The organism is Williamsia sp. SKLECPSW1 (assembly GCF_054332755.1).
The window spans coordinates 1,264,758-1,321,536 of the sequence record NZ_JBTGLI010000001.1 but is presented as its reverse complement, the minus strand read 5'-3'; the positions used below and the strand labels follow the sequence as shown (position 1 = coordinate 1,321,536).

Below are 56,779 nucleotides of genomic sequence, written 5' to 3'. Positions count from 1 at the left end.
GCGCTCGTCGCGCACGGTGCTCGACCCGACCGAGGATCTCCCCGTCTTCGCGGTGTCCGCCGTGGCCGCCCTCGCCGGCGCCGTCGACGAGTCCGGGGTCGACGGCCTCGCCGGGTGGATCGCCGAGTGCGCGGCGGCGGGGCCCGTGATGCCGCGACCGACGTCACCGCGACCGATCCGGTCCCGGGCGCAGGAACTGGCCGAGCTGCGGTCCCGACGGGCGCGGGTCGTCCGTGGGCGGGACCGCGGACGCACCGACCGCCTCGCCGCCGTGCGCAGCGGGCTCGGCCGGGTACGCACCGCGGCGTCGACGGAGACGGCGGCGGGGTTGCGGGACATCACGGTCGAATCCGACCGCGCCGTCGCCCACCTGCGCGCCCGCGACATCCCCGAGCACCGTCGGTGGCTCGCCGAGCGGGTCGCCCACCTGCAGGCGGCGGTGATGACCTCCGTCGACGACGATCTGGAGCGGCTGCGAGCCGCCGTCCTGCTCGGGGTGGAACCGTTCCGCCCGGAGCCGGGTGCGGCCGCGTCGCCGGTGGTGCTGCGCGACGCCCCACCCCCCGGTGCGCCGACCGAGGAGGTCGTGGGCGCACTGCTCGGTGCCGCCTCGGGGTTCGCGGTCGCCCGGTTCCTCGTCGAGCCGTTCGTGGAGGTGGAGGTCGTGCGGCAGATCAGCACACCACTGGCACTCGTCGTCGGTCTCGCCATCGGCCTGGTCATCACCTCGGTGCGGCGGCGCGCCGCCCTGCGCGGCCGGGTGCGGTCGGCGACGGCGGCGTCCCTGGCCGAGGCGCGGTCGGTGATCGACCAGGACGTGGCGGTCCGGGTCGCGGACGCGGAGACGGTGATGAGCGGACGCATCCTGCGGCACGCCGAGCGACGGGCGATCGACGCCGCCCGGGAGGTGGCCGGGATCGACGAGCGGATGCGCGATCTCGCCGGCGGTGGAACCGATCGGCGTCGCGGTGCGTCCAACCCAGTGGAGACCCCTGCACCGCGATCGGAGAGGACCTGATGGACGTCCACACACATCTCGACGGTCTCGGACACCCCGACGACCCGTCCGGCGACGGCGACGCGGTGATCGAGCCCGCCGCGCACGTCGCGCCCGCACCCGACCCGCACGACCACCTGTGGATCGCCGACGGCGACCGGATCTGGGACCTCGGGCCGGCCGAGACCGACACCGACGCCGACGGTGTCGCCGACACACTGACGCGGATGGGCCCCGACGGCATGACCGTCTACACCGACACCGATCACGACGGCCAGGTCGACGCGATCACCGAGGTGCACGGCGACGGTGCCGTCGAGACGCATCGCCTCGACGGTCACACCGGCCACTGGGTCCGCACCGACGTCGGACGCCTCGACTGAACGCCCGAGCGTGCGATCGGTCACCCGTGTGGATCGGACCCCCACCCCTCCAGTAACCTCGACAAACAGACACTGCGGCGTGTCGGTGGGCGGGGCCACCCGTCCGTCGGCGCCCTGCTTGCCCGACGGCTACCAGGAGTAGACGAATGACCTCGGCGACCATCCCAGGACTCGATCCCGACAGTGCACCCACGAAGCACGCGGAGCTGTTGCGGTGGGTGGCCGAGGTCGCCGAGCTCACCCAGCCCGATCGCGTCGTCTGGTCCGACGGCGGTGACGAGGAGTGGGATCGCCTCACCGCCGATCTGCAGGCCGCCGGCACCATCACGAAGCTGAACGAGGAGAAGAAGCCCAACTCGTTCCTCGCCCACTCCGATCCCGCCGACGTCGCGCGGGTGGAGTCGCGGACCTTCATCTGTTCCCACCGCGAGGAGGACGCGGGCCCCACGAACAACTGGGTCGATCCCGCCGAGATGCGCGCGACGATGACCGATCTGTACCGCGGGTGCATGCGCGGTCGGACGATGTTCGTCATCCCGTTCTGCATGGGACCTCTCGGCGACGAGGACCCGAAGCTGGGTGTGGAGATCACCGACTCCGAGTACGTCGTGCTGTCGATGCGCGTGATGACGCGGGTCGGCCCGAAGGTGCTCGAGGCCCTCGGCGAGGACCGGTTCTTCGTGAAGGCCCTGCACTCGTTGGGTGCGCCGCTCGCCGACGGCCAGGCCGACGTGCCGTGGCCGTGCAACTCGACGAAGTACATCACCCACTTCCCCGAGGAGCGCGAGATCTGGTCCTTCGGGTCCGGGTACGGCGGCAACGCGCTGCTGGGCAAGAAGTGCTACTCGCTGCGTATCGCGTCGGCCATGGCCCACGACGAGGGCTGGCTCGCCGAGCACATGCTGATCCTCAAGCTGATCAGCCCCGAGGACAAGGCGTACTACATCGCCGCGGCGTTCCCGAGCGCCTGCGGCAAGACGAACCTCGCGATGATCCAGCCGACCGTTCCGGGCTGGCGCGCCGAGACCCTCGGCGACGACATCGCGTGGATGCGCTTCGGCAAGGACGGCCGCCTGTACGCGGTGAACCCGGAGTTCGGGTTCTTCGGCGTGGCGCCGGGGACCAACTGGTCGTCGAACCCGAACGCGATGCGGACCGTCGAGGCGGGCAACACCATCTACACCAACGTCGCGAAGACCGACGACGGCGACGTGTGGTGGGAGGGGCTCGAGGGCGAGCACGACCACCTGATCGACTGGCGTGGCCAGGACTGGACGCCGGACTCCGACGGGCCGGCCGCGCACCCGAACTCGCGGTACTGCACGCCGATGAGCCAGTGCCCGATCATGGCGCCCGAGTGGGATGACCCGCAGGGTGTCCCGATCTCGGCCATCCTGTTCGGCGGTCGTCGGAAGACGACGGTGCCGCTGGTCACCGAGGCGCGCGACTGGCAGCACGGCGTGTTCATGGGCGCCACGGTGGGCTCGGAACAGACCGCCGCCGCGGAGGGCACGGTCGGCACCGTGCGTCGCGACCCGATGGCGATGCTGCCGTTCCTGGGCTACCACGTCGGTGACTACCTGCAGCACTGGATCGACATCGGCAAGAACGCCGACGAGTCGAAGCTGCCGAAGGTGTTCTACGTCAACTGGTTCCGTCGCGGTGACGACAAGCGCTTCCTGTGGCCCGGATTCGGTGAGAACAGCCGCGTGCTCAAGTGGATCGTCGAGCGCATCGAGGGGACCGCGTCGGGCGCGGAGACCCCGATCGGCGTCGTCGCGACACCCGACGCCCTCGACCTCGACGGCCTCGACGTGGATGTCGACGACGTCGCGGAGTCGCTCACGGTGGACGTGGACGAGTGGCGCGAGGAGATCCCGTCGATCGAGGAGTGGTTCTCGTTCGTGGGGGACAAGCTCCCCAGCGGTATCGCCGACGAGTTCGCCGCCCTGAAGCAGCGGCTGGGCTGAGATACCGAGCGGGTGTCGACGACGTCACGTTTGACACCGTTCGCGTCGCCCCGTCGATCCTGCATTCGGTAGCATCAGCCGCCATGGACTTGCGCCGCGTCGGCACACCCCTGCTCCGGGTCGGATCCCTACTCACGGCGGTGACCGCGTCGCTCGCCATCGGCGCCACGGCCGCACAGGCCGCTCCCGCCGCGCCCGCGGGTCCCGCGGCGCGCTACGTCTCGACGATGACCGTGCCCGACGGGTTCATCCCGACGCCGGTGCGCTGGGGTGGCATCTCCGGTCTGGACAACATCGGGGGCGGCAACTACGTCGGCGTCAGCGACGACCCGGGCCGTTTCGGGCCCGCCCGCTACTTCCAGTTCCGCCTGCCGATGGCGGGCAACGGCATGTTCACCTCGCCGACGCCGGTCCTCACCGGTGGCGGCACCGTGCTGGCACCCAACCAGCTGCCCCTGCTCCCGGGTCAGATGGACATGGAGGGCATCCGCAAGCTCGGGGGCGACTACGTCATCAGCAGTGAGGGTGCGCGCCCGTGGATCCGGGTGGTCACCCCGCTCGGGATCTACGTCCGCGACCTCCGCATCCCGTCGGCCTACATGCCGGGCCCGGGTAGGGGCATGGGCACCAACAGCGGTTTCGAGGGACTCGCCGTCACCCCCGGCGGCACCGTCGCCGCGATGACCGAGACCGCACTGCGCCAGGACGGTGGCGCACCGACCACGAAGTCGGGCACGTCGTCGCGCCTCGCGATCTTCGGGCCCCGCGGCACCAGCGAGTACGTCTACCGGACCGATCCGCTCGCCAAGGGCGCCTCCAGCAAGGCCACCAAGGGTGTGTCGGAGATCCTCGCGGTGAACAACACCGACTTCTACGTCCTCGAGCGCGGCTACGACCCGGCCACCAACCGCAACGACGTGAAGGTCTACCTCGCGACCACGCGCGGTGCGACGCAGGTGGGTGGCAAGTACAAGCTCTCCGGCACGGAGACGGTGATGCGCAAGCGGCTCATCTTCGACTTCGCGATGCTGCCGCTGCTGCGGTCGGACAACGTGGAGGGGATGGCGTACGGGCCGCGGCTGGCCGACGGCCGTCGGACCCTGATCCTCGTCAGCGACGACAACTTCGCGACGCCGCGGCAGCACACCAAGTTCCACGTCCTCGCGCTGAGCTGATCCGGGGTCGGTGTCACCGACGCAGGTCAGGGACAATTCTCAGGGTGTGCCCGGATGCCGTGACTACGGTGTCGGGCGACGATGTCCGTCATGCCCTCCAGAGAGCGAGTCCCCATGAGCACCGACGACACCCCACGCCACGCTGCGCCGACAGCGACCGTCGCGGCGCGTGCCGACGACGTACGCAAGGTGTACGGCAGCGGTGACACCACCGTCGAGGCATTGAAAGGCGTCTCGGTGTCGTTCGCGGCCGGGGAGTTCACCGCCATCATGGGGCCGTCCGGGTCCGGCAAGTCGACGCTCATGCACTGCCTCGCCGGCCTCGACTCGGTGTCCGGTGGGTCGGTCACCATCGGTGACACCGATCTCACGACGCTCGACGACAAGGCGATGACGCGCTTGCGGCGCGATCGCATCGGGTTCGTCTTCCAGTCCTACAACCTGGTGCCGACGCTCACGGCGCGGGAGAACATCACCCTCCCGCTCGACATCGCCGGGCGCACACCGGATCAGGAGTGGTTCGACACCGTCACCGAGCGGCTCGGGATCACCGCCCGCCTCGACCACCGGCCCAGCGAGCTCTCGGGTGGTCAGCAGCAGCGTGTGGCGTGCGCCCGGGCGCTCGTGGGCAGGCCGCAGATCATCTTCGGTGACGAGCCGACCGGCAACCTCGACTCGCGCTCGTCGGCAGAGGTCATGGGGATCCTGCGCGCCGCTGTCGACGAGTTCGGGCAGACCGTCGTCATCGTCACCCACGATCCGCGGGCCGCGAGCTGGGCCGATCGCGTCGTGTTCCTCGCCGATGGACGGATCGTGGAGGAGCTGCGGTCGCCGTCGGCCGACGACGTCTACGCGTACCTGCGTGACCTCGACGATCCCGCCCGTCAGGCCAAGCCCTGATGGCCGGTTCGGCGATGCGGCGGGTCTCTCTGCGAAACCTGGCCGCGCACAAGGTCCGTCTCGTCCTCACCGTGCTGTCGGTGGTGTTGGGCACGTCGTTCGTCGCGGGCTCGCTCATCTTCACGGCGACGATCTCGTCCGCGTTCGACAAGATCTTCGACGGTGTCGCCCTCGGCGTCGACACCAGGGTGAGCCCCGAGGAGACCCAGGCCAACGGCATCCCGAACTCCGTGGTCGACACACTCACCGCGGACGAGGGGAAGCTGGGCATCGCGAAGCTGGTGCCGCGGTACTCGGCGCCGGTGACCATCGCGAAGGCCGACGGCACCGCACTGCAGTCCGGCGGGGCACCCAGCGTCGGTACCGCGTTCCTGCCCAGCTCGGAGTCGTTGTCGCCCACCGACAGCAAGCTCGAGCCCGGCGGCCGCGCCCCTGAGGGCACCGGCGAGATCGCTCTGAACGCATCGGCGGCGAAGAAGGCAGGCCTCTCCGTCGGGTCGACGACGAAGCTGGTGGTGAGCCGCGGTTCCGGTGCGCCGCTGACCGTGAAGGTCGTCGGCATCCTCGACCTGCCGCAGGACACCGGCGGCTACGTCAACGTGCAGATGCAGCAGTCGGTGGCGCGGGACCTGTTCTCCGACGGGTCACCCGCCTACGTCGAAGCCTCAGCCGTGCAGGGTGTCTCGGCGACCGAGCTCACGAAGCGGATCTCTTCCGTCGTCGGGTCGGGCTACTCGGTGCAGACCGGTGATCAGGTCCGGCAGCAGGAGAAGGACCGGGTCAACAAGTTCCTCGACGTCTTCAACTACATCCTGCTCGGGTTCGCCGCGATCGGGCTCGTCGTCGGGACGTTCATCATCTACAACACCTTCTCGATGATCATCGCGCAGCGGGTCCGAGAGTTGGCGCTGCTGCGGGCGATCGGTGCGGCCAGGGGACAGATCACACGCTCGGTCCTGTTGGAGGCGTTCGTCGTCGGAGTGTTCGGCGGTGTGGTGGGCCTCGGGATCGGGATCGGTCTCGCGGCGCTGCTGCGCGCGATCACGTCGTCGAACTCGGGTCTGCCGTCGGCGTCGCTGGCGATCACCCCGACGGCCGTGATCGCCTGTATGGCGGTCGGGATCGTCGTCACGATGGTCAGTGCCTACGCCCCGGCGCGCCGTGCCGCGCAGGTGTCGCCGGTGGAGGCGATGCGGGAGAGCCAGACCGACGGGGCGCTGTCGTTGCGGCGGCGCACCCTGACCGGTGCCGTGCTCGCCGTCGTCGGCGTCGTGCTCATCGGGGTCGGCACCTCGGGTCAGGGCGCGAAGTGGGCCGCCACGGTGGGAGTCGGGGCGTTCGTGATGATCCTGGCGGTGGTGTTCGCTGCGCCCGCACTCTCGCGTCCGGCGGTCGGCCTGCTCGGTCGGGTCCTGGGACGGCCGTTCGGGAAGATCGGGGTGTTGGCGCGCACCAACGCCGTTCGCAACCCACGGCGCACGGCGGCCACCGCGTTCGCGCTGACGCTGGGCCTGATCCTCGTCGCGGTCGTCGGGACGTTCGGGTCCAGCCTGAAGGGGTCGATCGACGACACGATCGACAAGAACCTCAGCGCGGACCTGGTTCTGACGACGTCCGATCAGGGGTCGCTGCCGACATCGGTGGTCAGCGCGGCGATCGACTCGCCCGATGTGGCGACGGCGGTCTCGTTCCGGATCGTCGCCGCGAAGGTCGATGGTGATGCCGTGCAGGGGATCTCCCCGGCCGGTGACCTCGCTGCGGTGACGCCGTACCGCATGGTGCAGGGCTCGGCGGGGATCCCCTCGGACGGGATGATCGTGTCGCAGAAGACGAGTGATTCGAAGGGCTGGAAGGTGGGCGACACCGTCACGTTCACCGGGTACGACGGGACCGTCGTGCCGGTGCGGGTGAGTGGTGTGTTCGCCGACAACCAGGTGCTCGACCCGTGGCAGATGGGAACGGGCGCATACGAGAAGCTGGTGCCGGCCTCGTTCCGATCCGACCGGCTGATCCTGGTGACGGCGAAGGACGGCGTCTCGGTGGACAAGTTGCGCGCCGACCTGACCGCTGCCACGAAGGACTTCCTCACCGTCCAGGTGGAGGACCGGACCGAGTTCGCCGGTCAGGCGTCGTCGCAGATCGATCAGATGCTCGCGGTGCTCTACGCGATGCTCGGCCTGGCGTTGGTGATCGCGGTGCTCGGCATCGTCAACACGCTGGCGCTGTCGGTGATCGAGCGCAAACGCGAGATCGGCATGTTGCGGGCGATCGGCATGGCGAGGGCGCAGGTCCGGCGCACGATCTACATCGAGTCCGTGCTCATCGCGATCTTCGGCGCGGTCCTCGGCGTGATCCTGGGCAGTGGGTTCGGCGTGGCGGTGGTCCGGACGTTCAAGGATCTCGGGATCACGCGGCCGGTGCTGCCGTATTCGCTGATCGGGATCACCCTGGTCGGGGCGGCTGTCGTCGGGGTGGTCGCAGCCCTGTGGCCGGCCGTGAGGGCGGCCCGGACCAACCCGCTCGAGGCGATCTCGGAGGTCTGACGCCGTGGTTCCGGCACACTGGGAGGCGCCTTGAGCGTCGAGGCGTTCCACCGCGCAGGAGGCCGGCGATGACCGATCGACCCGACGACGAGGGCCAATGGAGGCCGGTGGATCCCCCGACGGAGGCCGCCGGGCCCTATCAGCCGAACCCGTATCCGCAGGGTGGGCCGTACCCGCAGGGCAACCCGCCCACCCGTGCGTTCGATCCGTACGCACAGCCGGGCCAGGAGTACGGCGGGGAGCAGTACGGGGGCGACCAATACGGGGGCCAGCAGTACGGCGGCCAGCAGTACGGGGGTGAGCAGTACTGGGGTGAGCAGTATGGCGGTGATCCCTACGCAACGCAGGGTCCTGTCTACGGCGGACCCGCGTACGGCACCACGCAGCAGTTCGGCGGTGGGCCGGGGTATCCGCCACCGCCCGGCTACGGGCCGGGGTACGGGCAGCCGGCGCCGGCGGGCGGTCCGCCGCCACCGGACGGTGGGGACAACTCGTCGCGCACCCTGTGGTTGATCGCTGCGGTCGTGGCGTTGGTCCTGGTGGTTGCGTTGGTGGCGGGCTATTTCCTCATCAGTCGCTCCGACAGCGGGGACGACACCGCCGCGGCGGCGTCGTCGAGCACCTCGGCTGTCCCGTCGCCTGACGACCTCTTCCCGACGTTCGACAATCCGGCGCCGCCCGGGGCGGGCGGGTCCGGACCCAGTGCGTCGGCTGCGCCGGGGCAGGTGCTCTACGCGCTCAGCGGCAACGGGCAGGTGTTGGGCGCCACCTATGCCGCCGGTCGGACGCTGAAGGTGTCACCCACCCTCATCACGCCGCCGTGGTCGGTCGCCGTTGACGTCGACTCCACCCCGTCGTTGACCGCGGTGGTGCTCAGCGGATCGGTCACGTGCACCATCTCGCGTGACGGGAAGGTGCTGACCACCTCGACCTCGTCGACGGGCCTGCTCCGCTGCTCCGCTCCCGCGGGCTGAGTCGCAGCCGGCTCAGCGCCTGTTCTGCCGCTGCCAGGCGAGCATGCGGGCCAGGTAGCGCGGCACCGAGCGAAGCCGTGGTGGGCGCGGCCAGTCGCGCGCCCGGAACCAGGCATCGGTGCCGCCGTCGATGACCACCACGCTGCCGATCATCGTGTCCGCCGCCGGCGAGAGCATGAGCAGTACCCACTCCGCGACCTCGGACGGTTTCCCGTAGCGCCGGATCGGGACGGGGAAGCGGCGAACGTGCCCACCGGTGGCGCTGTCGAGTTGGCCCTGCAACAGCGGCGTCTCGACCGCGCCGGGGCAGATGACGTTCAGGCAGACGCCCGTGCCCGCCCAGTCCTGAGTGGTCGCGCGGCCGCGAGCCCAGTGCGTCACCGCCACCTTGGATGCTGCGTAGGTGGTGACCGGGGCGAGCGGTGGGATCCGACGCAGGATGCGCACCGCGCCGGCGATGTCACCTGCCGCGAGTCGTCGGGTGGCGCGCGCAGAGACGAACGGGGTGGTGGTGCTCGAGTTCGATCCGAAGACGACCGCCTTGCCGCGGGTGACCTGCAGGGCGGGGAGCCACGCGGTGAGCAGGTCGGTCACACCGAGGACGTTCACCTGCGCCAGCGTGTCGATCTGGCCGGGCGTCGGGCCCATCCCGGCTGCCATCACCGCGCCGTCGAGTCGGTGGTCGGCGAGCTCGAGCACCTCGCGCGATGCAGCCGCCCGCCCGTTCGGTGTGGACAGGTCCGCGACGACATCGCTGTCCGCTCGGTCGACCCCGACGACCCGATGCCCGTCGGCCCTGAGCCGCTCCGCCACCGCCGCGCCCATTCCCGACGCGCTCCCGGTCACCGCATAGACACCCATGGTCTGGAAACGCTACGCCCGCAGGTGGGCCCGCAGTCCAGTTGTCGCCGCCGCCACGTGGTCGTGCAACACATGGTCCGGTCCGTAGTCGCCGCCGCGAAGACTTCGGAACGGGAGGGGTGTCTCGCGATCTGCGGCAAGAAGGCGGTCTGTCAGCCGTGCGACCTCGTTCTCCATCCGTGAGTCGGTGACGGTGCTCGTGTCGGCGATGAGATGTGTTCGCAACGGGGCCATCCCGGTGTAATGGGCAGTGCCGTGGAGGAGAGGCCAGAGGATGTCATCGATGTCGCCGCTGATCCCTCGGTCGCGCAGCGCCGACTCGCGGTCGCCTGCGGTCACGACGGGGAGGAGGCGACGTCCACTCAGGTTCCCGTCACCGTACTTCCGCACATGGCCGGCGTCGTCGCGGATCCCGAAGGCGAACCCGTTCGTGTAGACGCGGTCGAACCAGCCTTTGAGAATGGCCGGCATCCCGTACCACCAGAGCGGGAACTGCACGATGATCAGGTCAGCTCGGAGTAGACGCGCTTGCTGGTCTGTCACGTCGTCGAGCAGCGAACCATTGATCGTCGCCGCGCGCTGGCGTTCGGACAGCGTGTTTCCGGGTGCATCCGCGATGTCGCGCATGGCGAGCACGGGATCCCACCCGATCGCGTGGAGATCGTCGAGGTCGATGGCCCAGCTGCGGTCGGTCAGTCGATCGATGACCGCGTCGCGCAACGTCGCGTTGAACGAGGGCGTCACCGGATGCGCGTAAAGCCAGAGCACGCGAGGTCTTTCTGTCATGAGACAACAGTGAAGTGCAGTGCTTATGGCGACAAGTACTGACATTCTCGTGACATACAGACAATTTTGTAAGTGACGAGGTGGACGGTGCGTAGAGCAGTCGAATCAGCCATTGAGGTGTGTCCCGTCGAGGTGGCTGTTGCAGTCTTGGGCGGGTCGTGGAAGCTCACGGTGGTCAAGCATCTGCTGGAGGGGGCGGTTCGCTTCGGTGCGCTGGGGCGAGCTGTCGGTCCCGTGAATCCTCGCGTTCTGACCCGGCAACTGCGGGAGCTCGAGTCAGACGGGATCGTCCGACGCGAGGTGTTCGCTGAGGTTCCGCCGCGCGTCGAGTACTCGCTGACCGAGCTCGGTGAAACCCTTCGTCCGGCCGTTGCGTGGCTGGATGAGTGGGGAGCTCGGTACGCGGCGGACGGCGTAGAGCGGTAACCGCTTACACGCCTGTTTGTCGACAGCTGAATCGCTGGCGAGCCCGCAACTCAGAACGGTGGTGGGTTGGCTTCCTCGTCGCGTTCGATGGCGCGGAGGTGTGCGGCTCGGTCGCGGTGGCGTTTGTGGGCGAGTGTGGTTCTGGCGGGGTGGTTCTCGGGTTGGCCGGGTGGTCCGAGGGCGGGGAAGATGTCGAGGGCGGTGTAGGCGTTGCCCAGGAACATGTGTCCGGTGGGGGACTGGAAGAACGCTTCGCCGAGGGGCCCTTGGTAGTCGCGCCACGCGCGGTTGAAGGTTTTTGTGCGGTGGTGGAACCGGCACAGCGGTTTGAGGTTGTCGCGGCTGGTCCGCCCACCTCGTTCGGGATTGGTGTGGTCGAAGGGGGTGGTGTGGTCGAGGTCGATGTTCCAGGCGGGTGCGGAGCATCCGGGGAAGGTGCAGCAGATCTCCGAGGCGCGGATCAGCGCGGCGAGCTTCTTCGACGGCACGTAGGTTGCTGTGGCTGCGGCTGCGGCTGCGGCGGTGCGGGTGGGGTCGTCGCGGTGGAGGAAGTCGCGTTCGGCGTCGGCGAGTAGGGCGCGCATGGTGTCGGCGTCGATGATGCCGCGTCCGTCGAGGTAGCCGGGCTGATCGTCCAATCCGAGCAGGGTCGTCAGGTTCACCACGATGTGGAAATACGGCCGCGCCGCACCCACCGGCGGGGCGATCGGCTGCGCGGCCGCGGGCTCGACGGGTTCGGGCGCGTCGGTCGGGGGCGCGGGATCCACCTCGGCGTCGACATCCAGACCGGTGGTCATGTCCGGATCAGCGGCGGCTTGGTCGGAAACGGTGCAGGTCTCGCACCCGCAGACGAGGTGATCGGCGCCGGCGGCCAGGGCGATGAGTGCGTCGGCGCGGCGTTGGGCTCGGGTGCGGGGATCACCGGAGTGCAGGGCGTCGGCCATGGCAGAGAGGCGGGTGTCGATGGTGGTGGCGTCGATCATCGGTAGCGACGCCGAGACCCGCGAGGCGCCGGGCTGGAACCGGTCGGGCCGGATGGTGACGTCCCGGTCGGCGGCGGCCCGCTCCTTACGACGGATCAGCGCGTCGGGGTCGATGGTGGCGACGAGGTGATCGACCATCGCGACCAGGCGTGCCCGTGACACCGGTGGCCGGTCGAACAGGGCTTGCGCGATGTGGGTGTCGAGGATCTTGATCAGGTCTGGGTCGACCACCAGTTTGGTGCGGGCGCAGATGAGCAGGAACCCGGCGAGATCGATGCGTCCGACGGCGAGGGCGTGGCCGGTGAACACCAGGCGGTAGCGGGCGACGTCCCCGGCGGTGATGACCTCCCGTGCTTTCGATGCCGGGATGTTGAGTACGGCTCCGACCTCGGCGACGGCACGCTCCATGCCGTCGGGCCCGAACTCCGCCCGGGGATCGCGCCCGGCGAGGTGATCCATCCCTGCCGCCAGCAGGTCGTCGACCGACTCGCGCTGCCCGGAGTCGTGGGCGGCGACCTCGACCAGGTAGTCCTCACAGCGGGCGTCGTGGATCAACGACGCCGCAGACAGCAACCGGTAGTCCGCGGAGGCGGTGATCGACCGACAATGCGCCAACACCTCCACCAACTCCTCAGCGGAGAGTCGTTCGTCGGCGGCCAGCGACGCCACGACACCCGAGGTGTCGAAGGTGGTGGCCGTCTCGCTCATGACATCGAACATACATTCGACCACCGACAGAAACGAGGGGTCCCGGCGAGCCTGTGGACAACTCGACGAATCCCGGGTCAGTGTCCCGTCCGGAACACCAGGACAAGGTTGCTGCCCAGCACTTCTCGCAGCACGGGGACGCGCATCACCCACCACAGCCAGGACGGGAGGTAGCGCGGGAAGGCCCCGACGAGAGTCGCCGTCGACGGTGGTACCGACCGGGCCCACCGGAGCCCGTCGGCGGCGGTGACGCGAAACAGGCTGGTGCCGAACAGGTTCTTCGGCGGATGGCCGTGTCGTCTCGTGTACATGCGAGCCGCGCGGTGCCCTCCGAGATAGTGCGTGAGACCCATCTCGTGTCCACCGAACGGTCCGTACCAGAGCGTGTAGCTGACCACCGTCGTGCCACCGGGCCGCGTGACCCGCAGCATCTCGGCGCACATGCGCCACGGGTCGGAGACGTGTTCGACGACGTTCGAGGAGAACACGACGTCGAACGAGCCGTCGGCGAACGGCAGCGCCATCCCCGAGGCGCGCACCGTCGCGCGGTGCTCCAGGCCCGCGGCGTGCAGCTCCGCGGGGTCCGGTTCGGCTGACACGTATCGGGCACCGCGCGCGGCGAACCCGTCGGCGAAGTACCCCGGCCCGCCCCCGACGTCGAGCACACCTGCACCCGCCAACCCGTCGGGGTGGAGGTCATCGATGAGCTCGACAGAGTCTCGGGCGAGCGCCGAGTAGAACCTGTCGGGGTCGGGCTGTTCGTACCGGAAATCGTTCAGCAACCCGGCCGCGCGGCGGAGCGTCGCCCGGCGGGCGAGTCGCTCGAGTCCCGGGGCAACCACACGCCACACCCTAGAGTGGTCGGCGTGCTGCCCGACCCCACCGTCCGCGACGTGCTGCTGCTCTGCTGGCGCGACACCGGACATCCGCAGGGCGGCGGTAGCGAGCGTTACCTCGAACGCGTCGGGACCGAGCTCGCGGAGCGGGGGGTCCGTGTCACCCTCCGCACCGCCGGGTATCCCGGAGCCGCCCGCGACGAGGTGCGCCAGGGCATCCGCATCTCCCGCGGTGGGGGGCGTCTCACGGTGTATCCGCGCGCCCTCGCAGCGATCGCGGCCGGGCGTCTCGGCGTCGGGCCGCTCGCCGGGATCCGACCCGACGTCGTCGTCGACACACAGAACGGCATCCCCTTCTTCGCGAAGGCCGTCAGCCGATCACCTGTCGTCGTGCTCGTCCACCACTGCCACAAGGCGCAGTGGCCTGTCGCCGGTCGTCTGCTCGGGGCGATCGGTTGGTTCGTCGAGTCCTGGCTCTCGCCCCGCGTCCACCGCAGCCATCAGTACCTGACGGTCTCCACCCCGTCCGCCGACGACCTCCTGCTCCTCGGCGTCGATCGCGACCGTGTCGCCGTCGTGCGCGCCGGCGCCGACGATGTCCCCGCCGACACCCGCGCCCACTCCACGTCGTCGGGCAACAGACTGTGCGTGCTGTCGCGTCTCGTCCCGCACAAGCAGATCGAGGACGCCCTGGCCGCGGTCGCCCGCATTCGCCACGACATCCCCGACGTGCACCTCGACATCGTCGGCGACGGCTGGTGGGCGCCTCGGCTGCGCGCGGTGGCCACAGACCTCGGCGTCGGTGACCACGTCACCTTCCACGGCCACGTCGACGAGACCACCAAGCACCGACTGCTCTCGCAGGCACAGGTCCACCTCATGCCGTCGCGCACCGAGGGGTGGGGCCTCGCGGTCATCGAGGCCGCCCAACACGGCGTCCCGACCATCGGATACCGCTCGTCGCGCGGCCTCACCGACTCGATCGTCGACGGCGTCACCGGCCTCCTCGTCGACACCCCCGACGACCTCGCCGACGCCGCCCGCGGCCTCCTCGTCGACCCCGACCGCCGTGTCGCACTCGGCGCGGCCGGTCGCGACCGCGTCGCCGACTACTCCTGGTCCGCGACCGCCGACGCGGTGCTGTCGGTGCTCGACGCCGCCGCGTCCGGTAGGAGGATTGCCGGACCGGTCGAGAGGGAGAAGCTGGGCACGTCGGCCAGCGACAGCGTCGCCTCGTAGGTGCGCTGGTAGCCGGTCCGACAGATCCGCCACCCGTCGGACGTGCGGCGATAGGTGTCGTCGTAGAACGCCGCGCCGAACAGCATGAAGTTCATGCTCGCCGCGATCACCCGATCCTGCAGGTACCACCGACCGGTCGCGGTGTCGCCGTCGACGTCGATCTCGGGGTGCCCGGCGTGGTGTTCGGTGACGATCGCGTCCGTCCCCAGCGACGACCGCATGAAGTCGACGAGGGTGTCCCGGTCGGCGAACTCGAGCGACGCCCCGTAGGTCCCGGTGACGTCCGGGGTGAGGGTGTCGGCGAACTCGTCCCACCGTTTGGTGTCCAGGGTCCGCAGGTATCGGTACTTCAGCCGCGTGATGGCGGCGACATCGTCTGCAGGGGTGGGGGCGTCAGCGTCGGGCACCCCGCCATTGGATCAGTCGACGCCCCGTGGCCGCGGCGATTCCGGCGACGATCGTCGCCGCCCACAGCAGGTGAGCCGTCCACATCACCCCGCGCTGCACGCCGCTCGCACGGACCACCGCGGGCTCGGGGACGCGCAGGAGCGTCAGGTCGCGACCGTCGTGGACGCACTCCAAGCCGCGCACCGGAGGTCTGTTCGCGCAGGTACCCACCGGGTCCTGCTCGATCTGCGCGCCCGCCACCGCAGGTTCGTACTGGCGCTCGACGAGGACCCACCCGACGCCGAGTCGGGACAGTTCTGTCGCCATCCCGCCGTCGACGAGGATGCGATCGGCACGTGCGGCCCGTGACCGTGGATCCGGCGCGTCGACCGTGCGGCCGTCGACGATCAGCGACCCACCCGCGAGCACCGGTACCCGCAGGATGCGGGACGCAGGGTCGAGGGACACCTGCGATCCGGTGAACGCGAACCGGCGGTTGGAACCGGTCGGGACGGTCACGACGTCGCCGGAACCGGCGGGGATCTCGTCGGCGACGGCACGCCACTCGGCCGGGTAGTCGACGGTGCGCACCGACCCGCCGACACCCCAGGCGAGATCGGGGAGGGGTGCCACGACGAGCACGACCGCGAACGTGGTCGCCGCCCCCCGCGGAACCCACCGGCCGATGAACTGCACGGCCGCGGCCGCGGCGACCGCGTACAGCGGGATCGCCAGCGCGACGAACTTCGACGTGTCCCGCAGCAACCCGGCGCCGGGGACGGTGTCGACGATCCCGCTCAGCACCGATCGCCCCGGGCCCGTCGCGGCGGCGGCACACAGGATCAGCGCGGCGACCGCGGTCACCGACAGCTCGGTCAGCAGGGGGATCCGGCGTCGACGACGCAAGAGAACCGGTGTCCCGACCGCGACCACCGCGAGCAGGCATGCGGTCGCGATGCCCGCCCAGCCGATCTGCCGGCTGTCCGGGACCGCGTCGGCGTTCCAGATCCCGCCCAGCCCGGCGAGCGACAGCAGCGTCCCGAGACCCGGTTCGGCCCGGGACGCGAACACGTCGACAGCGGCGCCGTCGGAGGTGGCGGGTGCCGACGTGAGCAGCGACGCGGCCAGCCACGGGAGGTTCGCGAGCACCAGGATCGGCACCGTCGCCACCGCCGGCCGTGGATGCCGATGCAGCACCGACGGCACGACGATCACCGCCACCGCGACGATCGCAGCCAGCAGTCCGCCCGTCGGGGTGATCGCAGCGAGTGCGCACCACGCGGCCAGTCGCACCCACGACGACGCACCACCGATCGTGCGGCAGTCGAGGCCGGCGAGCGCGACCCAGCACAGCGCACCGAGACCCAGCAGAAGACTCCACTGACCCTGCAGCAGCCGTTCGGCGACGAACGGGTTCCAGACCGCGACGGCGACCGCGGCCACCGCGCCGGGGGTCCCGGCAGCGGGCAGGAGGCGCTGTGCGAGCCGCCCGGCGCCGGCTCCGGCCAGGACGAGCGCGAGCGTCGTCAGCGCGACCACGACGAGCCCGCCGTCGACGACGTGGGAGAGCACCGCAATCGCCCAGTCCTGCGGGACCGCCCGGGCGGGCAGGTCGCCGAGCCCGAGCGCGCTGTCGGTGACGTGGCTGCGTGGGGTCGACACCGCATCGCGGTAGAGCAGGTACCCGCCCGACCACAACGGCGCGACGATCAGCGCGGACAGGACCCCGGACGCCGCCCATATCGCCACGCCGGCGCCCCTGCGGCCCATGGTCGCGAAGCGTAACGGTCGCCACCGGCCCCGATCGCGAGTCATCATCTCCGTGTGTTCCGGGGACTCCATCACGCTCAATTGGCCATGCCTCGGGGGCGTGAGGCCGAGGCACGGGCCTTCTACGCCGACGTCCTCGGGATGACGGAGGTGCAGAAGCCGCCCGCACTCGCGGCGCGCGGCGGAGCGTGGTTCCGTTCCGACGGGCTGGAGTTGCACCTCGGGGTCGAGGACGACTTCCGCCCTGCGCGCAAGGCGCACCCAGGAATCCTTGCGGACGACCTGGGACGACTCGCCGACGCGATCGCGTCACGAGGTGGCCGGGTCGACTGGGACGACGCTTTCCCGGGGTATCGCCGTTTCTACTCCGAGGACCCGTTCGGGAATCGCGTGGAGTTCCTCGAGCCGGCTCCGCCGGAACCACGGGGCGGTGCGGACCTCTGACACACTCGCTCGCGTGACCACCTGGCTGCGACGACGCCCCCGGACGGGGTCGTCGTCGGGGTCGTCCGGCTCGATCGTCTCGTCGGTGGGGCAGGTCGCCGTCGGGTCGATGGTCGCCAACGTCTGCGCCTACTTCGTCCACCTGCCTGCGTCCCGATGGCTCTCCCCGGATCAGTACGGCGAGTTCGCGGTCCTGCTGCAGGCGACGCTCGTGCTCGGCGTCCCCGCCCTCGCGGTCCAGGCGGTCACTGCGCGCGAGGTGGTCGCCGGCCGTTCCACGCGGTCCCTGGTCCGGCTCGGCGCGATCACCGCCGTGGCGGTCGCGGTGATCTCCGCGCTCGCGGTCACCCCGTTCATGGCGATCGCACACACGGGTCTGGTCTCGACGTCGGCGGCGTTCACCGTCGCGCCGTTGCTGGTGATCATCTCGGTGGGTCAGGGGATCCTGCAGGGCCACCAACACTTCCGGGCACTGGCATGGGTCATCGGACTGGTCGGAGTCGCGCGCACCATGCCGCCGCTCGTCGCGCTCGCACTCGGGGGGCAGGCCGCATCGGCGTTGGTGGCGACCATGATCGGTGCGATCGCCGCCGTCGGCCTGGTGGTCACCCAGGTGCGGTCGCTGGTCACCCACTCCGACGACGCGCTGCTGCCGCGACTGTCCGCGCGGTCGGTGATGCACGCCTCGCAGGTGCAACTCGTCCTCGTCAGCGCGACGTCGGTGGACCTGCTGCTGAGCCGGGTGGTGCTGAGCGAGAACGACTCCGGTGTGTACGCCCTCGGCACGGTCGCGGCGAAGGTGGCGTACTGGCTCCCGCAGGCGGTGGGTCTCGTCGTGTTCCCTCGCCTCGCCGACGCGCAGCGCTCCGGGGCCGCGCTCCGCGGCGCGGTGGTCGTGCTGCTGGGACTGTCCGCACTCACATCGATCGGCGCGGCCGTCGGTGGGCCGCTGGTCCCGATCGTCATCGGTGAGGACTACCGACCGGTCGCGGGACTCCTCTGGCTCTTCGCGATCGGGGGCGGCGCGATGGCCGTTCTGCAGGTCGCCCTGCTCGCCGCGATCGCACGGAATCGCACGCGGGTCGCGGCGATCCCGTGGGCGGTGCTGGTCGTCGAGGTCGTCGTGATCCTCCTCGTCGCGCACTCCGTGGTGGGACTCGCGACGATCGCCGCGGTCTGCGCGGTGGTCTCGGCGGCGGCGACCGTCGTCGTGACGATGCGGTTGACCCCGCAGCCCGTCAGACCGGGCTGACCGGGCTGACCGGGCTGACCGCCGACAGCATCGCGAGCTTCTCGTGGCTCTCGCTGCCCGGCGTCGCGGTGTACACCAGCAACGACAGGCCCTGATCGGGGTCGGTGAGCGTCTGGCAGTGCACCTCGATGACCCCCAGCTCGGGGTGTGCGATCCGCTTCGACGACGTGTCCAGTGCAACGTCGACGTCATGCCGCCCCCACACCTCGCGGAACTCCGCCGACTCCGCCAGCAGGGCGCGACTGATCTCCGCGGCGCGGGACCTGTCCCCCTCGACGGCGACGGCCCGACGCAGTCGCGCGGTGTGGGCGCGGGTGTGGTGATCGTGGTCGGCTGCGGGAACCCGCTCGCGATGGGCGGGATCGCTGAACCACCGGTAGACGACGCTGCGGGCAAGGCCGGAATGTCGTGTCTCGTCGCCGAGGAGGGCTGTCGCGGGGCGCGTCTGGACCAGCGTCTCGCCGGCGCTGGTCACCACCATCGCCGGGGTGTCGTCGAGGCGATCGAGGATGCGGAGCAGGCCGGGCGGTACATGGTCGCCGCGCGACAGTCGCTGCGGCGCGGTGTGTCCGGCGAGCGCGAACAGGTGATCGCGCTCGGCCAGCGACAGGTGCAGGGCGCGGGTGAGCGCCGTGAGCATCTGGTCCGACGGCTGCGGGCCGCGCTGCTGCTCCATCCGGGAGAGGTAGTCCGTCGACATGCCGGCCAGCATGGCGACCTCCTCGCGTCGCAGCCCGGGCGTCCGTCGCCGCTCGCCCCGTGGCAGCCCGACGTCCTCGGGCTGCAGGGCCTCTCGTCTGCGGGTCAGGAACTCGGCCAGTCCTGCGCGGTCCACCGCCACCTCCGGGTCGTCACGTGCTCCTCACCAGCATCGCGCAGAGCGCAGCGTCCAGCCAGGGACCGGCGGTCCCCCGATCGACCGTGCCTTCCTCGGCGACGCCGACGACGGTCGACTGGTGTCACCGCCGGGACGTCGGAGCCCGGCCCCACCAGTGGAGGACACCATGAGCATGACCGGACGCACCATCGTCATCCCCGGCGCCACATCGGGAATCGGACGCGCACTGGCCGTGGCCCTGCACGACGCCGGCAACACCGTCATCGCCGGTGGTCGGCGCCGTGCGCTGCTCGACGACCTCGCCGCCGAGCACCCCGGCATCGAGACCGTCGTCGTCGACGTCGCCGACCCCGCGTCGATCGCGGCCGCCACCGCCGACGTCCTCGACCGCTTCCCGCAGACCGACACCCTCGTCACCATGGCCGGGTTCGCCGAGCCCGAGGACCTCACCACCGGCGACTTCGTCGACGCGAGCGCGCGGATGGTGACCACGAACATCCTCGGCACGGTGCGCCTGGTCGGCGCGTTCACCGAGCACCTCACACAGCTCGGGTCGGGGACCATCGTGACGGTGTCCTCGGGCCTCGCCTTCACGCCGCTCGCCCCGATGGCGACCTACTCGGCGACCAAGGCGTTCGTGCATGCCTTCACCGATGCACTGCGGATCCAGCTGCGCGACAGCGGCGTCCGGGTGCGCGAGCTGGTCCCTCCGGCGGTGCAGACCGAGATCTTCGCGGGCCAGTCGGAGGCGGAGTGGGCGATGCCGCTCGACGCCTTCGTCACCGAGGTGATGGCGCTGCTCGACAAGGACGACGATGAGATCGTCGTCGAGGCGGCGCGTCCGCTGCGCGACTCCGAGGTCGCCGGTACCCGTTCCGCGATGATGGACGAACTGGCCCACCTCATCTGAGATCCGACCCGGCCCAGTGCGCGAACTGGACAAATGCCCCCCGACGTGTACCGGTTCCGGTCGTCGTGCGTCGGCGAGACGTGCACCGCCACCGTCGTCTCCGGCCCGGCGCCGGCGACCACGACCCTCCCGCAGCCGGCCCGCTACACCTTCGGGCCCGTTCGGGAGCTGATCCGACAGCCGGTCAGGTCGGCCCCGACGGGCCTACTGTGGATCGGGTGAGCATCCGTCTCGGTTACCAGATCCCCAACTTCACCTACCCCGGCACCGCGGCCGACATCGGCCCGACCGTCATCGCGCAGGCCCGTGAGGCCGAGGCCAGCGGCTTCGACACCGTGCTCGTGATGGACCACTTCTATCAACTCCCCGGCATCGGGGCTCCCGAGGAGCCGATGCTCGAGGCCTACACGTTGCTCGGCGCGCTGGCGACGGCCACGCAGGACATCCAGCTGTCGACGCTCGTCACCGGCAACACGTATCGGAACCCGGCGATGCTCGCGAAGACGGTCACCACCCTCGACGTGATGAGCGGTGGCCGCGCGGTGCTGGCGATCGGCGCCGGCTGGTACGAACTCGAGCATCAGCAGATGGGCTACGAGTTCGGCACCTTCTCCGACCGGTTCCAGCGTCTCGAGGAGTCGCTGAGCATCATCGAGCCGATGCTGCGCGGACGGCACCCCGAGGTCGACGGCAAGTGGTATCAGGCGCACGGCACCCTCAACGAGCCACGCGTCCGTGACGACCTGCCGATCATGCTCGGCGGTGGCGGCGAGAAGAAGACGTTCGGACTCGCGGCGAAGTACGCCGACCACCTCAACGTCATCTGCGGTGACGACGAGATCCCCCGCAAGCTCGAGGCCCTGGCCGCGCGGTGCGAGGAGGCCGGCCGCGACCGCGACAGCCTCGAGACCAGCTACCTCGCGTTCGTGATCATCGACGAGAACGGTGACACGGCACGGGATCTGCAGAAGCAGTTCCTCCGCAAGACGGGCGTCGACCTCGACAATCTCGACGAGGAGGGCCGTGCCGCGGCCACCGCGCGCCACTTCGTCGGCACCCCCGACGACGTCGCCGAGCAGGTGCAGCGTCGCATCCTCGACCCGAAGGTCGACGGCACGGGCATCGACGGCGTGACCGTCAACCTCGTCGCCAACGGCCACATCCCGGGAGTCGTGGAACTGACCGGGAAGACGCTCGCCCCGCTGGTGCGGTGACGGGTCGACCTCAGGCCAGTCCACGGAGGATGAGTCGCCAGTAGATCTGGGGCAGGGCGTACCGATCGAACGCCCAGGTGAGCAGCCGCGGCTTGAGCGGGTCGAGGAACGACGGCAGCGACGGCGTCATCGCGCGTGTGCGATCGAACTCGCCGACGATGGCCCGGTGTCGCCCCAGCGTCACCGGCGCCACCGTGTAGCCGTCGTAGCGTCGGAGCCGTGTGCCTCGGCGCGCGGCGACGATGTTGTGTGCGCACACCGGTGCCTGCTTGCGCAGGGCTCCGCCCGACGGGTCGGTGCCGAGGTCCGCGCAGTCGCCGAGCGACCAGATCCGTGGGAAGCTCCTGTGCGCGAACGTCTCCGGATCGACGTCGACCAGACCGGCGTGCGCTCCCGCCAGCCCCGCGGCCGCGACGAACTCACCCGCCCGGTACGGCGGCACCAGATGCAGGAGGTCGTAGTCGAGGGCGTCGACCGAGCCGTCCGTGCCGCGCACCCGCACCCGCTGTGCCTCGTGGTCGATCCCGACGACGGTCGTGTCGAACCGCACGCGGACCCCGCGATCGTGCAGGGCCGCGAGCGCCGCACGGTCCAGCGCGTCGACCCCGACCACCGCCGGCCGGTCCACGAGAACAGTCGCCCACACCCCGGATCCGGCCGCGTCCCACAGGTCGAGCGCGAGGAACAGCGGCTTGAGCGTCGTCGCCGAGCAGCTGACCGGTGGACGCGGCAGCGTGAAGACCGCATGGCCGCCGCGCCGTGCGAGATCTGCGATGCCGGAACACGTCCGGGTCGCCGCGTCGAGGTAGTTGCTCACCACACCCGGGGTGGTGAGCGCTGCGTCGACACCGGGCAACGCGTCGGTGTCCGGGACCAGGCCGGTCGCCACGACCAGGTCCCGACAGGCCAGACGACGGCCGTCGGTGCACGTGACGACGTGGTCGTCATCCGAGGTCTCCGCCGCAGCGATTGATTCGACCGCTGCCCGCACCCACCGACATCCCGGCGGGATGACAGAGGACTGTGCGCGGTGCGCCGACGGCAGCGACGCCTCCCCGCCGCCGACGTACGACAGCAGCGGCCGATAGGTGTGCGTCGTCGACGGCTCGACGATCGCGATGTGGCCGACCCCGCGGCGCCGCAGGTGCGCGGCGACCGCGATGCCCGCGTTGCCACCGCCGAGGACGACGACGTCGACGTGTTCGGTCGGAACCCTCCCGCGGTCAGGCACCGCGGGACGCGGGCAACGCGTCCAGCACCTCGACCAGTTTGTTCTCGGTGTCGTTGCCGAGCTTCTCGAAGAGGACCTTGACGACCGGTGAGGCGAGCTTGGCGGCCCCGCTCAGCTCGACGTCGTTGTGATAGGTGATGGTGCTGCCCCGGGCACCGTCCTCGGTGGCGTCGGCGACGGTGATCGTCTCCGTCGAGGTGGCGGTCTCGTTCCGGCCGACGAGGACGATCTTGCTGTCGGTCAGCTCGGTGAGCGTGTAGGTGAGTTCGGTGCTGACACCGGCGATCTTCGACTCGTTGTGCCAGGACGACCCGACCCGGACGGGACCGTCGTCCTCACGGGTGCATCGTTCGGTGCCCGGATCCCACTCCTCGGCGTGCGAGAAGTCGGCGAGGTACTCGACGACGGCGGGACGGGGGGCGGTGGTGGAGAAGGTGCGTTCGACTGCAGGCATGAATTGCTCCGGCTCAGATCGACGGGACTGCGGGCGTCGGGAGACGAGGCCGGGGGCTGTGGCACCGTCCCCTCCACGTCTACCACCGCTCGCGCGATCGCCGCGTGAGCGGTGGTCAGAGCGGGATGCCGCGCTCCAACAGGTCGAGGACGTCCATGACGGCTGTCAGGGCGTCGTCGGGGTCGGGGTCGTCCTCGGGGTCGACGACCTGGTTGATCGCACCGGTGACGGCGCCGAGGAAGACGCGGACGGCGAAGTCGTCCGGCGCGCGGCCGAAGTACTCGGCCAACACGACCGTCCCCGCGCTCATCCGCCGTTCGAAGAGGTCCTGTTGTGCGGCCATCAGCAACGGTTCGGTGCGGATCAGCCGCATCCGGTCGCGGTTGCCGGCCCACTCGTCGGTCGACGACCACTCGAACAGGCTCCGGACCTCCGACCGCACGAGGTCGAATGCGCTGAGGCCGGGGGGCGCCCCGACGAACAGCGGAGGCCGTTCCTCGAGGAGGTCGTCACCGATGATGACGTCCTCTTTCGACGGGAAGTACCGGAAGAACGTGGTCGGCGAGACCTCGGCGGCCGCGGCGATCTGCTCGACGGTCGTCGCGGCGAATCCCTGCTCCTGACAGAGACGCAGGGCCTCGGTGCGGATGGCCGCGCGCGTCCGCCGCTTGTGTCGCTCCCGCAGACCGACGGGACGGTCACCGGCGGTGGAGCCGGTGCCGTCCGCGTCGGCGGCCTGCGTGAGGGACGCGATCCTGTCGGACAACTACGACCCCTGGCCGACCGGTTCAGCCGTGCGGGTCTCGGACCCGGCGGGGACGCCGCGGTCGACGACCTTCGTGCCCTCGATGTCGAAGTCGATGACGAAGCGGTCCAACCACTTCGGCAGCGACCACACCCGGTCACCCAGGAGTGCGATGCACGCCGGCACCACCATCATGCGGATGATGAAGGCGTCGAACAGGACCGCCGCGGCGAGGGTGAACCCGATCATCTTCGACGTCGTGTCCGGCGCCAACATGAAGGCTGCGAACACGCTGATCATGATGATCGCGGCGGAGGTGACCACGCGCGCGCCGTGTCGATAGCCGGCGATGATCGCCTCCTTCGTCGAGAGTCCGTGGACGAACTCCTCGCGCATACGTGTCACGAGGAACACTTGGTAGTCCATCGCGAGGCCGAACACCACGCCGATCCCGAAGATCGGGAGGAACGAGAGGATCTCGCGGGGATGGGAGACCAGGCCCAGTGCCCCTTCCTGGAAGATCTCGACGGTGAGACCGAAGGTCGCCGCGACCGAGAACAGGAAGCCGACGGTGGCGATCAGCGGCACCCAGAGCGATCGGAACACCCCGATCATCACCAGGAACGCCAGGCCCACCACGACGAGCAGATAGGGGATCAGCGCCGAGTTCAGCTTCGCCGACAGATCGGACGTGACCGCCGTCTGTCCGCCGACGTGCAGCTCGGCACCGGACTGCTCCACGGTCGGTGTGAAGTCGCGGATCTGCTCGATGAGACGGTGCGTCGCAGGGGCCGCCGGCGCGCTGTTCGGCGTGACGGTGATCAGCGCCGTGTCACCGGCCTCGTTCGGCATGGCGCGCAGCGTCGCCGGGTTCGCGACGTCCTGGAGCCCCTTGATGTGCTCGACGGTCCGTTCGGCGACCGTGGCGATGGGCTGGCCGTCGGTGGAGTGCAGCACCGCGAGCACCGGCCCGTTGATGCCCTCGCCGAAGCCCTTCTGCAGCAACGACTGTGCCGCGGCCTCGTCGTCGTTGCTGAGCGACAGGCCGAGTTCCATCTTGGTGGCCGGGATGGCCGCGATGGCCAGGACGGCGAGACCGACGATGACGAACGGCAACGGTCGCTTGACGACCATGCGACCGAAACGCACGCCCATCGGGTTCGAATCCGGTGTGGGCACGGCGTTCTTGATCCACGGGATGCGTGGGGTGAAGGCGAACCGGCGGACCGCACCCAGCAGCGCGGGGATGAGGGTGAGTGCGCCGAGGACGGCGACACCGACCGCGATGGCCGCACCCGAACCCATCTGGGTGATCAGCGGGATGCCGATCACCGTCAGCGCGACGACGGCGATGGCCACGGTCAGGCCGGCGAACACCACGGCCGATCCCGCGGTGCCGACGGCGCGACCCGCCGCGTCGGCCGGCTCACCGCCCTTGCGCAACTCGGTTCGGTAGCGCGACACGATGAACAGCGCGTAGTCGATCGACACCGCGATGCCGAGCATCGTGACGATGGCCGTGGCGGTCTGGTTGATGGAGAGGAACTCGGCGCCGAGCGTCACCAGCATGATGGTCAGACCGACACCGACGAGGCCGGTGATCAGCGGGATGAACGACGCGACGAGCGCGCCGAACGCCACGATCATGACCACGAACGCGACGGCGAAACCGATCGCCTCCGCCTTGCCCGGCGGTTGGGTGGCCTGCATGAGCGAGCCGGTCGCCTGGACGTCGAGGCCACCACCGCGGTTCGCCGAGAGGATGGAGGTCAGCTTGTCCTTGTCGGCGACCTTCAGGTCGGTGACCTCGATGTTCTGACGCACCTGGATCAGGCCGACACGCCCGTTGTCGCCGAGGAGCTGCGACGCCAGCTGCGGCCGGGCCTGCGATGCGGTGACCGGGTTGACGATGGCCGCCGGGTCGGTGAGCTTCGGCAGCCCCTTGAGGTCGGCGACCAGCTTGTCGATCTGCGCGGTGTGGTTCGCGAGGCCGTCCGGGGCGGCGACGAGGACGCTCGTCGAGGCCTGCATCTGCTGCTTCTGGACCGCGGGGAAGTACTTCTCGATCTGCGAGGTCGCGGTACCCGAGTCGGTCCCGGGCAGGCTGAAGTCCTTGGCGAACGTGGGCTTCAGCACGCCCACGAGGCTTGCGACGACGACGAGGGCCAGGACCCACGCCGCGATGACCGGCCACCGGTGGCGGTAGCAGAACCGCCCTACCCGGAAGAGGATGGATGCCATGACGAGGCCTTTCAGGCTGGGTCGATATGCGCCACCATCTGACGCTCGCTCACTAGTGTTAGTGACTACCACTTTGCGGTCAAGGTGAGACGGTCCGGTGTGAGGGACGACACCGGGCCGAGGTTTCGAGGTTTCGCCACCGGGTGGTGGATTCGCCTGCGGGATTCGGCGGGCGAGTCGGGGACTGGGTGGCGAGGTGCGGGATTCGCGGGCGAGAAGCCACACCGCCGCCCGGACCTGAGGTCGCGGGCGGCGGTGGGTGAGCGGGGTGGGTCAGCGGTCGGGGCGTCGCCAGGGGTCGTCGGGGCGGGTCTCCGACTCGCCTGGACCGTCCGGCTCGTGACCGGATGACCCCGGGCCGTCCGGCGACGACCAGCCCACGCGCGGACCGTCATCGGAGACACGCGGGAACTGCTGCGTCTCGTCGTCGTCGGTGGGACCGGTGCCGGAAGCGGCCCCGGACCCGGCGGCACCCTTGCGGAGGTCGGGACGGACCTCGGTCGGGGCGTCGGCGTCGTGGAACCCGTCGTGCTCGTGGTCCCGCAGATCCCGGGTGTCGTCGTCGGGTGTGGCGACGGGGTAGTACGGATCGTCGCCCGCGACGACGGCCGCCGGTGTGCGGGGGCCGCGAAGCAGCAGGAAGATCCCCGCGATCAACGCGAGCGCACCGATGATGCCGAACGCGATCGGCAGCCAGCGACCGTACAGCTGGATCGGCTGCGACAGGTCCTTCGACGCGGCAGCACGCGCCTGCTGCGTGTTCTGGTCGTAGGCGAAGGTGACGTCGAGGTTCGTCAGCTTGTAGTCCCGCAGCGATTGCGGGGCGTCGCCGCTGACCCCGGAGATCTTGAAGTACTCCTGGATCCGCTCACGATCGTTGACGATCGTGCCGCTCACGGGCTCGATGTACACGTCGCGCGTGGTGGTGCGGTACAGGTCGGCGGGCAGCTTCTGCCGGTTGTCGATTCCCGGGAACCCGCCGTACCAGGACGCCGCCTGCGACAGCTGCGTCCCCGCCGGTGTGGAGTCGTTGGCGTCGCGCTGCTGCGCGAGGTTCGTCTCGGGGACCTGCTGGCGGAAGTGCAGCACCTTCACGCCGGCGATCTCGGTGGAGTCGACGTAGCTGATCGGGTTGGTGGTCCGTGACGCGAGGTCGAAGTAGATGTAGCGCTTCTTCGACGAGGTGTCGAACGGGAACTTGTACTGCACCCCACGACGATCGGGGATCGAGATCGACTTGCTCGACGCGTCGAGCTGCACCTCGGAGCTGCCGCCACCGCTGAGCGCGGCGGCACCGCTGGTCCGGTTGGTGGTCACGCGGTCGACGGTCGCCGACAGCAGCCCACCGAGGCAGCCGCCGCCGCTGGTCGAATCGGAACTCGGGGTGACCGTCTCCCCGGAGATCTGCACCTGGTTGATGCGGGTCGACGTACCGGCCTGGAACGTCACCCGATCGGCGCCGGCGGGCTTCACGGCGACGACACGCTGCTGCTGCGTCAGCGACGCCGGCGAGACCTCCGGCTTCGACGCCGTCAGGGAGCACCGGTTCAGGATCTTCGCGGGCAGCGCCGAACTGCCCGACTCCCCGTCGGTGCGCTGTGATGTCGACACAGTCGTGTAGTCGGTGTCCATCGGCGTCTTCTGCAGTTGCCCCACGAGATAGAGCGGCATGGCGATGGCCGCCACGATCAGCAGTGCGCCGAGGAAGATCAGTACCGGACCCAGCAGGTCACGGGCCGACATCCGGCCTGTCGCCATGGCACGAGCTCCTTCGAGTTGGTCGGCGGCGTGACATATGCCGCGGGGCACGTCCGGCAGGCACGATGCTCCACCCTGCGAGCGAGACTAACAGTCACCCCCGCCCCGTCCGTGGTGCTGCGCGGCCAGTCCTGGGCATGCTCACAGGGGGTAGCGTCGTCGCCGATGCACGCCCCGACCACGACGTTCCGTCCCCCGCGCTTCATCCCGGCGCTCGAAGGGATGCGGGCGGTCGCCGCGCTCGGGGTCGTCACGACGCACGTGGCGTTCCAGACGCGGTCGCTCGACGGCTCGGTGTTCGGGGTGATCTGGGGACGGCTCGATCTCGCGGTCGCCCTCTTCTTCGCCCTGTCGGGCTTCCTGCTGTGGCGCCCGCACGCCGGCGCGGCCCGGGGTGGTCCGGCCGCGCCCGGGGTGCGGCGCTACCTCCGTCACCGGGCCGTCCGCATCCTCCCGGCATACGTCGTCGTGGTGGTCGTCGTCCTGGCGTTGGTGCCGGCGGCGCGAGGTGCGAGTCCGACGACATGGTTGGCGAACCTCACGCTGCTGCAGGTCTACGTCCCGTACTCCCTGGTCGGGGGGCTCACGCAGATGTGGAGCCTGGCCGTGGAGGTCAGCTTCTACGTCGCGCTGCCGGTGCTGGCGTGGGCGATCTCGCGTCTGCGCGGGCCGCGCGCGGGCCTGCGGGTGCCGGTGATGCTGGCCGTGGGCGCCGTCGCGCTGGGCTGGGCGTTCGTCGCTCATCACCTCCCGCTGGCCGACGGGGTGTCGGGGACCCTGTGGCTCCCCGGATACCTGCCGTGGTTCCTGGCGGGCACGATCCTCGCCGAGGTCGCGGTGTCCGGTACGGACGGTCGGTTCCGGAGGCTCTCGGCCCGCCCGGTCCCGATGGCCCTGACCGCCGTCGTCGTCTATGCGATCGCGTGCACACCGCTCGCCGGCCCGTCGGGTCTGGCGTCGGTGTCCGCCGCGCAGTTCGCGATCAAGACGGCACTGGGCGCGGTGCTCGGGTGGGCGTTGCTCGCGCCGCTCGTCCTGGCCCCCCGCCGCCACCGTTTCCTCGCGTCGACGGCGATGCAGACCCTCGGCCGCTGGTCGTACGCCATGTTCATCTGGCACCTCGCGGTGCTCGCGGTGGTGTTCCCGCTGGTCGGCCTCGCCGTGTTCGGCGGCTCCATGTGGCTGGTCTGGCTCGTGACGGTGGTCGTTAGCGTCGGTGTGTCCGCGGCGAGCTACGGGCTCGTCGAGGAGCCCGCCCGCCGCGCCGTCCGCGACCGGGAACGCCGTCGCACCGAGGTGAAGAACCGTCCCCAGGAGCGTCGGGAACCTGAGGGAACCATGATCGCGGCCAGCGCCGCCATGGCGACGACGGCGGGCAGCGTCACCCACCAGTCGAACCCGGTGTAGGGGTCGCCGGAGGCCCACGGCCCCCAGGACAGACCGGCGACGCCGAGACCGAACAGACCCGCGACGACGACCGGGACGGCGCGCGGTCGTCGGCGTCTGAGAGCGAGGATCGCGGGTGCGGTGACCGCACCGGCCACCACGCCGACCCATCCGCCGAACACGATCAGCGCGACGAGCCCACCGAGCCAGGCGAGGACCGGCGTGCGGGGCGGTCCGACGGCGTCACCCCCGTCGCGACGGCGACGATCGGGCCACAGGGCCGCGACGAACAGTGCCGCGACCGCGATCAGGCCGAGGAGCAGCGCGAGTCGATAGGGCCGGTCGAGGGGGTAGTCCAACCGGAGTGTGCCCGACGCGCCCGCGGGCACGACCCACCCCTGCTGCCATCCGTTGACCACGATCGGCTCGAGGGCGCGCCCGTCGAGCCGCGCGTGCCAGCCGGGATTGGTCGATTCGGGGACGACGAACACTCTTGCCGCACTCGATGATCCGATGTCGGCGGTGCGTGAGGACGGGGTCCAGGTGATGGGCGCGACCGGGGTCACCGTGTCGGTCGGAGGGGTGAGCGCACCCGTCGTCGTCAACGCCACGGAGTCGACCGTGAACGCGTCCGACGGGGCCACCGACACCGTGGTGTCCCCCGCCGACAGCGGGACCGGGGAGTCGCCGCACGGCGTCGCCGCGATCGCATCGCCGGACAGCAGACGCTCCGCGGTGGTGGTGAGCGACAACGGGATCCGACGGCCGCCGACGGACATGGCGATCCCGTCCCCGCATCCGACGGAGATCACGCGGTCGGGGGGCGCCGTGGGCATCGGTGCGCCGTCCAGGCGGATCTCGGCGATACCGGGCGGGGCGGGGTCGGCGAAGCCGAGGCTGTTGACGTCGACCAGATCGTCGAAGGCCACGACTGAGACGGTGATGGAGTCGGTGACGGCCGGATCGAGGTCGATGTGGCCGTCGGCCGGCAGTGTGCGGATCTGGCGTCCGGTGCCGAGGTCGACGCCGATCGTCGTGGGCCGCGCGGGGTAGCGGCCTCGCGGCACGGTGATGGTCATGCCGGAGACGCGCCGCGGCGACGGGAGCGTGAGGCGGACCGACGCGTCCGCGGCGCCGGGTGTCGTCGTGTCGTCGGCGGCGATCCAGGTGGTCCCGGGATCACCGTCGACGGCGGCCTGCGCCGAACCCCGGGGGTCGGTGACGGTGGACGTGCCCGTCGCGCTCACGTACCGGGGGTCGCGCAGCAGATCGTCGAGAGCCGTCCCGGCCGACGATCGCAGCCACACCCGCGGCGTGACCGTCGTCGCCGACGGCACCGACAGCACGCGGTCGAACAGGCCCGGCTCCTCGGGTGCGAGGCCCAGACCGGCCGAGCAGCGGGTGACGTCGGGACCGGCGACGCATGCCGTCCGCGACCCGTCCTGACCCAGCGACCACCCCGAGACCGGCTGTCCGGCGGGCAGTTCGGGCAGCACCGTGCGGTGGGTGATGGAGAGGTCCCGTCCGGTGGCGGTGTCGCGCAGCCGCATCTCGGCGATCGCGAACTGGCTGCCGGCCCGGCCGGTCGCCGTGGAGATCGCGCGGACCTGCAGCCATCGCGTGGGACCGCTGGGCGCGGTGACCGTCACCGGCCGACCGGGTGTGAGACCTTGCGCCACCGTGGTCCCCGCCTCCGTCGACACCAGCAGGCCGGTGACGGGCGGGCCGAGCGAACGTCCGGGGGTGACGGTGACCGACAGGTCGGACCGGGGGCGGGTGAAGTTCACCTGCAGCCACTGTCCGACGGCGGCGTCGAGGTCGCGGCTGATCCACGACGTGTTCGGATCGCCGTCGAAGGCCGCGGCGGGCGAGTTCGCGGGGGACGTCTGACCGAGTTGTGTTGCATCCGAGGCCGACCCGGACGCGGTGACCGAGACGAGTCCGGGTTGCCCGTCGAGCAGCCACTGTCCGGTGACGGGTGCGGCGCCGTCGACGGGGTAGTCGGGGACGGCGTTCTGGGTCGACCGGCGGTCGCCGGGGGCGCGGATCGCCGAACTGTGGTCGTCGACGCGTCCGTAGTCGGTCTCGCGGTCGACGGGGGAGTCGGTGACGATCGCGGGTGCGTCCGGCAGCCCCGCCCGACGTGCATCGGCTTGCAGCAGTGTCGGTCCCAGCGGCGGCCCGGCGCCACGCGCGGCCTGGTCCTGGAGGCGTTCCATCGCCTCCGGACCGCCGATCACCCGTGGCATCGCGGACAGGTCGACCAGTCCCGGCCCGGTGCCGTCGAAGCCCTGGCCGGGCACAGGTGGTGTGACGGACCAGATCTGGATGGCCGTCATCGGTGGTGCCAGTCCGTCGTCGCCCACCACCCCGCGGATGGCGCGGGGTCCGACGCGCGGCCCGAACGATGCGACCTCCCGCAGACCGGGGGATCCGGCCAGCGCCTGCCGGGCGACGATCGGCCGTGCGGACCGGGAGGTGGTCGGCGCGAGATCACTGCGCAGCACGACGTAGTCGATCCCCTGCTGTGCGAGGGTCGCCGCCAGTCCGGGTGACGGTCGCCCGGAGGCGATCTGCCGCTGCACCGAGTCCATCGCACGGATCGCGCCGGGCGGGACCAGCGGGATCGCGTCGCGGACGGCCCAGGGCGTCGCGGCCAGCGGCTGCAGCGGTTCGTCGCGGGTGAACCCCCACGTCTGATAGGCGAACGGGGCGCCGGGCACCACCAGTGCGCGCCGCGGTGTCGACGACGGACCGGCGTGGGCCTGCAACCACTTCGCCGCTGCGGGCCAGTATCCGGGGATCGACGTGAACGCCCCCTGCGGCGCGAGCGACCCGGTCCAGGCGAGCGACCCGGCGCCGCCGATCATCAGCAGCACGACGATCGTCGCCGACACGGTCCGCGACCGCTCCGGGTGGAGGAAGGAGGTCAGCGCCACACGCCGGTCGACGGTGCCGGGCAACGGCATACGGGCGAGCAGATGTGCGATGCCGAGCACGATCGGCAGGCGGATCATCGGGTCGAGTTTGTGGATGTTGCGCAGCGGTGCACCGGCCCCGTCGAGGAACGACCGGACCGGTTCGGCGATCGGTGACCCGATCTGTCCCTCGAACCCAGCACACAGCAGGACGAGGCCGACCGCGCCGACGACGACGAGCCGACCGCGTGCCGGCATCGACCGCATCGCGAGCCCGGCGAGGCCCGCCGCGGCGACAGCGCCGGTGACGAGAACCTCCGTCGGCGAGGACACCAGCACCGCCCCGGCGACGCGGTCGGGGGAGACGAACGGTGTCCAGGAGCTGGTGCCGCGCAGCACCTCCACCAGCGAGGTCCACCGGGTCGTGACGCGGGAGGACTCGATGAAGTCGAGGAACGGGGGACTGACCCGCGACAGGATCAGCAGGGGGACGGCCCACCACGCGCACGCCAGCACCGCGCCGACCGCCCACCATGCGGTGAACCGCCGCCAGCGACGTGCACCGGGGCCGCGCACCCGGATGTGCAGGAGCCACCACACGAGTGCCGCACCGCACGCCGCGGCGGTCGCGACGGCGTTCACCGCCCCCATCAGGGCGACGGCACAGGCGGATCCGAGCGCGAGGCGGCGCATCGAGTGCGGTGGGTCGGACCGGTTGAGGGCCAGCACCACCGGCAGGAGGACCCACGGGGCCAGCATCATCGGCAGCGTCTCCGAGGAGATCGAGCCGAGCGTCGTCAGGACGCGTGGGCTGACCGCGAAGGCGATGCCCGCCACCACCCGCGAGCCGGGGGATCCGATCCGCAGCGTCTCCGCGAGTCGGACGACCCCGACGACCCCGACGGTGACGAGGACCGCCCACCACAGTCGCTGGGTCACCCAGGCGGGAAGTCCGAGGACGTCGCCGGCGAGGAAGAACGCACCGTGCGGGAAGAGATAGCCGTAGGCCTGGTTCTGCACCTGGCCCATCGGGGCCTCGCTCGACCACAGATGCAGTGCCCTCCCGAGGAATCCGGCAGGGTTGATCGCGAGATCGAGTTTCGTGTCGGCGACGATCTTCCCGGGCGACTGCAGCAGGCAGACCGCGAGCGAGAGCGCGCCGATGACGACGACACCGCGGCGGGAGAGACGAGAGGTGGTGGCACCGGCCACCGGGGCGTCGCTGGAGCGTTCGGCCACCGAGGTGGCAGAGGTCAGTTCCGCACTCCGGCGCTGTCGCGGGTGCCGTAGTCGACGGAACCCTTCACGAAGCCGTTGTCCGCGTTGAAGCTGTTGACCGATGTCGACGGCGTGTCACTCGAGGCGAGGAAGCCGCCGAGGAAGACGACCGCGATGGCGACGATGACGCCCATGATCCCGGCGACGGCTCCGGCGATGAGGCGGTTGTCGGTCATGCGGTCAAGCTACCATCCGCCCCTGCGCTCACCGGCTCTCGTCGGCCGCGCAACTCGCCGGTACCACCAGCACCGGACGGCTGCAGTGACGCAGCACGGCCTCGGCGACGCTGCTGTGCAGCAGGGCCCGCAGACCCGACGCCCCGCGGGTGCCGGTGACGAGGACGTCGGCCTCGAGTTCGTCGGCGGCGTCGACCAGGGCACCCCACACCGTCCCGGACACCTCGGCCAGGTGGCCGACGGCGTCGAGGCCGCCGGCACGGGCCCGCGCGACGCCGGTGTCCACGATGTGCTGGGCCTCCTCGCGCAGCAGGTCGTCGACCTCGGTGTCGACACCGGCTGCGAACAGGGGCTGCATGCCCGCGGCGCTGGAGAGCCGCGCCGACTGATGTGTCCCCGTCTCCCACGCCGTGACGACGGCCGCGCGCTTCCCGGCGAGGAACCGGGCGGCGTGGTCGATCGCGCGATCGGCGTTCTCCGACCCGTCGTAGGCGATCATGACCAGGTCCGTGGTGGCGTTGCCGTTGGTGTTCATCGCAGGACTCCTCTCGACGGCCCCGTGTCCCAGGGTAGTCCGGTTCGCCCTGTTCGGAGGGTCACGACGGGATGCGTGCGAGACTGCTCGGCATGTCCTGGGATCGACGTCGACACCGCTGGGGATTCGCCGCGCTCGCGCTGGTCGCCGTCACGACGACCGCGTGTTCGACGGCGCAACCCGCAGGGGCCGAGGGGTCGTCGACCCCCACGAGTGCGCCGACGTCCTCGACGTCGACCGCATCGCTCGCAGCCTCTCCGGTCGCGACCACCCGGTGCGCGTCGACCATCGGGGGAATGAGCCTGCGCGACAAGCTCGCGTCGCTGCTGGTCGTCGGGGTGACCGGGCCCTCGGACGCGCTACGCGTCGTGCGTGATGAGCACGTCGGGGGCATCTTCCTGCAGAGCAGCACCGATCCGTCCATCTACGAGAACGGGCGACTCCGGTCGATCGCGCGGTCCGGCCCACGGCCGGTGCTGGTCTCGATCGACCAGGAGGGTGGCCGCGTCTCGCGCTTGGCCGACCTCGGCATCGACAGCCCGTCGGCGCGGGAACTGGCGCGCACCTCCACACCGGCGCAGGTACGGGCGATCGCCCGGCGCACGGGGGAGGGGATGAAGCGGCTGGGCATCACGGTCGACCTCGCGCCCGACGCGGACGTCAGCGATCAGCCCGACGACACGGTGATCGGTGACCGGTCGTTCTCCGACGACCCGGCGACGGTCGCCACCTACGCGGGGGCGTTCGCCGACGGTCTGCGGGACGCCGGGATCATGCCGGTGTTCAAGCACTTCCCCGGTCACGGGCACGGATCCGGTGACTCGCACACCGGCACGGTCCGCACGCCGCCCCTGTCACAACTGCGCACCGACGACCTCGTCCCGTACCGGACGTTGCTGCCGGGGCCCGCGGGTCCGCCGGCGACCGGGGTGATGGTCGGGCACCTGATCGTGCCCGGGCTGACGGGAGACGAACTGCCCGCGAGCATCTCGCCGGCCGCGATGCGGATGCTGCGGACGGGTGTCGGCTACGGCGGGAAGCCGTTCGACGGGCCGATCTTCACCGACGACCTCAGCGGGATGGCCGCGATCTCGGCGCGCTACGGCATCACCGAGGCGGTGGTCCGGGCGATCGAGGCGGGTGCCGACCTGGCGTTGTGGCTGACGACGTCGCCGGTGCCGGCTGTGCTGGACGCGCTGACGACGGCGGTACGGAGCGGCCGACTCACGACGGCTCGCGTCGACCAGTCCGTCGACCGCGTGCTGCGCGCGACCGGCGCGTGCTGAGGATCGGTGATGCTCGACCCCCACGAGAAGTGTGTGGTCCGCGTGGAATGGTCACGGCCGCTGGCCGTGTGCTCCACGCGGGCACTACGCGATGTGCAGTCCTCGGACTGTCCGACGAACGGAATACCCCACGTAAAAACCGTTCGTCAGTCGCGCAGTGCCCGCGTGTCAGCGGACGCGAGGTCGATCGGCAGAGGCCAGTCGACCTGCATTCCCGTGACGTCGGGATCCCCCCCCGGGTCCCGAAGTCGCGAGATGACGAGGAGCGTGATCGCACTGATGGTGGTCAACACCGCGATGGTCACGATGATCAACACCCACAGCACAGCCTCACCCATCGGACTCCCCCATCCGACCGAAGGCGCAGCGCCCCCCGAGACAGGTGACCCCCTGCGCTGCTACCCTCGTCCTCATGCCACGTTACGTTACAGTCTGTAATGTTTGATGGTCAATACCGGTAGGCCGAGAGATTCTTCGATCGACGACGCCATCCTCGACGAGGCGGCGCGGATGGTCGTGGAGAACGGATACGGCGCCACCACCATCGACGCGGTCGCTCGGGCCGCGGGCACCACCCGCCCCGCCGTCTACCGGCGGTACGCCTCGCTCGCACAGATCGTCTCCGCGGCCGTCAGTTCGCGACTGGTGTTCGCTCCGACCCTGGACTCCGGGGATCTGCCCACCGATCTGCGTCGCATCCAGCAGGCGCAGGTGGCCTTCTTCACCGACCCGCTCGTGGTCAAGGCTCTCCCCGGTCTCATCGAGGAGAGTTCTCGTAACGACGCCCTCCGCAGCCGACTCCTCGACGACGTCATGGGACCGCGTCGGGCGGCGGTCGCCACCGCCCTGGACCAGGCCTCCGGCCGGGGGGAGATCGAGGTCGGGCAGAACGTCGAGCAGGTCGCCGACCTGCTCATCGGCCCGTTGATGCTGCGGACGCTGCTGCCCGCGCTCGGCGCCGTCGACGAGGGGATCGTCGCCGCGACCGTCGCCGCCGCGCTGCACGCGGTGCATCACAGCGGCGCCGGCCTCGCCTCCGCCGACTGATCGACGACGCGCGGACCCGGCTAACTTACCGCCTGGTAAGTTGTAGGTCGGCCCGGTCACGCCGGGTGGGGCGAGCACGGAGAGGCAGGTGGACGCCATGCCGGGAGGTACGAAGCGACTGCCTCGCGCGGTCCGGGAACAGCAGATGCTCGACGCGGCGGTGAAAGTATTCGCGGAAAAGGGTTTTCGCGAGACCTCGATGGACGCGATCGCCGCGGCGGCCGACATCAGCAAGCCGATGCTGTACCTCTACCACGGATCCAAGGACGAACTCTTCGCCGCATGTCTCAACCGTGAGGGCGCCCGGTTCATCGAGGCGATGACCACCGGGTTCGATCCTCGTCTGCGGCAGCGCGACCAGGCCCGGACCGTCATCTACGAGTTCCTGCGCTTCGTCGACGCCAACCGCGACTCGTGGCGCGTCCTCTACCGCGTGGCGACCGGGCAGGCGGCGTTCGCCGGTCTCGTCGACGCCAGTCGCGCGCGTCTCATCGAGATGATCGCCGACCTGCTGCGCCGCGGGACGACCGTCGAACGGGCGACCGACCGCGAGTTCGAGTTGATGGCCGTCGCGTTGGTCGGTGCGGGCGAGGCGGTCGCCGATCGGATCTCCGAGGGCGACATCGATCTCGACACCGCCGCCGACCTGATGGTGCAGATGGGGTGGCACGGTCTCGCCGGCGGGAAGCGCATCGACGAACACGCCTTCGACTGACGCCGCGCCGCGACCCCTCAGAGGTCGGGCAGTCCCAGCTCCATGTTGGGTTTGATGATGCCGCCGTCGACCTCGAGGATCTTGCCGGTGGAGTAGGCGCCGGCGTCGGACGCGAGATACACCGCCGCGGCGGCGATCTCGGCCGGATCGCCGATGCGGTGCAACGGTGTGGCGGCCTCGAGCGCGCTCCGCATCCCGTCGTCGCCGGTCACCATCTCCAGCGCCGACGTCGCGATCGACCCCGGGGCGATCGCGTTCACCCGGATCCGCGGCGCGAGATCCTCGGCCGCCAGGCGGGTGTAGTGGGCGAGAGCGGCTTTCGCCGTCCCGTACGCGACGAACCCGCGCCCGGGCAGCCGGCCCATCGTCGAGGTGATGTTGATGATCGATCCGCCGGAGTCGTTGCGCAGCATCAGGGGTACGGCCGCGCACGTGAGCGCGTGGGCGGTCGCCACGTTGAAGCGGAACGCCTTCTCCAGCGACGACGCCGACGTGTCCAGCAGGGCGTTCGGGAACGTCCCGCCGACGTTGTTCACGACGATGTCGAGCCGACCGAACTCCGACTCGGCGGTGGTGGCGAGTTCCGCCGTCACCTCCGGATCGCTCAGGTCGGCGGCGACCGTGACTGCTCGTCGGCCGACGGACCGGATCTGGTCGGCGACCGAGTCGAGCTGTTCCGCGGTCCGCGAGGAGATGACGACATCGGCCCCGGCCTCGGCGAACGCCACGGCGATGGCCGCGCCGAGCCCACGCCCGGCTCCGGTGACGACCGCGGTGCGTTCGTCGAGCCGGAAACGGTCCAAGATGCTAGAACGTGTTCTCGTTTCGCTCATGGCGTCAGCGTAGCGAGGCGTGCTCCCGCGGGGGAGTGGGCCACCAGATCCGCTCGCCGACGAGGGTGAACAGCGCCGGGACGACGACGGTGCGCACCACGAAGGTGTCGAGCAGGATGCCGAGGCCGACGATGATGCCGAGCTGCGTCAGCGTGATGAGCGGGAGGACGCCCAGGACGGCGAACACCGCCGCGAGGACGATCCCCGCGCTGGTGATGACGCCACCCGTCGCTGCGACCGCCCGTGTCATCGCCTCCGGGACGAGGTGCCGGACGCTCTCCTCGCGCGCTCGGGTGACCAGGAAGATCGTGTAGTCGACGCCGAGGGCCACGAGGAACAGGAACGAGAACAGCACCGTGTTGTTGTCGAGCGCCGGGAACCCGACGAGGTGCACGCCGACGAAGGTGCCCAGCCCGATGGCCGCGACGGTGCTGAGGACCGTGGCCAGCACCAGCAGTACCGGCGCCAGGGCCGATCGCAACAGGACGTACAGCACGATCAGCACCACGGCGAGGATCAGCGGGATCACCAGCACGCGGTCGTCGGCGGCAGCGTTGCGGGTGTCGAGGGCGCGGGCGTCGCTGCCGCCCACCAGTGCGTCGGCGCCGGAGATGTCGGCCAGCCGGTCGCGCATCGTCTCGACCGAGTCGAACGCCCCGTCGGACGCGGGTGCCGACGTGAGCACGACGCTCCACCGTGAGTACCCGTCCGGTGAGGTGCCGGTCGGGGTCACCGACTCGACGCCGGGCGTCTCACGCAGGGTCGTCTCGACGGCTCCCGCAGCGGAGGTCCGCGCGACGACGGTGCTCGGGTCGGACTGTCCCGCGGGGAAGTGCTCGTCGAGGACGTCGAAGCCGGTGACGGAGTCGGCGGTCACGCGGAACTGCTCGGTCTGGCTCAACCCGATCGAGGTGCCGAGGACGCCCAGCGCACACACGGCGAGGACGACGACCGCGGCGGACACCGATCTCGTCGGATGGGCGACGACGGCCGCGGCGACGCGATGCCACGCTCCGGTGGAGTGCAGGTCGGCGTCGTCGTCGGTCAGCGACTCGTCGACCCGGGGGACGAACGGCCAGAACAGCTTCCGACCGAACAGGCTGAGCGCCGGCGGTAGGACGAACAGCGCGAACACCATGGCGAACAGCAGCCCGACCGCCGCTGCCGCGCCCAGACTGCGCGTGCTCGGCAGCGCCGCGACAAGCAGGGTGAGCAGTGCGAGAACCACGGTGACGTTGCTGGCGAGGACTGCGGGACCGGCTCGTCGGACTGCGGCGCGTAGGGCGTCGCGGTGATCGGTGTGCCGGCGGAGCTCCTCGCGATATCGGGAGATGATCAGCAGCGCGTAGTTCGTGCCGGCACCGAACACGAGCACGCTGGTGATGCCCGACGTCGACCCGTCGAAGGCGAGGCCCGTCGCATCGGACAGTGCTGTCCCCGCCGAGGATGCGACACGGTCCGCGACGGCCACCACGACCAGGGGGACCAACCACAGGACGGGCGACCGGTAGGTCGCGATCAGCAGGAGCGCGACCACGAGTGCGGTCACCGCGAGCAGGGTGACGTTCGCGCCGGAGAACGAGTTCGCGATGTCGGCTGCGAACGCCGGGCCGCCGGTCACGTGGGCCGACAGGTCGGGCGGGAGGCCGCGGTCGGCGGCGCTGCGCAGTGCGTCGACGGTGTCGCGAAGGGTGAAGCCGCTGATCTCCGACGACACCGGGACGGTCGCGATGGCGGCCTTGCCGTCGGGTGACACCACCAGGGGTGGGCCGGACGCGTCGGCCTGCGTCGCGCGATCGGTGGCGAGCATCCGCTCGCGGGCCGCCGTGACGGCGGTGCGGTCCGCCGAGGTGAGGACGGCCCCGTCGACACGGTCGACGACGAGGATGGCCGACGCGACCTGAGCGTCGGGGAAGGCCGCGAGGTAGGAGTCGATGCGGGCCGACTGCGCGTCGTCCGGCAGCGAGTTCGGGGAGTCGTCGCCGGAGGAGTTGCTGCCGATCGCGCCCATCGCGCCCAGTCCGACGACCAGGACGACGAGCCCGACGATCCAGGAGCGGCGTCCGGTGACGAGTGCCGAGAAGCGATCCCATGCGGCGGCCATGAGGACAACTCTCTCAAGAACTGAACCATTCAGCAACTGAGATTTCTGGCGGGTCGACGTACGCTCTCGACGTGGACAGGGCGGAACTGGAGTCGGCGATGGCCTCCGACATGCGCGCGCTGTCGGCGGCGTCGGAACAGATCGGTCGGATGTTCGCCTCGCGGCACGACCTGTCGGCCAACGACTTCCAGGCACTGCTGCGCATCATGGTCGCCGACGTCGACGGGGACCCGCTCACCGTCGGTCGCCTGGGTGCGTCGTTGGGGATGTCGTCGGCCGCGATGACCTACCTGGTGGAGCGGATGATCGCCTCCGGTCACATCCGTCGCGAAGCACATCCGACCGACCGTCGGCGCGTCATCCTGCGCTACGACGACCACGGCATGGAGGTCGCGCGGGAGTTCTTCGGGCCCCTCGGTGCTCTCACCCGGACCGCCCTCGCCGACATCGACGATGCCGACCTGGCGACAGCGCACCGCGTCTTCACCGTGCTGATCGACGCGATCCGCGGCTACGGGGCCGACCTCGCCGAGGGGTGATCCCTCAGGACGTCGCGGTGACCCGCACCGTCGTCCCGGAGGGGTCCCGGAACGCGCAGTCACGCGGGCCCCACGGCTGGTCCATGGGCTCTTGGAGCACCTCCGCGCCCGAGGCGGCGACCCTCTCGAAGAGACCGTCGAGATCGTCGGTGGCGAAACCGATCATCGGCAGGGAGCCCTTCGCGAGCAGGTCCTCCATCGCGCCGGCGTCCTCCGGTCCGCGACCCGACGCCGGCGTCGACAGAACCACCGCGACACCAGGCTGTGAGTCCGAGGCGACGGTGACCCACCGTCCGCCGCCGGCCGCGACGTCGTTGAGGACCGTGAGCCCCAGCGCGTCGCGGTAGAAGGCCAGGGCGTCGTCGACGTCGTGCACGGTGAGATGGGTGAAGGCGAGGGTGAGCGTCATGTCGGAGAAGCTACGGAAGCCGGTGGCCGGATCCTTCTCCGAATCTGCTCGGACCAGGACGACATGCCACACGGGCCAGGCAGCTGGGCATCGCGGTCACCGCCGAGTGGTCCTGCGCGCGGTACGCACTCGGTGTCTCCCCGGTGATCGCATGGAATCGGCTGCTGAAGGACCCGAGCGACGTGCAGCCGACCGCCATGCAGGTGTCGGTCACGCTCCAGCCGGCGCGCAGCAGCGCCATGGCTCGCTCGATGCGCCGCGACATCAGGTAGCTGTAGGGAGTCTCGCCGTACGCCGCGACGAAGCGACGAGAGAAGTGCGCCGGCGACATGAACGCGTGGGCGGCGACGGTCGGGACGTCGAGCGGCTGCGCGTACTCGCGATCCATCAGGTCACGCGCACGACGCAGATGCGTCAGCGTCCGTACATCGTCACTCACGAGGTTCCGTACCACCCGTCGAGGCGCTTGCCGAGGCCGGATGCGGTGATCGTCAGCGAGATCCGCTCGGCGATCGCGAATCCGCGTGCCGCAGCGGACACCTGACGGATCACGAGTCGTGCCCCCGCGACCTGCTCCACCGTCGCGCCCGGACCACAGAGCGCGGGGTAGGCGTCGACCTGGAGGCCGAGGATCTCCCGGCAGAGCTCGCGGTGGACCGCCGCGGTCGGCTGATCGGCGCGCAAGGCGGACTTCCACTCCTCCTGGGCGGACATCTGCGTCGGTGATCTGCGGTAGAGGATCCCCGGCGCAGCATGCCGCCGCATGCGGACGCCCGCGAGAGCGAGACGCATGAAGAGGTTCCAGTCCTCCGACGGGACAGCGTGGTACCCGCCGACGTCGAGCAGCGTGCTGCGTCGCGCGGCGAGGCCGGACTGGATGAACGGGCAGTTGAGGAGCAGCTCGTGGACGACCGATCGCGGATCGGCCGCGAGCAGGGGCACGGGTTCGATGGCGAACCGGGACGGCCCGTAGAACCACGCGCCGGTGACCACGACGTCGGCATCGCCGCGGGCGAGCGCCCGCATCTGTCGCCTGATGCGCCCGGGAAGGGAGATGTCGTCGGCGTCGATCCGTGCCACCCATCGCGTCTGCGACTGCTGCAGAAGCTGATTCGCGGCGCCGTGGACTCCGAGTGGTGCGCCGGTGTTGGTGAGCACGCCGACGCGGCGGTCGCGACGCGCCTCGGCGCGGAGGACGTCGGCGGTGCCGTCGGTGCTGGCGTCGTCGAGAACGAGGATGCGGCCGTCGTCGGGCAGTGATCGTGCGGTGGACCTGATGGCGGTCGCGACGGTGTCCACCGCGTTGTGGGCCGGGATCGTGACCGTCACCGAGTCGCTCATCGGCTGCGACCCTACGAGGCGGCGGGGCCGCTCGCATGACAACCGTGGCCGGTCACCCACGGATGTGGATGACCGGCCACGAGAGGTCTGCGGGTGTCAGCGTCGACGGGCGACGACGATCGCGATCACGGCGACGAGGGCTGCGACGACCGCGCCGATGACGGCGGGGTTCTGTGCGGCCTTCTGCACGTCGCGCGAGTCCATGTTCTCGACGGTGCCCCGGATCTGGGAGACCGTCTGCTGGGCCTCCTGCTTGGCGCCCTCGGCGACGTCCTTGGCCTGGGCCTTCGCGTCGGCAGCGGCGCCCTTCGTGGTGTCTGCGACCTCTTTCGCCTGCTCGGAGACCGAGCTCGCGGCCTCCTTGGCCTTGTCGGCGACATCCCCTGCGGCGTCGGCTGCCTTGTCCGCAGCCTGCTTGGTCTCGGCCTTGGCCTTGTCGGCCGAGCCCTCCGCCTTCAGCTGCGAATCGCCGGTGGCCTCACCGGCTGCCTTCTTCGCGGACCCGCCTGCCTGCTGGGCCTTGTCCTTGGCGGTGTCCGCAGCGTCCGAGGCGGCGTCCGTCGCCTTGTCCACCAGGTTCTCGGCCTTGTCGGCAGCGTCTGCCATGGCGTGCTCCTCTCGCCTCGAGGCGAGTGACTCTCACCTCTGTGTCGTGTGTGTAGTCGCAACGGATGGGAGGCTTGCACGGTTTCCGGTCGGTGACCTGTGTCACGTCCGAGTCGCCCGATTCCGATCGCCGACCCGGCCGGCCGCTAGCGTGTTCTCACGATGAGGGTCCTGTACCCGTTCCGGCGCTGCCCATCGCACCGTGAGGAGGTGGCAGATGGCATTCCTCCGCTCGTTGTTGCCCGGCGCCCGGCGATCCGAGCCACCCGTTCCGTCCGATCCGCCGCTGGTGTATCTCATCGCCCCGGCCGGGGTTCCCAACTTCGGCGACGAGGTGATCGCACGCACATGGATCCGTCACGTCGCCGCGCGTCATCCTGACGCCGAGATCGTCCTCGACTGCCACACACCCGGCAGCGCCTCGGTGCTCCTGCACCGCGAGCATCCTCGCCTGATGGTGGTGGACACCGTCTGGCGTCTCGCGGCCGCGCTGCACCACGCGCCCGTCGAGGACGCCGTCGATCACATGCACGCGGCGATCGTGGACCCCGGGCTCGAGCCCCACCTGGCGAGCGGTGTCCGACTGCTGCATCGGGCGAGCGTGATCCACGTGCTGGGAGGCGGATACGTCAACGCGTTGTGGCCGCACAACCTGCTGGTGGTCCAGGCCGCCCGGTCCGCGGCGCGCGTCGGTGGTGCCCGGGTCGCGGTCACCGGTCAGGGGGTGATGCCGGTACCCCCGTCGCCGTCCCCATGGACCGACGTGCTCGCCGCCGTCGTCGACGACGTGGACGTGGTCGACGCCCGGGACGAACTGTCTGCGCAGGTACTGCGCCGGTCGGGAGGGCAGGTGTCGGTCAGCGGTGACGACGTCTGGCTGACACAGGGCCAACCGGGCAGGGTGTACTCGCCCGACGACGAGGCAGCCCGGCGACGGTGGATGTTCGTGGTCCAGTCCGACCTCGTCGCGGACGTCGGTGCGTCCGATGAACTGGCTTCCGCCCGCATCGACGAAGCACTGCGGGACCTCGTCGACAGATGGGGGATCCGCGGCGACGACTGCGCGTTCGTCGAGGGCATCCCGCGAACCGATCGACACGCCTACGAGCGCCTCTCGGACGCCCTCCCCGGCGCGTTGTTCGTGCCGTTCGAGGAGCTGTGGAACGGAGGGTTGCCGGCACGGCCGGGTCAGGTGTGGATCTCGTCGCGATTCCACTTCCACCTGCTCGCCGCGGCTACCGGAGCGTCAGGGGTGTACCTGCCCGGGCGGGGTGACTACTACCCCGTGAAACACGAGTCACTGGTCGCCGCGGGATCTCGGTGGGTGAGCCTGGACGACGCCGGCGCGCAACCGCCGTCCGCACCGGGCTTCGAGCACCACGCCGTCGCCGATCGACTCGCGGCCAAGACCGCCGTCGCCGACGCGATCTACGGCGGGCTGTGACACCTGCCCGCGCGCGCGACAGACGACGCCGGCCGCCCTGCTCGCACGTCGGGCGTGGAGCGGAGCGGCCGGTGTCGGTCGGTCGTCGACGGGTCAGGCGCCGCGAAGTGTGCCCGTCAGATGCGGATACCCCTTCGTGCGGTTGAGGACCGAGACGTCCCACCCGTTCTCGACGGCGTCGACGTAGGCGTTCACCGTCGCCGGCAGCAGGATCGGCTTGCCGAACTTGGCGACGTAGGTGACGTCGTCGGGCAGGTGCGGCTCGACGTTCGCCAGAGCCGCTGCCGCCGTCCACATCCCGTGGGCGATCGCCCGCGGGAACCCGAACGCCTTGGCCGTCAGGTTCGCCATGTGGATGGGGTTTCGGTCCCCGCTCGCCGCGGCATAACCGCGGATCCGGCCGAGGTCGACCCGGAGGGCCGCGTCGGGCGCGGGCGGGCGGTGGTCCTTCGGCGGAGTCGATCTCGGTCCGCCCGACAGGCTCGTCCGCTGCTGCTTGAGCAACGTCGCGGTCTGCTCGGTGACGAGCTCGGTGCCGACCCGGATCTCGCTGACGATGTCGACGAGGATCCCCTTGCGATGCTCCCGCAGGTTCTCCGGATGCGTCGCGATGGAGAGCGGCTCACCGAGCTCGATCGGCCGCACCCGGTGGATCCGGTTCTCCAGGTGCACCGAGCCGACGGCCCCGAACGGGAACGCCCGAGCGACCATCGTCTGCATCATCAGCGGGAACTGCGCCACGAACGGGAACGTGATCGGCAGGTACCGACCGAACTGCATCCCCGTGGCCAGGCAGTACGCGCGGACCTGCTCGGCGTCCGGCCGCAGGTTCGACACGGTGTAGGTGGTGTCGGGCAGCTGCGCATCGGCCGAGACCGAACCGGCCTTGCCGACACCGGGGAGCATCCCGATCACCGCGCTGCGGTAGACGTCGGTGGTCGCGGGCAGCGACTTCAGTGCGACGGTCGCCACCTCAGGCCCCCAGCATTGCCTGGCCGCAGACACGGACCACGTTGCCGGTGACCGCGGACGACGCCGGGTTGGCGAAGTACGCGACGGTCTCGGCGACGTCGACGGTCTGCCCGCCCTGCTGCAGCGTGCTCAGCAGTCGGCCGCCCTCGCGGGTGGCGAGCGGGATGGCCGCGGTCATCTGGGTCTCGATGAAACCGGGCGCCACCGCGTTGATGGTGATGCCCTTCTCGCCCAGGATCGGGGCGTAGGTGTCGACGAGACCGATGACGCCGGCCTTCGAGGCGCCGTAGTTCGTCTGGCCGCGGTTGCCCGCGATGCCGGCGATCGACGAGACGTCGATCACGGCGCCGCCGGTGTTGAGGGCGTCGGCCGCGACCAGGTCCTCGACCAGCTTCTGCGGCGCGATCAGGTTCACGGCGATGACCGAGTTCCACCGGCCGGCATCCATGTTCGCGAGCAGCTTGTCGCGGGTGATGCCGGCGTTGTTGACGATGATGTCGAGCCCGCCGTGGCGCTCCTTGACGTGCTCGGCGAGCTTGGTGCCGGCGTCTGCGGCGGTCACGTCGATGGGGAATGCGGTGCCGTTGACCTTGTTCGCGGTCGTCGACAGCGCCTCGCCGGCGGCCGGGATGTCGGCGACGATCACGTGGGCGCCGTCGCGGGCCAGCACCTCGGCGATGGTGGCGCCGATGCCGCGGGCCGCGCCGGTCACGACGGCGACCTTGCCCTCCAGCGGCTTGTCCCAGTCGGCGGGAGCGGTGGCGTCACCCGAGCCGACGCGGATGACCTGCGCGTCGACGAAGGCCGACTTCGCCGACAGCACGAAGCGGACCGTCGACTCCAGACCGGCGAGACCGGTGGGGGCGTCGGGCGCGACGTAGACGAGCTGTGCGGTGGCGCCGCGCTGCGCCTCCTTGGCCAGCGAGCGGGTGAACCCCTCGAGCGCGCGCTGCGCGACGTGCTCGCTCGGGTCCTTCACGAGCTCCGGGGTGGTGCCGATGACGAGGAAGCGGGCACACGGCGCGACCGACCGCATGATCGGGTTGAAGAACTCGAAGAGCTGCTCGAGCTCCGCGGGCTCGGTGATGCCGGTGGCGTCGAAGACGATGCCGCCGAGCTTGTCGGCGCCGCGACCGGAGGTGTTGTTGGAGATCAGCTCGTAGTCCTCGGTCGAGAGGATCTCGCGCAGCGGTTCGACGAGGCGACCCTTGCCGCCCAGCAGCACGGGGCCCGGCAGCGGCGGCTCGGACGGCTTGTAGCGCCGCAGGGTCGGCGGGACGGGCAGACCGGCCTGCTTGGCGATGAACGAGCCGGGCAGCGAGTGGACGAACTGCGAGTACAGGCCTGGGTTGGCTGACACGTGCGTTGCTCCTTTACCGGGTGTGACCCGCACCGGTGTGATCGCGCGTGGCACCGCGTGCGGGGCGTGCGAGGTTCGACAAGTAACTTACTCGCGAGTAAGAATACTCCAAAGGTCCGAACGACTCCCGGGGAGATCCGCAGTGGCAACCACATCCAACGCCCGCTCCACGACAGGCGCATCCAAGTCGCGCTCCACGTCGGCGAAGTCCTCTGCGAAGAGGACGCCGTCGAAGGAGCTCCGCCCGGTCGCGATCGTCGGCGGCAACCGAATCCCGTTCGCGCGCCAGGACAAGTCCTATGCGACGGCCAGCAACCAGGACATGTTCACTGCGGCGCTCGACGGCCTCGTCAGCCGCTTCAGCCTGCAGGACGAGCGCCTCGGTCTCGTCGCCGGCGGCGCGGTGCTGAAGCACTCGCGTGACTTCAACCTCATCCGTGAGTCCGTCCTCGGGTCGGCGCTCTCGCCGTACACCCCCGCCATCGACATCCAGCACGCCTGTGGCACGGGTCTGTCGGCGGTGTCGCTCGTCGCCGACGGCATCGCCACCGGCAAGTTCGAGGCCGGCATCGGCGGCGGCGTCGACACCACCTCCGACGCCCCGATCGGTGTCTCCGAGCCGCTGCGCCGGGCACTCCTCGAGGTCAACCGCGCGAAGAGCACCGTCGACCGTGTCCGTGGCGTCCTCGCGCTGCTGCCCAAGCTCGGCATCGACATCCCGAAGAACGGCGAGCCCCGCACCGGCATGTCGATGGGTGAGCACGCCGCCATCACCGCCAAGGAGTTCGGGATCTCCCGCGCCGACCAGGACGCCTTGGCCGCCGCGAGCCACCAGAACATGGCGAAGGCCTACGACGAGGGCTTCTTCGACGACCTGATCACGCCGTTCCTCGGCCTGACCCGCGACGAGAACCTCCGTCCGGACAGCTCGGCGGAGAAGCTGGCGAAGCTCAAGCCGGTCTTCGGCGTGGGCCTCGGCGACGCGACCATGACCGCCGGCAACTCGACCCCGCTCACCGACGGGGCCTCCACCGTCCTGCTCGCCAGCGACGAGTGGGCCGCTGAGAAGAAGCTCCCCGTCCTCGCGCACCTCGTCGACGTCGAGACCGCCGCGGTCGACTACGTCAACGGCCCCGACGGCCTGCTGATGGCGCCGACCTACGCCATCCCGCGGCTGCTCGAGCGCAACGGCCTGACGCTGCAGGACTTCGACTACTACGAGATCCACGAGGCGTTCGCGTCGGTCGTGCTGTGCACGCTCGCCGCCTTCGAGTCCGAGGACTACTGCAAGGGCCGCCTCGGCCTCGACGGTGCGCTCGGTTCGATCGACCGCAGCAAGCTGAACGTGAAGGGGTCGTCGCTCGCGGCCGGTCACCCGTTCGCCGCGACCGGCGGCCGCATCGTCGCGCAGACCGCGAAGCTCCTCCACGAGAACGGCGGGGGCCGCGCGCTGGTGTCGATCTGCGCCGCCGGCGGCCAGGGCGTCACCGCGATCATCGAGGGCTGAGTCCCACCGGCCCCGTCGGCGCAGGTCACAGCCCCGGAAAAATGTTTCGGACCGTTGTGTAACGCGCCGGCGGGCGTCGGCGATATCCCAGATGGCTCCGGCCGAACTGCCAGACCCCCGACCCGGCAGTTCGGCCGGAGTTCTTCGTCTCCGGGGTCTCCCCGACTCGACCCCCGTAGTTTCTTAGGGTAGCCTTCCCTGCCATGGGAACCGTGTTCGGTGCTGTCGTGGCCGTGACCGACCTGTCGCCGAGGCTGCGTCGCCTCGTGTTCGACGTCCCGAAGCTCGAGGAGTTGCGTCTGCCCGACAAGGGCGACGACGCGGTCGGGATCTATCTCCCGGACGAGCCGCACACACCGCCCCGGGCGATGGAGGACCGTGACGGCGTCATGGCCTACCACGACCCGGCGACGACGCCCGTGGGGCGGAACTACACGATCCGTCGCCGTGGCCCCGGCCCGCGGCAGATCACCGTCGATTTCGTCCTGCACGATCGTGGCCCCGCGACGACCTTCGCCCGTGACGTGCACATCGGCGACCAGGTGGTCCTGGCACACGCCCGGAGTTGGTACGAGCCCGGCCCGGCCACCGACTGGCAGCTGCTCGTCGGCGACCTCGCGGGACTCCCCGCCCTCGCGCGCATCGTCGAGGAGCTGCCCTCGGGGGCGCGGGCGACGGCCATCGTCGAGGTGCTGCACCCGTCGGACCTCGACTGCATTCCGCGCCGTGACGACGTCGAGGTGATCCCGGTCGTCGGGTCGGGGAACGGACGCAGCCCCAGCACACTCCCCGCCCGTGTCCGGGAGTTCGAGCACCCCGCAGGAACCGGCTACTGCTGGTTCGCCGGCGAGTGCGGCGCCACCCGCGAGGTCCGCAAGTTCCTGCGCGCCGAGCGTGGCTTCACCGCGGCACAGTTCGACATCGTGGGCTACTGGCGGCAGGACTCCGAGGAGTGGGACGCCCGGTTCGCCGACGTCGCCGACGACCTCGTCTCGGTCTACACGGCGGCTCTCGCGGAGGGGAAGGGCGACAAGATCGCCCGCGAGGAGTACGACCTCGCCCTCGAACGCGCCGGCCTCTGACGACGGAGGCGCGCAGTACGGTGCGCGCATGGACCCCGAGATCGTCCGCGGGCTGCTCGGTGCCGAGCGTGCCGAGGCAATCACACTCATCGAGTCCATGCGCGCGCGGTTGGCCGCCGTCGTCGACGCCGCGGTGGACGACCACGCCGACGACGAACACGACCCCTAGGGGTCGACCCTCGCGTTCGAGCGGGGGCAGCTCGTCTCCCAGATCGAGCGGTCGTCGGAACGCATCACCGAGGTCGACGCGGCCCTCGCCCGTCTCGACGACGGGACCTACGGACGGTGCCTGCGCTGTGGGGGCGACATCTCCGAGGTGAGGCTCGAGGCCCTCCCGGCGACCGCCGTCTGCATCACGTGCGCGGCCCGGCGCCACCGATCCCGATGGTGAGCTCTCGCGCCGATGTCACACTTCGGGTGACCTGTCTCGTCCTCTCTGTGTAGATGGACGTGCGCGACGAGATGAGGTACGAGATGCGGATCGCGGTAGCCGGTGGGACCGGTCTGATCGGACGGATGGTGTGCGACGCCGTCGCCGCCGCGGGCGACGAGGCGGTGGTCCTCGCGCGCTCGGTCGGGGTCGACGTCGTCACCGGCGACGGTCTCGACGCGGCGCTGGTCGGCGTCGACGCAGTGATCGACGTGACCAACGTGACGACGCTCAAGCGGTCGGAATCCGTCGGGTTCTTCGAGGCCGCGACGACGAATCTGCTCGCCGCAGAGGAACGTGCGGGTGTGGGCCACCACGTCCTGCTGTCGATCGTCGGCGTCGACCGCGTCGAGTGGGGGTACTACGCGGGCAAGGTGCGCCAGGAGGAGTTGTGCGCGGCCACGCCGGTGCCGACGACCGTGCTGCGCGCAACGCAGTTCCACGAGTTCGCCGATCAGATGCTGTCCCGCGGAGGGCCGGTCGCGCTGGTGCCGAAGATGCTGAGCCGACCTGTCGCGGCACGGGAGGTCGCGACCGAGCTGGTCCGGTTGGCGCGCGGGCAGGCGCAGGGTCTCGCGCCGGAGATGGCAGGCCCGGAGGATCTCGAGATGCCCGACATGGTACGGCGACTGCTCCGATCCCGTGGTCGCCGAACACCGGTGCTCGGGATCCGGCTGCCCGGCGCGGCCGGTCGGGGCATGGCCCACGGCGGTCTGCTCCCGGAGCACGACGGTCCGCGCGGTCGGGAGACGTTCGCGCAGTGGCTGACCGCCGCGCAGCCGTGACCGACCGGCAGGACGAACTCGCAGCGGCGTATCACGCCGTGCGGCCCCGACTGATCCGCATCGCCTACGCGATCCTCGGCACCCACGCCGAGGCGGAGGACGTCGTCGCCGACTGCTGGCTGCGGCTGGTCGACGCCGACGGTCGCGCCACCGTCGACGATGTCGAGGCGTGGTCCACGGTCGTCGTGTCGCGTGCAGCCCTGGACACGTTGCGGTCGGCCCGTCGCCGTCGCGAGGAGTACGTGGGGCCGTGGCTGCCCGAGCCCGTGGTCGCGCCCGTCGACGACCCCGCCGACCGGGTGACCCTGGACGACCAGGTCAGCTACGCGCTGCTGGTCGTCCTCGAGACGCTCAGCCCCGCCGAGCGCACGGTCTGGGTCCTGCACGACCTCTTCGGGATGCCGTTCGCCGAGGTCGCCGAGACCGTGGGACGTACGCCGGCCGCGGTGCGGCAGCTCGCGTCCCGCGCCCGATCGCACGTCGCGGCCGGCGCGCCGCGGGTGGCGGTGACCGCTGACCAGCACGACTCGGCGGTCCGCGGGTTCCTGTCCGCGGCGCTCGGCGGGGACATGGCCGCATGCCTCGCCGCGCTCGATCCCGATGTGGTGTTGACCAGCGACGGCGGTGGGGTGGTCAGCGCCGCGCGGCGGCCGATCGTCGGGGCGGACAAGGTCGCACGCTTCCTCTTCGGGATTTTGGCGACGCGGGTCGCCGCGGCCGAGCTGACACCGATCACGGTGAACGGCAGGCTCGCTGTCGCCGCGGTTCGCGACGGCCGGGTGGACAGCGTCATCTCGCTGACCCTCGACGGGGACCGCATCACCCGCGTCGACATCGTGCGGGCACCCGACAAACTGCCCGCCCCGTGACCCGTGGTCACTCCGTCAGCGCCGGCTCCGCGGTCGGGGCCGAGGCGGCGTCGACCTTGTTCACACGGATGAGTGCCAACGATGCGACGACGGCCAGTGCGACCACCACGATCGCCGCCTGGAACGCGTGTTGCTGTCCGGCGACGAAGATCTCGGCCTGCCCGGCCGGTGTTCCCGCGGCGGCGCCCAGGTCGGCGCCGCGAGATGCCGCGGCGTGCGCGAAGACGGTCCCGAGGACGGCGAGACCGATGGCACCGCCGACCTGTTGGCCGGTGTTGAGCAGCGCCGAGGCCAGGCCGGTCTCGTGCGGGGCGACGCCGTTGACCGCGGTCATGGTCAGCGGCACGAAACTGCACCCCATGCCCACGCCGAGCAGCAGCAGGCAGCCGAAGAACGGCCAGTAGCTGCTGTCGACGTCGAGTCGGGTGAACGCGACCATCGCGACGAGGGCGAGGATCGGACCGACCGTCAGGAACGGACGGACACCGGTGCGGGGGATGAGCCGCCGGACCACCACGATCGACATGAACATGATCGCCGTCGGCATGGGCAGGAACCCGACGCCGGTCTCCAACGGGCTCCAGCCGTGCACGTTCTGCAGGTACTGGGCCATGAAGTAGAACGTCGTGAACATCGCTGCCGCGAGGAACAGCATGATCAGGTACGACCCCGTGCGGTTGCGGTCGGCGAAGATGTGGAACGGCATCAGCGGGTGGCTCGTACGGTGCTCGACGACGACGAAGGTCACCAGCAGTGCCGCGGCGACCGCCAGGGTGACGACGGTCGTCGTCGACCCCCAGCCGTCGTCGGCGGCCTTGGTGAGACCGTAGACGAGTATCGACATCCCGGCGGTGACCGAGATCGCCCCGGGCAGATCGAGTTTCGTCCCGGATCCCTGCGACTCGGCGAGCACGCGCGGTGCCAGGACGAGCACGAGGACGCCGATCGGTGCGTTGATGAACAGAGCCCACCGCCAGCTGGCGTAGTCGGTCAGCACCCCGCCGAGCAGCAGGCCGAGAGCGCCGCCGGATGCGGCCATGGCCGCGAACACCCCGAACGCACGTGCGCGAGCCTTCACCTCGGTGAACGTGGTGGCGAGCAGTGCGAGTGCGGTGGGCGCGGCGATGGCGCCACCGGCGCCCTGGGCCGCGCGGGCGATGATCAGCATGGCCTCGCTGGTGGCGAATCCGCCCACGAGTGAGGCGCCCGCGAACAGCGCGACGCCGATCATGAACATCTTCCGGCGACCGTAGAGGTCACCGATGCGCCCGCCGAACAGGAGCAGTCCGCCGAACGCGAGTGAGTACGCGGTGACGACCCAGGTGAGGTTGGCGGCCGAGAAGTCCAGATCGGCGCGAATCCTCGGCAGCGCCACGTTGACCACGGTCGCGTCGAGCACGACCATCAGTTGCGCGACGCAGATGACGGCGAGGGCGATGCCGCCGTTGCGGCTCGGGGAGGCGTGTGTCGGTTCAGTCATCGGTGTCTTCCGGGAGTGGGGTGGAGGGGCGCGCGGGGAGTCCGAGCACCGGTCGCAGGACAGTGCTGACGATCTGTTCGGCGTACTCGCGGCCGGCGGGTCGTCCGGTGGTGAGTGCGCGGTGCAACATCAACGACGGCAGCAGGCTCGCCGCCATCGCCACGTCGATGTGGGGATCGAGTTCGCCACGGCCCCGGGCACGTTCGAGGATCTCGCTCAAACGCTCGATACGGGGTTCGGTGAACCGTGTTCGGAATGCCTGGAGCAGATCGGGCTCGCGTGACAGCGCCGAGCACACGCTGGCCATCACCTGCATCAGCCGCTGCGATTGCGGGCTGCAGGACAGAGCCGCCAGCTCCTCGATGTCGCCGTCGAGGGTTCCGGTGTCGATGGTGCCGCCGGCGGGCTTGAGCGTCGCCATCGCGTCGATGACGAGTTCGGCCTTGCCGGTCCATCGGCGATAGACCGTCGCCTTGCCGACGCCTGCTTCGGCGGCGACACCCTCCATGGTCAGACGGTCGTAGCCGGTACGGACGAGGAGCTCGATCGCCGCGTCGGTGATCGCGGCATCACGGCTCGGATCCCGAGGGCGGCCTCGCGGGAGATCTGTCGAGACGGGAGAGGGGGGCGGCACCAGAGGAACCTACCCGAAACGAGACGGACTCGTTTCGTATGTGATGTGGCGCACGGTCGTCGCGCGACGAGCCGGTCCGGTCAGAGCGGGTCGTGAGCCGGATGGACGCGCGGGTGTCCGTCAGCCGCTCCGGTTCCAGGGCACACCCCGTGTAGACGCTCCACTTGTTCGAGAACGCTCCGTCTGCAGGCGGAGCGTTCTCGAACAAGTGGAGCGGGAACCCTGGAGTTGGAGCGGGAACCCTGGAGTTGGAGCGGGAACCCTGGAGCTGGAACTGGAGCGGGTGCGGGCGCCGGTGTCGTCGAATCGACGACAGTGCCCCGACCTGTCGTACGCATGAACAACGACCGGGTTATCCTGTCCGTCGCATTCGTCCGACCGGAGGGGAAGCCATGCCGTTTCTCGGTCTCATCGTCCTGGTGGCGATGATCGCCGCGTTGATCGACATCGTCAGCAGTGACGAGTCGCTGGTCCGCGGTCTGCCGCGCTGGGGGTGGCTTCTGCTGGTGATCGCACTGCCCCTCGTCGGGGCCGTCGTGTGGTTCGCCGCGGGGCGGCCGGTGGCCGGTGCCCCGGGCCGGCTCGGCCGTGACCGCCCGGGTCAGGCGTCGGCCATGGGATTCCCCGAGTACGACCACCCCGGTCGCTTCGTCCCGCAGGATCCCGAGGCCGACGCGGCCTTCCTCCGCCAGGTCCGGGAGCGCGCGGAGGCGCAGCGTCGTCAGGGTGAGCTCGAACGGCGTCGTCGCGAGCAGGAGAACTGATCAGCGGCACCTCGCGCACCTGGCTCGTCGCAGTCCCGTGGGGCGTCCTCGCGCTCGGCGGGATCGCGGTGGTCGGGGCGGCGTCGACCGCCACGATCGGTGCGACGGATCTCGGCTGCTCGAAGACCGGCACTCCAGGACGCGACGGCTTCTCCTGTGCAGACCCGATCACCGATCTCGTCGGCTGGTGGCCGTTCGTGGCGATGGGCCTGCTCCTCGCCGGCCCGCCCGTGATCGCAGCCGTGGCGCGGCGCGTGTGGGTGTCGTGGCTCGTGGTCGTCTGCCTCGTCGCGGTGGGCGTCTGGGGTGTCGGGCACTGGACGGGCGAGTGGTCGACGCTCATCCTCGGGCTGCCCCTCGCGGTACTCGGTGCGGCGGTCGCCGTCGCGCACACGCTCACGAGGCGGATCGGGCGGGCGTCGGCTGCTTGTTAGGGTCACCTGTGCACCTGGGGGCGACTACCGGCGGTGGCCGGGTCCTCTGTCGCACGCTGCGGCGGAGTGCACGCCGACTGATCCCGGGATCTGCGTTCCTCGTCGTGCACCAACTCTGCGAGGCTGCGGTGCCGATCCTGATCGGTGTGATCGTGGACCGCGCGATCTCGACCGGGTCCCTGGTCGCCCTGATCGTCGGCATCGCCGCGCTGGCGGGGGTGTTCCTCGTCCTGACCGCGGCGTTCCGCCTCGGTGCCCGCCAGTTGATGGTCGGGATCGCCGACGAGTCCCATCACCTCCGCGACGAGCTCGCCGTGCGGTCGCTGGGGTCCGCGGACCCGGGGAGCGGCGTCGAGTCGCAGCACAGCGTCGGTGAGCTGTTGTCGATCTCGACCACCGACGCCGACAACACCTCGTACCTGATCGACCACGTCGCCCGGGTGGTCGCGTCACTTGCCGCGGTCGCCGCCTGCGCGGTGGTGCTGATGGTCATCAGCGTCACGCTGGGTGTGATCGTGCTGGTCGGGATCCCCCTGGTGGTGGCCGGCCTGCAGCTGACGGCGCCGCGGATCGCGCGCCGCGTCGAGCTCCAGCAGGAGGCGGTGGGGCGGGCCTCGGGACTCGCGACGGACCTCGTGAGCGGACTCCGGCCCCTGCAGGGACTCGGGGCGACACCTGCGGCCTCCGCGCGCTACCGCGGGTCGTCGAGGACGGCGCTCGCCGCAGCGCTGCGAGCGGCGCGGATCCAGAACGTGCACGCCGGCGTCTCCGCTGCGGTCGGTGGGCTCGTCGCCATGACGGTCGCCGTGGTCGCGGTGCTGGCCGCCCTGGACGGGGGGATCAGCATCGGCCGACTGATCACCGTCATCGGACTCGCGCAGTTCCTCGTCGAGCCGTTCTCGGTGCTGGCCGTCGTCCCGAGCTGGGTGGCCGACGCCCGAGCCAGCGCCAACCGTGTCGCGCGGGTCCTGGCCGACGCGCCACCGTCCGCGAGCCCCCACGACGAGATCGCGGTCGACGTGGCGCCGGGGGAGTTCGTCACCGTCCTCGCGCCGGCGCCGCGCGACGCGGACGCCGTTCGCGGCGCGTGGTCCGCCACCGCTGCGACTCTGCCCCGCGGCGAACGCAGACGCCGGATCCTCGTCGCACCCCACGAGAGTCATGTGTTCACCGGAACCGTGGGGTCGAACATCGCCTGGTCCGACCCTGCCCCGGACGCGCCGGATATCGCGGAGGTGGTGGCGGCGTCGAAGGTCGACGACATCGTGGCCACACATCCCGACGGACTCGCCCGCGGTGTCGCCGAACGAGGAGCGAGCCTGTCCGGCGGGCAACGACAGCGCGTCGCGCTCGCCCGCGCGCTGCTGGCCGCGCCGGAACTGTTGGTCCTGCACGACCCCACGACGGCTGTCGATGCCGTCACCGAACACGCCATCGCCCGGGGAATCCGGGACGTCCGATCGGTGCGTGGACAGACGACGGTCGTCGTGGCGTCGTCGCCGCCCCTGCTCGCCGTCGCCGATCGCGTCGTGGTCGTCGTCGACGGACGCGTCACCGCGACAGGCACGCACGCGCATCTCGTGGAGACCGACGCGGGATATCGCGAGATGGTGACGCGGTGACCGGTCCCGCCCCCGCGGCCGCACTACCCGTCGCGACATGGCGACGCACCCTGCGGTGGTTCGCCGACGACCTGCGCCGTCGGCCTGCGCTGCTGGGCGGGGCGATCGTGGTCGGTCTGGCCGCCGCGGCGGTCTCGGTGGTGCCCATCTACGTGCTCGGGTCGCTGATCGACCGCGTCCGCGAGGGGAGCCCCGCAT

The 56,779-nt window shown here is 70.6% G+C and carries 53 protein-coding genes and 2 pseudogenes (2 of these 55 only partly in view); 29 read left to right on the top strand and 26 right to left on the bottom strand.

Annotated elements, in window-relative coordinates; translation table 11 throughout:
• From ACXVUM_RS05935 to ACXVUM_RS05905, 7 genes are all read left to right on the top strand, one after another.
• Positions 1-1,018: the 3' portion of a hypothetical protein gene (locus ACXVUM_RS05935; RefSeq protein ID WP_458520912.1), read on the top strand. 272 nt of this gene lie to the left of the window's left edge; only the last 1,018 of its 1,290 coding nucleotides appear in the window; the start codon falls outside the window, past its left edge; the stop codon is at positions 1,016-1,018.
• Positions 1,018-1,380, top strand: coding sequence for a DUF6802 family protein (locus tag ACXVUM_RS05930; RefSeq protein WP_458520911.1), 363 nt, complete (start codon positions 1,018-1,020; stop codon positions 1,378-1,380). The genes ACXVUM_RS05935 and ACXVUM_RS05930 overlap by 1 nt, the downstream gene beginning before the upstream one ends.
• A 146-nt stretch (positions 1,381-1,526) precedes the next feature.
• On the top strand, positions 1,527-3,350 hold the full coding sequence (locus tag ACXVUM_RS05925; RefSeq protein WP_458520910.1) for a phosphoenolpyruvate carboxykinase (GTP): 1,824 nt from the start codon (positions 1,527-1,529) through the stop codon (positions 3,348-3,350).
• Positions 3,351-3,433: 83 nt separating this feature from the next.
• Entirely contained in the window at positions 3,434-4,525 is a 1,092-nt protein-coding gene (locus ACXVUM_RS05920; RefSeq protein WP_458520909.1) for an esterase-like activity of phytase family protein, read from the top strand.
• Between the two features lie 114 nt (positions 4,526-4,639).
• The gene (locus ACXVUM_RS05915) at positions 4,640-5,425 is read left to right on the top strand and encodes an ABC transporter ATP-binding protein (protein ID WP_458520908.1); all 786 of its coding nucleotides are present in this window, start codon (positions 4,640-4,642) and stop codon (positions 5,423-5,425) included.
• A 14-nt stretch (positions 5,426-5,439) separates the two neighbouring features.
• Positions 5,440-7,968, top strand: coding sequence for an ABC transporter permease (locus tag ACXVUM_RS05910; RefSeq protein WP_458520907.1), 2,529 nt, complete (start codon positions 5,440-5,442; stop codon positions 7,966-7,968).
• 68 nt (positions 7,969-8,036) lie between these two features.
• A complete protein-coding gene (locus tag ACXVUM_RS05905; protein WP_458520906.1) occupies positions 8,037-8,942 on the top strand; it encodes a hypothetical protein in 906 nt (301 codons plus the stop codon).
• Positions 8,943-8,954: 12 nt separating this feature from the next.
• On the opposite strand, the gene ACXVUM_RS05900 is transcribed toward ACXVUM_RS05905, so the two are convergent.
• Together ACXVUM_RS05900 and ACXVUM_RS05895 are read right to left on the bottom strand one after the other, a co-directional pair.
• On the bottom strand, positions 8,955-9,803 hold the full coding sequence (locus ACXVUM_RS05900) for an SDR family oxidoreductase (RefSeq protein WP_458520905.1): 849 nt from the start codon (positions 9,801-9,803) through the stop codon (positions 8,955-8,957).
• Positions 9,804-9,815: 12 nt separating this feature from the next.
• Entirely contained in the window at positions 9,816-10,571 is a 756-nt protein-coding gene (locus ACXVUM_RS05895; RefSeq protein WP_458520904.1) for an NAD(P)H-dependent oxidoreductase, read from the bottom strand.
• Positions 10,572-10,661: 90 nt separating this feature from the next.
• On the opposite strand from ACXVUM_RS05895, the gene ACXVUM_RS05890 reads away from it, so the two are divergent.
• Positions 10,662-11,015 (top strand): winged helix-turn-helix transcriptional regulator, encoded by a 354-nt coding sequence (locus ACXVUM_RS05890; protein ID WP_458520903.1) that lies wholly within the window; start codon positions 10,662-10,664, stop codon positions 11,013-11,015.
• Positions 11,016-11,065: 50 nt separating this feature from the next.
• Here ACXVUM_RS05890 and ACXVUM_RS05885 read toward each other — a convergent pair whose 3' ends face one another.
• Together ACXVUM_RS05885 and ACXVUM_RS05880 are read right to left on the bottom strand one after the other, a co-directional pair.
• A complete protein-coding gene (locus tag ACXVUM_RS05885; protein ID WP_458520902.1) occupies positions 11,066-12,706 on the bottom strand; it encodes a DUF222 domain-containing protein in 1,641 nt (546 codons plus the stop codon).
• Between the two features lie 77 nt (positions 12,707-12,783).
• A complete protein-coding gene (locus ACXVUM_RS05880) occupies positions 12,784-13,548 on the bottom strand; it encodes a class I SAM-dependent methyltransferase (protein WP_458520901.1) in 765 nt (254 codons plus the stop codon).
• Positions 13,549-13,572: 24 nt separating this feature from the next.
• On the opposite strand from ACXVUM_RS05880, the gene ACXVUM_RS05875 reads away from it, so the two are divergent.
• On the top strand, positions 13,573-14,781 hold the full coding sequence (locus tag ACXVUM_RS05875) for a glycosyltransferase family 4 protein (protein ID WP_458520900.1): 1,209 nt from the start codon (positions 13,573-13,575) through the stop codon (positions 14,779-14,781).
• Here ACXVUM_RS05875 and ACXVUM_RS05870 read toward each other — a convergent pair.
• Together ACXVUM_RS05870 and ACXVUM_RS05865 are read right to left on the bottom strand one after the other, a co-directional pair.
• Positions 14,718-15,188, bottom strand: a pseudogene (locus ACXVUM_RS05870) (nuclear transport factor 2 family protein); the annotation flags it as partial. The gene ACXVUM_RS05875 and the pseudogene ACXVUM_RS05870 sit on opposite strands and share 64 nt — an antisense overlap.
• The gene (locus ACXVUM_RS05865; RefSeq protein ID WP_458520899.1) at positions 15,175-16,938 is read right to left on the bottom strand and encodes a hypothetical protein; all 1,764 of its coding nucleotides are present in this window, start codon (positions 16,936-16,938) and stop codon (positions 15,175-15,177) included. The pseudogene ACXVUM_RS05870 and the gene ACXVUM_RS05865, both read right to left, overlap by 14 nt.
• 87 nt (positions 16,939-17,025) lie before the next feature.
• Between ACXVUM_RS05865 and ACXVUM_RS05860 the strand changes: the two genes are divergently transcribed.
• The gene (locus ACXVUM_RS05860) at positions 17,026-17,382 is read left to right on the top strand and encodes a VOC family protein (RefSeq protein ID WP_458520898.1); all 357 of its coding nucleotides are present in this window, start codon (positions 17,026-17,028) and stop codon (positions 17,380-17,382) included.
• 13 nt (positions 17,383-17,395) lie between these two features.
• On the top strand, positions 17,396-18,634 hold the full coding sequence (locus tag ACXVUM_RS05855; protein ID WP_458520897.1) for a polysaccharide biosynthesis protein: 1,239 nt from the start codon (positions 17,396-17,398) through the stop codon (positions 18,632-18,634).
• Here ACXVUM_RS05855 and ACXVUM_RS05850 read toward each other — a convergent pair.
• Positions 18,621-19,469, bottom strand: coding sequence for a helix-turn-helix transcriptional regulator (locus ACXVUM_RS05850; RefSeq protein WP_458520896.1), 849 nt, complete (start codon positions 19,467-19,469; stop codon positions 18,621-18,623). The genes ACXVUM_RS05855 and ACXVUM_RS05850 overlap by 14 nt on opposite strands.
• Before the next feature lie 169 nt (positions 19,470-19,638).
• Between ACXVUM_RS05850 and ACXVUM_RS05845 the strand changes: the two genes are divergently transcribed.
• Together ACXVUM_RS05845 and ACXVUM_RS05840 are read left to right on the top strand one after the other, a co-directional pair.
• Complete coding sequence (locus tag ACXVUM_RS05845; protein ID WP_458520895.1) at positions 19,639-20,382, top strand: SDR family oxidoreductase; 744 nt, start codon at positions 19,639-19,641, stop codon at positions 20,380-20,382.
• Positions 20,383-20,600: 218 nt separating this feature from the next.
• Positions 20,601-21,596: an LLM class F420-dependent oxidoreductase gene (locus ACXVUM_RS05840; protein ID WP_458520894.1), complete on the top strand. Its 996-nt coding sequence runs from the start codon at positions 20,601-20,603 to the stop codon at positions 21,594-21,596.
• A 10-nt stretch (positions 21,597-21,606) separates the two neighbouring features.
• On the opposite strand, the gene ACXVUM_RS05835 is transcribed toward ACXVUM_RS05840, so the two are convergent.
• From ACXVUM_RS05835 to ACXVUM_RS05815, 5 genes are all read right to left on the bottom strand, one after another.
• Positions 21,607-22,827: an FAD-dependent oxidoreductase gene (locus ACXVUM_RS05835; protein WP_458520893.1), complete on the bottom strand. Its 1,221-nt coding sequence runs from the start codon at positions 22,825-22,827 to the stop codon at positions 21,607-21,609.
• Entirely contained in the window at positions 22,820-23,281 is a 462-nt protein-coding gene (locus tag ACXVUM_RS05830) for an SRPBCC family protein (protein ID WP_458520892.1), read from the bottom strand. Before ACXVUM_RS05830 ends, ACXVUM_RS05835 begins: the two co-directional genes overlap by 8 nt.
• A 115-nt stretch (positions 23,282-23,396) precedes the next feature.
• Complete coding sequence (locus ACXVUM_RS05825) at positions 23,397-24,047, bottom strand: TetR family transcriptional regulator (RefSeq protein WP_458520891.1); 651 nt, start codon at positions 24,045-24,047, stop codon at positions 23,397-23,399.
• Entirely contained in the window at positions 24,048-26,267 is a 2,220-nt protein-coding gene (locus ACXVUM_RS05820) for an MMPL family transporter (RefSeq protein ID WP_458520890.1), read from the bottom strand.
• A gap of 273 nt (positions 26,268-26,540) precedes the next feature.
• Positions 26,541-28,025 carry a DUF3068 domain-containing protein gene (locus ACXVUM_RS05815; protein WP_458520889.1) on the bottom strand — a complete coding sequence of 495 codons (1,485 nt, stop codon included), beginning with the start codon at positions 28,023-28,025 and terminating at the stop codon, positions 26,541-26,543.
• A 165-nt stretch (positions 28,026-28,190) separates the two neighbouring features.
• On the opposite strand from ACXVUM_RS05815, the pseudogene ACXVUM_RS05810 reads away from it, so the two are divergent.
• Positions 28,191-29,246: pseudogene (locus tag ACXVUM_RS05810) on the top strand (acyltransferase family protein); the annotation flags it as partial.
• Positions 29,247-29,257: 11 nt separating this feature from the next.
• Here the strand turns inward: ACXVUM_RS05810 and ACXVUM_RS05805 are convergent.
• The 3 genes from ACXVUM_RS05805 to ACXVUM_RS05795 are packed head-to-tail and all read right to left on the bottom strand — an operon-like array spanning position 29,258 to position 34,318.
• On the bottom strand, positions 29,258-33,568 hold the full coding sequence (locus ACXVUM_RS05805; RefSeq protein ID WP_458520888.1) for an alpha-(1->3)-arabinofuranosyltransferase domain-containing protein: 4,311 nt from the start codon (positions 33,566-33,568) through the stop codon (positions 29,258-29,260).
• A 14-nt stretch (positions 33,569-33,582) separates the two neighbouring features.
• Entirely contained in the window at positions 33,583-33,783 is a 201-nt protein-coding gene (locus ACXVUM_RS05800; RefSeq protein ID WP_458520887.1) for a DUF2613 domain-containing protein, read from the bottom strand.
• A gap of 28 nt (positions 33,784-33,811) precedes the next feature.
• Positions 33,812-34,318 (bottom strand): universal stress protein, encoded by a 507-nt coding sequence (locus ACXVUM_RS05795; RefSeq protein WP_458520886.1) that lies wholly within the window; start codon positions 34,316-34,318, stop codon positions 33,812-33,814.
• A gap of 92 nt (positions 34,319-34,410) precedes the next feature.
• On the opposite strand from ACXVUM_RS05795, the gene ACXVUM_RS05790 reads away from it, so the two are divergent.
• The gene (locus tag ACXVUM_RS05790) at positions 34,411-35,604 is read left to right on the top strand and encodes a glycoside hydrolase family 3 N-terminal domain-containing protein (RefSeq protein WP_458520885.1); all 1,194 of its coding nucleotides are present in this window, start codon (positions 34,411-34,413) and stop codon (positions 35,602-35,604) included.
• A gap of 146 nt (positions 35,605-35,750) precedes the next feature.
• On the opposite strand, the gene ACXVUM_RS05785 is transcribed toward ACXVUM_RS05790, so the two are convergent.
• Positions 35,751-35,942, bottom strand: coding sequence for a hypothetical protein (locus tag ACXVUM_RS05785; protein WP_458520884.1), 192 nt, complete (start codon positions 35,940-35,942; stop codon positions 35,751-35,753).
• A gap of 106 nt (positions 35,943-36,048) precedes the next feature.
• Between ACXVUM_RS05785 and ACXVUM_RS05780 the strand changes: the two genes are divergently transcribed.
• The gene (locus ACXVUM_RS05780) at positions 36,049-36,651 is read left to right on the top strand and encodes a TetR/AcrR family transcriptional regulator (RefSeq protein ID WP_458520883.1); all 603 of its coding nucleotides are present in this window, start codon (positions 36,049-36,051) and stop codon (positions 36,649-36,651) included.
• Positions 36,652-36,748: 97 nt separating this feature from the next.
• Positions 36,749-37,366: a TetR/AcrR family transcriptional regulator gene (locus ACXVUM_RS05775; protein ID WP_458520882.1), complete on the top strand. Its 618-nt coding sequence runs from the start codon at positions 36,749-36,751 to the stop codon at positions 37,364-37,366.
• A gap of 17 nt (positions 37,367-37,383) precedes the next feature.
• Here the strand turns inward: ACXVUM_RS05775 and ACXVUM_RS05770 are convergent, their stop codons facing one another.
• Both ACXVUM_RS05770 and ACXVUM_RS05765 read right to left on the bottom strand, forming a co-directional pair.
• Positions 37,384-38,199, bottom strand: a complete 816-nt coding sequence (locus ACXVUM_RS05770; RefSeq protein ID WP_458520881.1) for an SDR family oxidoreductase — start codon at positions 38,197-38,199, stop codon at positions 37,384-37,386.
• Between the two features lie 4 nt (positions 38,200-38,203).
• Positions 38,204-40,303, bottom strand: coding sequence for an MMPL family transporter (locus ACXVUM_RS05765; protein ID WP_458520880.1), 2,100 nt, complete (start codon positions 40,301-40,303; stop codon positions 38,204-38,206).
• A 98-nt stretch (positions 40,304-40,401) separates the two neighbouring features.
• Between ACXVUM_RS05765 and ACXVUM_RS05760 the strand changes: the two genes are divergently transcribed.
• On the top strand, positions 40,402-40,842 hold the full coding sequence (locus tag ACXVUM_RS05760) for a MarR family winged helix-turn-helix transcriptional regulator (protein ID WP_458522793.1): 441 nt from the start codon (positions 40,402-40,404) through the stop codon (positions 40,840-40,842).
• Between the two features lie 4 nt (positions 40,843-40,846).
• On the opposite strand, the gene ACXVUM_RS05755 is transcribed toward ACXVUM_RS05760, so the two are convergent.
• The 4 genes from ACXVUM_RS05755 to ACXVUM_RS05740 all read right to left on the bottom strand — a co-directional run bounded on the left by ACXVUM_RS05755 (position 40,847) and on the right by ACXVUM_RS05740 (position 43,198).
• Positions 40,847-41,251: a VOC family protein gene (locus ACXVUM_RS05755; RefSeq protein WP_458520879.1), complete on the bottom strand. Its 405-nt coding sequence runs from the start codon at positions 41,249-41,251 to the stop codon at positions 40,847-40,849.
• Positions 41,252-41,261: 10 nt separating this feature from the next.
• Positions 41,262-41,639, bottom strand: a complete 378-nt coding sequence (locus ACXVUM_RS05750; protein WP_458522792.1) for a helix-turn-helix transcriptional regulator — start codon at positions 41,637-41,639, stop codon at positions 41,262-41,264.
• Positions 41,640-41,686: 47 nt separating this feature from the next.
• On the bottom strand, positions 41,687-42,592 hold the full coding sequence (locus tag ACXVUM_RS05745; protein ID WP_458520878.1) for a glycosyltransferase family 2 protein: 906 nt from the start codon (positions 42,590-42,592) through the stop codon (positions 41,687-41,689).
• Positions 42,593-42,688: 96 nt separating this feature from the next.
• On the bottom strand, positions 42,689-43,198 hold the full coding sequence (locus tag ACXVUM_RS05740) for a CsbD family protein (protein WP_458520877.1): 510 nt from the start codon (positions 43,196-43,198) through the stop codon (positions 42,689-42,691).
• A gap of 217 nt (positions 43,199-43,415) precedes the next feature.
• Between ACXVUM_RS05740 and ACXVUM_RS05735 the strand changes: the two genes are divergently transcribed.
• The gene (locus ACXVUM_RS05735; protein ID WP_458520876.1) at positions 43,416-44,642 is read left to right on the top strand and encodes a polysaccharide pyruvyl transferase family protein; all 1,227 of its coding nucleotides are present in this window, start codon (positions 43,416-43,418) and stop codon (positions 44,640-44,642) included.
• Between the two features lie 93 nt (positions 44,643-44,735).
• Here ACXVUM_RS05735 and ACXVUM_RS05730 read toward each other — a convergent pair whose 3' ends face one another.
• Both ACXVUM_RS05730 and ACXVUM_RS05725 read right to left on the bottom strand, forming a co-directional pair.
• Positions 44,736-45,614, bottom strand: a complete 879-nt coding sequence (locus ACXVUM_RS05730) for a MaoC family dehydratase (protein WP_458520875.1) — start codon at positions 45,612-45,614, stop codon at positions 44,736-44,738.
• A 1-nt stretch (position 45,615) separates the two neighbouring features.
• Positions 45,616-46,974 carry a 3-oxoacyl-ACP reductase gene (locus ACXVUM_RS05725; RefSeq protein ID WP_458520874.1) on the bottom strand — a complete coding sequence of 453 codons (1,359 nt, stop codon included), beginning with the start codon at positions 46,972-46,974 and terminating at the stop codon, positions 45,616-45,618.
• 142 nt (positions 46,975-47,116) lie between these two features.
• On the opposite strand from ACXVUM_RS05725, the gene ACXVUM_RS05720 reads away from it, so the two are divergent.
• The 6 genes from ACXVUM_RS05720 (at position 47,117) to sigJ (ending at position 51,647) form a co-directional block, all read left to right on the top strand.
• On the top strand, positions 47,117-48,481 hold the full coding sequence (locus ACXVUM_RS05720) for an acetyl-CoA C-acetyltransferase (RefSeq protein WP_458520873.1): 1,365 nt from the start codon (positions 47,117-47,119) through the stop codon (positions 48,479-48,481).
• Positions 48,482-48,684: 203 nt separating this feature from the next.
• Positions 48,685-49,563: a siderophore-interacting protein gene (locus ACXVUM_RS05715; RefSeq protein WP_458520872.1), complete on the top strand. Its 879-nt coding sequence runs from the start codon at positions 48,685-48,687 to the stop codon at positions 49,561-49,563.
• A gap of 28 nt (positions 49,564-49,591) precedes the next feature.
• Positions 49,592-49,732, top strand: a complete 141-nt coding sequence (locus ACXVUM_RS05710; protein WP_458520871.1) for a hypothetical protein — start codon at positions 49,592-49,594, stop codon at positions 49,730-49,732.
• Positions 49,733-49,774: 42 nt separating this feature from the next.
• Complete coding sequence (locus tag ACXVUM_RS05705) at positions 49,775-49,954, top strand: TraR/DksA family transcriptional regulator (protein WP_458522791.1); 180 nt, start codon at positions 49,775-49,777, stop codon at positions 49,952-49,954.
• An 83-nt stretch (positions 49,955-50,037) separates the two neighbouring features.
• Positions 50,038-50,778 carry an SDR family oxidoreductase gene (locus ACXVUM_RS05700; RefSeq protein WP_458520870.1) on the top strand — a complete coding sequence of 247 codons (741 nt, stop codon included), beginning with the start codon at positions 50,038-50,040 and terminating at the stop codon, positions 50,776-50,778.
• A complete protein-coding gene (gene sigJ, locus ACXVUM_RS05695; protein WP_458520869.1) occupies positions 50,754-51,647 on the top strand; it encodes an RNA polymerase sigma factor SigJ in 894 nt (297 codons plus the stop codon). The genes ACXVUM_RS05700 and sigJ overlap by 25 nt, the downstream gene beginning before the upstream one ends.
• Positions 51,648-51,654: 7 nt before the next feature.
• Here the strand turns inward: sigJ and ACXVUM_RS05690 are convergent, their stop codons facing one another.
• The gene (locus tag ACXVUM_RS05690) at positions 51,655-53,127 is read right to left on the bottom strand and encodes an MFS transporter (protein WP_458520868.1); all 1,473 of its coding nucleotides are present in this window, start codon (positions 53,125-53,127) and stop codon (positions 51,655-51,657) included.
• The gene (locus ACXVUM_RS05685) at positions 53,120-53,761 is read right to left on the bottom strand and encodes a TetR/AcrR family transcriptional regulator (protein ID WP_458520867.1); all 642 of its coding nucleotides are present in this window, start codon (positions 53,759-53,761) and stop codon (positions 53,120-53,122) included. The genes ACXVUM_RS05690 and ACXVUM_RS05685 overlap by 8 nt, the downstream gene beginning before the upstream one ends.
• A gap of 392 nt (positions 53,762-54,153) precedes the next feature.
• Between ACXVUM_RS05685 and ACXVUM_RS05680 the strand changes: the two genes are divergently transcribed.
• The 4 genes from ACXVUM_RS05680 to ACXVUM_RS05665 form a co-directional block, all read left to right on the top strand.
• On the top strand, positions 54,154-54,525 hold the full coding sequence (locus ACXVUM_RS05680) for a PLD nuclease N-terminal domain-containing protein (protein ID WP_458520866.1): 372 nt from the start codon (positions 54,154-54,156) through the stop codon (positions 54,523-54,525).
• 68 nt (positions 54,526-54,593) lie between these two features.
• Positions 54,594-54,959 carry an ABC transporter permease gene (locus tag ACXVUM_RS05675; RefSeq protein WP_458520865.1) on the top strand — a complete coding sequence of 122 codons (366 nt, stop codon included), beginning with the start codon at positions 54,594-54,596 and terminating at the stop codon, positions 54,957-54,959.
• 8 nt (positions 54,960-54,967) lie between these two features.
• Positions 54,968-56,581: an ABC transporter transmembrane domain-containing protein gene (locus ACXVUM_RS05670; protein ID WP_458520864.1), complete on the top strand. Its 1,614-nt coding sequence runs from the start codon at positions 54,968-54,970 to the stop codon at positions 56,579-56,581.
• On the top strand, positions 56,578-56,779 hold the beginning of the coding sequence (locus tag ACXVUM_RS05665; protein ID WP_458520863.1) for an ABC transporter ATP-binding protein. The gene runs 1,559 nt beyond the window's last position; the window shows 202 of its 1,761 coding nt (coding positions 1-202); the start codon lies at positions 56,578-56,580; its stop codon lies off the right edge, out of view. Before ACXVUM_RS05670 ends, ACXVUM_RS05665 begins: the two co-directional genes overlap by 4 nt.

Excerpts from the sequence above, each read along its gene's own strand:
- ACXVUM_RS05900 (WP_458520905.1), bottom strand. The coding sequence starts at position 9,803 with ATGGGTGTCTATGCGGTGACCGGGAGCGCGTCGGGAATGGGCGCGGCG.
- ACXVUM_RS05745 (WP_458520878.1), bottom strand. The coding sequence starts at position 42,592 with ATGAGCGACTCGGTGACGGTCACGATCCCGGCCCACAACGCGGTGGAC.
- ACXVUM_RS05780 (WP_458520883.1), top strand. The coding sequence starts at position 36,049 with ATGGTCAATACCGGTAGGCCGAGAGATTCTTCGATCGACGACGCCATC.
- ACXVUM_RS05885 (WP_458520902.1), bottom strand. The coding sequence starts at position 12,706 with ATGAGCGAGACGGCCACCACCTTCGACACCTCGGGTGTCGTGGCGTCG.
- ACXVUM_RS05735 (WP_458520876.1), top strand. The coding sequence starts at position 43,416 with ATGGCATTCCTCCGCTCGTTGTTGCCCGGCGCCCGGCGATCCGAGCCA.
- ACXVUM_RS05860 (WP_458520898.1), top strand. The coding sequence starts at position 17,026 with ATGCCTCGGGGGCGTGAGGCCGAGGCACGGGCCTTCTACGCCGACGTC.
- ACXVUM_RS05925 (WP_458520910.1), top strand. The coding sequence starts at position 1,527 with ATGACCTCGGCGACCATCCCAGGACTCGATCCCGACAGTGCACCCACG.
- ACXVUM_RS05750 (WP_458522792.1), bottom strand. The coding sequence starts at position 41,639 with ATGGATCGCGAGTACGCGCAGCCGCTCGACGTCCCGACCGTCGCCGCC.
- ACXVUM_RS05905 (WP_458520906.1), top strand. The coding sequence starts at position 8,037 with ATGACCGATCGACCCGACGACGAGGGCCAATGGAGGCCGGTGGATCCC.
- ACXVUM_RS05910 (WP_458520907.1), top strand. The coding sequence starts at position 5,440 with ATGCGGCGGGTCTCTCTGCGAAACCTGGCCGCGCACAAGGTCCGTCTC.
- ACXVUM_RS05830 (WP_458520892.1), bottom strand. The coding sequence starts at position 23,281 with ATGCCTGCAGTCGAACGCACCTTCTCCACCACCGCCCCCCGTCCCGCC.
- ACXVUM_RS05795 (WP_458520886.1), bottom strand. The coding sequence starts at position 34,318 with ATGAACACCAACGGCAACGCCACCACGGACCTGGTCATGATCGCCTAC.
- ACXVUM_RS05820 (WP_458520890.1), bottom strand. The coding sequence starts at position 26,267 with ATGGCATCCATCCTCTTCCGGGTAGGGCGGTTCTGCTACCGCCACCGG.
- ACXVUM_RS05845 (WP_458520895.1), top strand. The coding sequence starts at position 19,639 with ATGAGCATGACCGGACGCACCATCGTCATCCCCGGCGCCACATCGGGA.
- ACXVUM_RS05765 (WP_458520880.1), bottom strand. The coding sequence starts at position 40,303 with ATGGCCGCCGCATGGGATCGCTTCTCGGCACTCGTCACCGGACGCCGC.
- ACXVUM_RS05790 (WP_458520885.1), top strand. The coding sequence starts at position 34,411 with ATGTCCTGGGATCGACGTCGACACCGCTGGGGATTCGCCGCGCTCGCG.
- ACXVUM_RS05800 (WP_458520887.1), bottom strand. The coding sequence starts at position 33,783 with ATGACCGACAACCGCCTCATCGCCGGAGCCGTCGCCGGGATCATGGGC.
- ACXVUM_RS05865 (WP_458520899.1), bottom strand. The coding sequence starts at position 16,938 with ATGGGCCGCAGGGGCGCCGGCGTGGCGATATGGGCGGCGTCCGGGGTC.
- ACXVUM_RS05930 (WP_458520911.1), top strand. The coding sequence starts at position 1,018 with ATGGACGTCCACACACATCTCGACGGTCTCGGACACCCCGACGACCCG.
- ACXVUM_RS05700 (WP_458520870.1), top strand. The coding sequence starts at position 50,038 with ATGCGGATCGCGGTAGCCGGTGGGACCGGTCTGATCGGACGGATGGTG.
- ACXVUM_RS05715 (WP_458520872.1), top strand. The coding sequence starts at position 48,685 with ATGGGAACCGTGTTCGGTGCTGTCGTGGCCGTGACCGACCTGTCGCCG.
- ACXVUM_RS05690 (WP_458520868.1), bottom strand. The coding sequence starts at position 53,127 with ATGACTGAACCGACACACGCCTCCCCGAGCCGCAACGGCGGCATCGCC.
- ACXVUM_RS05760 (WP_458522793.1), top strand. The coding sequence starts at position 40,402 with ATGGCCTCCGACATGCGCGCGCTGTCGGCGGCGTCGGAACAGATCGGT.
- ACXVUM_RS05740 (WP_458520877.1), bottom strand. The coding sequence starts at position 43,198 with ATGGCAGACGCTGCCGACAAGGCCGAGAACCTGGTGGACAAGGCGACG.
- ACXVUM_RS05770 (WP_458520881.1), bottom strand. The coding sequence starts at position 38,199 with ATGAGCGAAACGAGAACACGTTCTAGCATCTTGGACCGTTTCCGGCTC.
- ACXVUM_RS05680 (WP_458520866.1), top strand. The coding sequence starts at position 54,154 with ATGCCGTTTCTCGGTCTCATCGTCCTGGTGGCGATGATCGCCGCGTTG.
- ACXVUM_RS05815 (WP_458520889.1), bottom strand. The coding sequence starts at position 28,025 with ATGGCGACAGGCCGGATGTCGGCCCGTGACCTGCTGGGTCCGGTACTG.
- ACXVUM_RS05915 (WP_458520908.1), top strand. The coding sequence starts at position 4,640 with ATGAGCACCGACGACACCCCACGCCACGCTGCGCCGACAGCGACCGTC.
- ACXVUM_RS05775 (WP_458520882.1), top strand. The coding sequence starts at position 36,749 with ATGCCGGGAGGTACGAAGCGACTGCCTCGCGCGGTCCGGGAACAGCAG.
- ACXVUM_RS05710 (WP_458520871.1), top strand. The coding sequence starts at position 49,592 with ATGGACCCCGAGATCGTCCGCGGGCTGCTCGGTGCCGAGCGTGCCGAG.
- ACXVUM_RS05920 (WP_458520909.1), top strand. The coding sequence starts at position 3,434 with ATGGACTTGCGCCGCGTCGGCACACCCCTGCTCCGGGTCGGATCCCTA.
- ACXVUM_RS05755 (WP_458520879.1), bottom strand. The coding sequence starts at position 41,251 with ATGACGCTCACCCTCGCCTTCACCCATCTCACCGTGCACGACGTCGAC.
- ACXVUM_RS05785 (WP_458520884.1), bottom strand. The coding sequence starts at position 35,942 with ATGGGTGAGGCTGTGCTGTGGGTGTTGATCATCGTGACCATCGCGGTG.